The 57,671-nt window shown below is 69.0% G+C and carries 34 protein-coding genes (1 of these 34 running past the window's edge); 20 read left to right on the top strand and 14 right to left on the bottom strand.

What is annotated here, in order from left to right; translation table 11 throughout:
* The coding region (locus FJV41_RS12490) for a M3 family metallopeptidase (protein ID WP_141642682.1) at nucleotides 1-1,389 on the top strand (1,389 nt) is incomplete at its 5' end.
* Nucleotides 1,390-1,500: 111 nt separating this feature from the next.
* Here FJV41_RS12490 and FJV41_RS12495 read toward each other — a convergent pair.
* Complete coding sequence (locus FJV41_RS12495; protein ID WP_141642683.1) at nucleotides 1,501-1,779, bottom strand: hypothetical protein; 279 nt, start codon at nucleotides 1,777-1,779, stop codon at nucleotides 1,501-1,503.
* A gap of 296 nt (nucleotides 1,780-2,075) precedes the next feature.
* Here FJV41_RS12495 and FJV41_RS12500 point away from each other — a divergent pair, with 296 nt between their 5' ends.
* The 4 genes from FJV41_RS12500 to FJV41_RS12515 all read left to right on the top strand — a co-directional run bounded on the left by FJV41_RS12500 (nucleotide 2,076) and on the right by FJV41_RS12515 (nucleotide 5,379).
* The gene (locus FJV41_RS12500; protein WP_141642684.1) at nucleotides 2,076-2,318 is read left to right on the top strand and encodes a hypothetical protein; all 243 of its coding nucleotides are present in this window, start codon (nucleotides 2,076-2,078) and stop codon (nucleotides 2,316-2,318) included.
* Nucleotides 2,319-2,459: 141 nt separating this feature from the next.
* Entirely contained in the window at nucleotides 2,460-2,837 is a 378-nt protein-coding gene (locus FJV41_RS12505; protein WP_141642685.1) for a response regulator, read from the top strand.
* Between the two features lie 71 nt (nucleotides 2,838-2,908).
* On the top strand, nucleotides 2,909-3,727 hold the full coding sequence (locus tag FJV41_RS12510) for an ABC transporter ATP-binding protein (RefSeq protein ID WP_141642686.1): 819 nt from the start codon (nucleotides 2,909-2,911) through the stop codon (nucleotides 3,725-3,727).
* On the top strand, nucleotides 3,724-5,379 hold the full coding sequence (locus FJV41_RS12515; protein WP_141642687.1) for a hypothetical protein: 1,656 nt from the start codon (nucleotides 3,724-3,726) through the stop codon (nucleotides 5,377-5,379). The genes FJV41_RS12510 and FJV41_RS12515 overlap by 4 nt, the downstream gene beginning before the upstream one ends.
* Before the next feature lie 66 nt (nucleotides 5,380-5,445).
* On the opposite strand, the gene FJV41_RS12520 is transcribed toward FJV41_RS12515, so the two are convergent.
* Nucleotides 5,446-6,705 (bottom strand): vWA domain-containing protein, encoded by a 1,260-nt coding sequence (locus FJV41_RS12520; protein WP_141642688.1) that lies wholly within the window; start codon nucleotides 6,703-6,705, stop codon nucleotides 5,446-5,448.
* A 278-nt stretch (nucleotides 6,706-6,983) separates the two neighbouring features.
* Between FJV41_RS12520 and FJV41_RS12525 the strand changes: the two genes are divergently transcribed.
* Entirely contained in the window at nucleotides 6,984-7,688 is a 705-nt protein-coding gene (locus FJV41_RS12525; protein WP_174466611.1) for a hypothetical protein, read from the top strand.
* 87 nt (nucleotides 7,689-7,775) lie between these two features.
* Here FJV41_RS12525 and FJV41_RS12530 read toward each other — a convergent pair whose 3' ends face one another.
* Together FJV41_RS12530 and FJV41_RS12535 are read right to left on the bottom strand one after the other, a co-directional pair.
* The gene (locus FJV41_RS12530) at nucleotides 7,776-8,471 is read right to left on the bottom strand and encodes a pirin family protein (RefSeq protein ID WP_141642689.1); all 696 of its coding nucleotides are present in this window, start codon (nucleotides 8,469-8,471) and stop codon (nucleotides 7,776-7,778) included.
* Nucleotides 8,472-8,632: 161 nt separating this feature from the next.
* Nucleotides 8,633-9,181 (bottom strand): YceI family protein, encoded by a 549-nt coding sequence (locus tag FJV41_RS12535; protein WP_141642690.1) that lies wholly within the window; start codon nucleotides 9,179-9,181, stop codon nucleotides 8,633-8,635.
* Nucleotides 9,182-9,437: 256 nt separating this feature from the next.
* On the opposite strand from FJV41_RS12535, the gene FJV41_RS12540 reads away from it, so the two are divergent.
* The 6 genes from FJV41_RS12540 to FJV41_RS12565 all read left to right on the top strand — a co-directional run bounded on the left by FJV41_RS12540 (nucleotide 9,438) and on the right by FJV41_RS12565 (nucleotide 17,017).
* A complete protein-coding gene (locus tag FJV41_RS12540) occupies nucleotides 9,438-9,812 on the top strand; it encodes a peptide chain release factor family protein (RefSeq protein WP_141642691.1) in 375 nt (124 codons plus the stop codon).
* Between the two features lie 212 nt (nucleotides 9,813-10,024).
* On the top strand, nucleotides 10,025-14,266 hold the full coding sequence (locus FJV41_RS12545; protein WP_141642692.1) for a pilus assembly protein: 4,242 nt from the start codon (nucleotides 10,025-10,027) through the stop codon (nucleotides 14,264-14,266).
* On the top strand, nucleotides 14,263-14,844 hold the full coding sequence (locus FJV41_RS12550; RefSeq protein WP_141642693.1) for a PulJ/GspJ family protein: 582 nt from the start codon (nucleotides 14,263-14,265) through the stop codon (nucleotides 14,842-14,844). Before FJV41_RS12545 ends, FJV41_RS12550 begins: the two co-directional genes overlap by 4 nt.
* Nucleotides 14,841-15,917 (top strand): PilW family protein, encoded by a 1,077-nt coding sequence (locus FJV41_RS12555; RefSeq protein WP_141642694.1) that lies wholly within the window; start codon nucleotides 14,841-14,843, stop codon nucleotides 15,915-15,917. The genes FJV41_RS12550 and FJV41_RS12555 overlap by 4 nt, the downstream gene beginning before the upstream one ends.
* 5 nt (nucleotides 15,918-15,922) lie before the next feature.
* The gene (locus tag FJV41_RS12560; RefSeq protein WP_141642695.1) at nucleotides 15,923-16,540 is read left to right on the top strand and encodes a hypothetical protein; all 618 of its coding nucleotides are present in this window, start codon (nucleotides 15,923-15,925) and stop codon (nucleotides 16,538-16,540) included.
* Nucleotides 16,541-16,594: 54 nt separating this feature from the next.
* Nucleotides 16,595-17,017 (top strand): HD domain-containing protein, encoded by a 423-nt coding sequence (locus FJV41_RS12565; RefSeq protein WP_141642696.1) that lies wholly within the window; start codon nucleotides 16,595-16,597, stop codon nucleotides 17,015-17,017.
* Between the two features lie 96 nt (nucleotides 17,018-17,113).
* Here the strand turns inward: FJV41_RS12565 and acnA are convergent, their stop codons facing one another.
* The 5 genes from acnA to FJV41_RS12590 form a co-directional block, all read right to left on the bottom strand.
* Nucleotides 17,114-19,846, bottom strand: a complete 2,733-nt coding sequence (gene acnA / locus FJV41_RS12570; protein WP_141642697.1) for an aconitate hydratase AcnA — start codon at nucleotides 19,844-19,846, stop codon at nucleotides 17,114-17,116.
* Nucleotides 19,847-20,055: 209 nt separating this feature from the next.
* The gene (locus tag FJV41_RS12575) at nucleotides 20,056-21,306 is read right to left on the bottom strand and encodes a phospholipase D-like domain-containing protein (protein ID WP_246137169.1); all 1,251 of its coding nucleotides are present in this window, start codon (nucleotides 21,304-21,306) and stop codon (nucleotides 20,056-20,058) included.
* A gap of 136 nt (nucleotides 21,307-21,442) precedes the next feature.
* Complete coding sequence (locus tag FJV41_RS12580) at nucleotides 21,443-23,035, bottom strand: FHA domain-containing protein (protein WP_141642698.1); 1,593 nt, start codon at nucleotides 23,033-23,035, stop codon at nucleotides 21,443-21,445.
* 7 nt (nucleotides 23,036-23,042) lie between these two features.
* Nucleotides 23,043-23,972 (bottom strand): WYL domain-containing transcriptional regulator, encoded by a 930-nt coding sequence (locus FJV41_RS12585; protein ID WP_141642699.1) that lies wholly within the window; start codon nucleotides 23,970-23,972, stop codon nucleotides 23,043-23,045.
* Nucleotides 23,969-24,997, bottom strand: coding sequence for a helix-turn-helix transcriptional regulator (locus FJV41_RS12590; RefSeq protein ID WP_141642700.1), 1,029 nt, complete (start codon nucleotides 24,995-24,997; stop codon nucleotides 23,969-23,971). Before FJV41_RS12590 ends, FJV41_RS12585 begins: the two co-directional genes overlap by 4 nt.
* A 247-nt stretch (nucleotides 24,998-25,244) precedes the next feature.
* On the opposite strand from FJV41_RS12590, the gene FJV41_RS12595 reads away from it, so the two are divergent.
* On the top strand, nucleotides 25,245-25,709 hold the full coding sequence (locus tag FJV41_RS12595; RefSeq protein WP_141642701.1) for a hypothetical protein: 465 nt from the start codon (nucleotides 25,245-25,247) through the stop codon (nucleotides 25,707-25,709).
* Nucleotides 25,710-25,731: 22 nt separating this feature from the next.
* Here FJV41_RS12595 and proB read toward each other — a convergent pair whose 3' ends face one another.
* A complete protein-coding gene (gene proB, locus FJV41_RS12600; protein ID WP_371746183.1) occupies nucleotides 25,732-26,859 on the bottom strand; it encodes a glutamate 5-kinase in 1,128 nt (375 codons plus the stop codon).
* A 164-nt stretch (nucleotides 26,860-27,023) separates the two neighbouring features.
* Between proB and hflX the strand changes: the two genes are divergently transcribed.
* Together hflX and FJV41_RS12610 are read left to right on the top strand one after the other, a co-directional pair.
* A complete protein-coding gene (gene hflX / locus FJV41_RS12605) occupies nucleotides 27,024-28,676 on the top strand; it encodes a GTPase HflX (RefSeq protein WP_141642703.1) in 1,653 nt (550 codons plus the stop codon).
* 52 nt (nucleotides 28,677-28,728) lie between these two features.
* Nucleotides 28,729-29,172, top strand: a complete 444-nt coding sequence (locus tag FJV41_RS12610; protein WP_246137170.1) for a hypothetical protein — start codon at nucleotides 28,729-28,731, stop codon at nucleotides 29,170-29,172.
* A gap of 75 nt (nucleotides 29,173-29,247) precedes the next feature.
* Here FJV41_RS12610 and FJV41_RS12615 read toward each other — a convergent pair whose 3' ends face one another.
* Nucleotides 29,248-33,261 carry a non-ribosomal peptide synthetase gene (locus FJV41_RS12615; RefSeq protein WP_181790589.1) on the bottom strand — a complete coding sequence of 1,338 codons (4,014 nt, stop codon included), beginning with the start codon at nucleotides 33,259-33,261 and terminating at the stop codon, nucleotides 29,248-29,250.
* Between the two features lie 104 nt (nucleotides 33,262-33,365).
* Between FJV41_RS12615 and FJV41_RS12620 the strand changes: the two genes are divergently transcribed.
* Nucleotides 33,366-37,130 carry a type I polyketide synthase gene (locus FJV41_RS12620; RefSeq protein WP_141642705.1) on the top strand — a complete coding sequence of 1,255 codons (3,765 nt, stop codon included), beginning with the start codon at nucleotides 33,366-33,368 and terminating at the stop codon, nucleotides 37,128-37,130.
* Here the strand turns inward: FJV41_RS12620 and FJV41_RS12625 are convergent.
* The 3 genes from FJV41_RS12625 to FJV41_RS12635 all read right to left on the bottom strand — a co-directional run bounded on the left by FJV41_RS12625 (nucleotide 37,127) and on the right by FJV41_RS12635 (nucleotide 53,969).
* Complete coding sequence (locus FJV41_RS12625) at nucleotides 37,127-51,832, bottom strand: non-ribosomal peptide synthase/polyketide synthase (RefSeq protein ID WP_141642706.1); 14,706 nt, start codon at nucleotides 51,830-51,832, stop codon at nucleotides 37,127-37,129. The two genes, FJV41_RS12620 and FJV41_RS12625, sit on opposite strands and share 4 nt — an antisense overlap.
* A 154-nt stretch (nucleotides 51,833-51,986) precedes the next feature.
* Complete coding sequence (locus FJV41_RS12630) at nucleotides 51,987-52,253, bottom strand: phosphopantetheine-binding protein (RefSeq protein WP_141642707.1); 267 nt, start codon at nucleotides 52,251-52,253, stop codon at nucleotides 51,987-51,989.
* A 30-nt stretch (nucleotides 52,254-52,283) separates the two neighbouring features.
* Nucleotides 52,284-53,969, bottom strand: a complete 1,686-nt coding sequence (locus tag FJV41_RS12635) for an AMP-binding protein (RefSeq protein ID WP_141642708.1) — start codon at nucleotides 53,967-53,969, stop codon at nucleotides 52,284-52,286.
* A gap of 174 nt (nucleotides 53,970-54,143) precedes the next feature.
* Between FJV41_RS12635 and FJV41_RS12640 the strand changes: the two genes are divergently transcribed.
* The 4 genes in view from FJV41_RS12640 to argC are tightly spaced (each overlapping or abutting the next) and all read left to right on the top strand, a layout consistent with a single transcriptional unit that may run on beyond the window.
* The gene (locus tag FJV41_RS12640; RefSeq protein WP_141642709.1) at nucleotides 54,144-54,953 is read left to right on the top strand and encodes a thiamine pyrophosphate-binding protein; all 810 of its coding nucleotides are present in this window, start codon (nucleotides 54,144-54,146) and stop codon (nucleotides 54,951-54,953) included.
* A complete protein-coding gene (locus tag FJV41_RS12645; RefSeq protein ID WP_141642710.1) occupies nucleotides 54,950-55,990 on the top strand; it encodes a transketolase family protein in 1,041 nt (346 codons plus the stop codon). Before FJV41_RS12640 ends, FJV41_RS12645 begins: the two co-directional genes overlap by 4 nt.
* The gene (locus FJV41_RS12650; protein WP_246137171.1) at nucleotides 55,987-56,838 is read left to right on the top strand and encodes a RimK family alpha-L-glutamate ligase; all 852 of its coding nucleotides are present in this window, start codon (nucleotides 55,987-55,989) and stop codon (nucleotides 56,836-56,838) included. The genes FJV41_RS12645 and FJV41_RS12650 overlap by 4 nt, the downstream gene beginning before the upstream one ends.
* Nucleotides 56,835-57,671 carry the 5' portion of an N-acetyl-gamma-glutamyl-phosphate reductase gene (gene argC, locus FJV41_RS12655; RefSeq protein WP_141642711.1) on the top strand. The gene runs 204 nt beyond the window's last position, so only the first 837 of its 1,041 coding nucleotides appear in the window; the start codon lies at nucleotides 56,835-56,837; its stop codon lies beyond the right edge, outside the window. Before FJV41_RS12650 ends, argC begins: the two co-directional genes overlap by 4 nt.

Below are 57,671 nucleotides of genomic sequence, written 5' to 3' on the forward strand. Positions count from 1 at the left end.
CACCCGCCCGGCCCCGATGGCCGCGTGCGCCTGGCCACGGACTCCTCGGACCTGGGGCCCTTCATGACGTATGCGCGCGACACGGCCGCGCGCGAGGCGCTGTGGCGCCTGGGACGGCGCCGGGGACATCCGCGCAACCTGGACACGCTCGCGCGGATGCTCCAGGCGCGCCACGCGCTGGCCACGCTGCTGGGCTACCCGAGCTGGGCGGCCTACGCGGCCGAGGACAAGATGGTGCGCCGACAGCAGGTGGCGGCGGACTTCATCGAGGAGCTGGCCGCCGCCGTCGACGGCCGCATGCGCGGGGAGTACGCCACGCTGCTCGCGCGCAAGCGTGAGCAGGTGCCCGACGCCACCCGCGTGGAGCCCTGGGAGCAGGCGTGGCTCGAGGACCGCGTGCGCGCCGAGCAGTACCGCTTCGACTCGCGCGAGCTGCGGCCCTACTTCGAATACACGCGCGTGAAGCAGGGCGTGCTGGACCTCACCGCCAGCCTCTTCGGGCTCACCTACCGACGCGTGCCGGACGCCCCCGTCTGGCACCCGGACGTGGAGGTCTGGGACGTCTACGAGGGCACCGAGCGCCGGGGCCGCTTCTACCTGGACATGCACCCGCGCCCCGGCAAGTACACCCACGCCGCGCAGTGGGACCTGGCCATGGGCCGCGCGGGCAAGGCCCTGCCGGAGGGCGTGCTGACGTGCAACTTCCCCCGCCCCGGCACGCGGCCCGCGCTGCTCCAGCACTCCGAGGTGCGCACCTTCTTCCACGAGTTCGGCCACCTGCTGCACCACGTGCTGGGCGGCCGCGCCCGCTGGGCCGGGCTGTCCGGCACGCGCACCGAGGTCGACTTCGTGGAGGCCCCCGCGCAGGTGCTGGAGGAGTGGGCCTGGAGCGTGGAGTCACTCCAGCGCTTCGCCCGCCACATCGACACGGACGCGCCGCTGCCCGCCGACCTCATCTCCCGCATGCGCCGCGCGGACTCCTTCGGCAAGGGGCTCTGGGTGCGCCAGCAGCTCTTCTACGCCGCCGTCAGCCTCAACCTGCACGCCGGCAACCCCGAGGGCACCGACTCCACCGCGAGCGTCCTGGCGCTCCAGGAGCGCTACCTGCCCTTCCGCGCCGTCAACGGCACGTACGCCCACCTCGCCTTCACCCAGTTGGATGGCGACTACTCGGCGCTCTACTACGCGTACCTCTGGTCGCTCGTCATCGCGCGCGACCTGCTCACGCCCTTCGAGGAGCACGGGCTGATGGACGTGGAGACCGCCCACCGCTACCGCGACACCGTGCTGGCGCCGGGGGGCTCCAAGGACGCCGCGGACCTGGTCCGGGACTTCCTCGGCCGGGGCTACGACTTCGGGGCGTACTCGCGCTGGCTGGAGGGTCGCTGACGCAGCCCGCCGGGGGCTGTAAATTCAAAGGGCCCCGCGATGTGAATCGCGAGGCCCCTTGTGTTGTGAATCCGTCAAACCCGCACCGGCGCGCTCACGGGGAGCGCGGCATCAGTGCACGGCGGGTACGGATGCGGCCACTTCCGGCTGAAGGGTGATGGCCTGCGCGTCCGGATCCAACCGGACCTGCACGGGCACGCCCTGGTAGCGGTACTGGGCCAGGGAATCCGCCGCCCCGTCGAGGAGGAGCTGGTAGCGCTCCTCGAGCTCCACGGCGATCAGCAGCATCGTCTCGCCAGCGTCCGCCACACCCGGGCGGTACACCTGGCACCGCTGGAACCGCGCCCAGCGACCGTTCTCCATCTTCACCAGCTCGCCGTCGTAAGCCATGCGCGTTTCCTCCGCAGCAATGAGACGAGAAGCAATGTAAGGACGAATTAACTCGATGTCATCCCCCCACTTGAAAATTCGTTAAGCCCTTTGAATTCCCGTGGGTTACACGACAGTTCCGGGGCTGGCGAGGGTGTCGCCGGCGAGGTCTGCTCAAAAATGTAAATTTGCCAGCCGGTCAATCCTGTCAAGGGAGCGAGGTGGCGCCGAGTCCGAGGCCGGGACAGGTCCCTGGGGGGCGGAAGGGGCCCCAAGGGCGGTGGCGCCTGACGGCGGGGTCTCCTAGATTCGGAGGGATGAAGTTGCCAGGGCTGTTCCGCAAAGAGCGAACGACCATCGCCGCCGCCGACGCCCAGGACCACGCCGAGAAGCTGCTGGCGGAGTCCTTGCGCCTGCTGGGACAGGTGTGCACGAAGGTCGCGGACGCCATCGAGTCGCAGCGGTTGTCGCGCCAGGGCTATGCGCACAACACGTATCTGCGGCGGACGGACCACGGGGCAGACGGGTCCGGAGACCTGGAGAAGAAGCCCCAGGAGTAGCCGCGAAGCGGGTTGCATCGCGAGGGTGGTTGGCTGTTGAAAAGTGGGGCGCCCCCTTCCGGAATGAACTCCCCGTTCCCATCTTGCCGCCCATAGAATCCCGCGGTCCGAGACGCCGCAGCTCCCCTCTGAGGCCCTGCCATGTCCCACATCCTGGTCGTCGATGACGACGCGAGTCACCGCACGCTCATCTGCGATGCCCTCGAGGAGATGGGTTACCGAACCGTTCAGGCCGCCAACGGCCGCGAAGCGCTGGACCATCTGGAGGGCGACATGCCCGCCGCCGTGTTGCTCGACCTGCGCATGCCGGTGATGAGCGGATGGGGACTCCTGGACGCGCTGAAGAAGATGCCGCGTGCCCGGGGGCTGCCCATCATCATCATCTCCGGCTACGGCTTCGAGTGGGAGGCGGAGCTGGTGGGCGCGGCCGGCTACATCTCCAAGCCCGTGGACCTGGACAAGGTGCGGATGACGGTGCAGCAGATTGTCGGCCCGCCAGAGATGGCCTTCGTCCACTGAGGATTCCGTGCCCGGCGCGCCGGGTGGGGATTGTCGCCGGGGGCCGGGCTCGGGTGTGATGGCGTCACTTCATGACGCCCTCCCCTTCCGATGACCTCGCCGTCGACGCGCGCGGGCTGATCAAGCGCTTTGGTGGCTTCACCGCGCTCAACGGCCTGGACCTCCAGATACCCAAGGGGGCCTTCTATGCGTACCTGGGCCCCAACGGCGCCGGGAAGTCCACCAGCATCGCGCTCCTGACAGGTGTGTACGGCCCCGACGCGGGCTCCATCCGCATGCTCGGCGTGGACGCGGTGCAAAAGCCCATGGAGGTGAAGCGCCGCGTGGGCGTGGTGCCGGAGGAGCTGAGCCTCTTCGAGCGGCTCACCGGCCGGCAGTACCTCACCTTCTGCGCGCGCATGTACGGCCTGGACGGCGACGAGGCCGGGGCGCGGGCCACGGAGCTCCTGGAGCTGACGGAGCTGACGTACAAGGCGGGCTCGCTCGTCTCCGAGTACTCCAAGGGCATGCGGCGGCGGCTCGCCATCGCCGCGGCGTTGATCCACGCACCGGAGCTGGTGTTGCTGGACGAACCCTTCGAGGGCATCGACGTGCTGGCGGCGGGCGTCATCCGCGAGCTCTTGCGCGAGCTGAGCCGGCGCGGCGTCACGCTGCTGCTCACCACGCACGTGCTGGAGATCGCGGACCGGCTGGCCACCCACGCGGGCATCATCCAGGCCGGACGCATGCTGGACCAGGGACCGGTGTCCTCCCTGCTCCAGCGCTACGACTGTTCTTCGCTGGAGGCGGTGTTCGAGAAGCTCATCGCCGTGCCCTCGTCGCGCAACGCGCGGCTGTCGTTCTACGGCGAGGCCCCCGCTCCCGTCGTCCCGCTGCGGGAGCCGGCATGAGCCGCCCCGCCGTTCCCGGTTTCTTCCGGCACCTGTGGCTGTTGTGGGGGCTGCGCTTCAACATCGGGTTGAACCAGGGGCCGGGCAAGAGCCGCCTGCTCGCGGTGGGCTCGTTCGTCGCGTCGAGCGCGCCGGGCCTGTTCTTCGGCCTGTTCTTTTTCGCACTGATGCGGCTCAAGCCCGTCGTGGAGAGCGACGTCTGGCCCTACTTCATCCTCAACCTGCTGTGCTTCGTCACCTTCTCCGTGTGGGTGACCTGGCCGCTGTTGTCCGCTGGCGTGGATGACCACTCGGAGCTGAGCCGGTACGCGGCGTTTCCGATTTCGCCCTTCCGCCTGCTCATCGCCTCCACGGTGGCCAGCCTCTTCGAGCCGCGCGCGCTGGTGTTCTACGCGCCGCTCACAGGCGCCGCGCTGGGCTTTGCGTCCATCTATCCCTTGTGGGCACCGTGGCTGGCGGTGGTGCTCTACGTGCTGTTCGCGTTCCTCTGCGCCGCGTGGAGCCGCGTGGCGCTGTACGCCGTCATCAACGTGCTGCGAGAGAAGCGCAGCGCGGAAATCATGGGCGGCGGCCTGCTGGCGTTCCTCATCGCCGCGTCGTTCATTCCGCCCATCGACACCTCGTGGCTGACGGCGGTGGGCGAGGACGGCGTGGACGCGCTGGACATGTCGCTCATCATCAACGCGGCGGTGGCGCTGGGGCGCGTGCCTCCGGGCTTCTTCGGAGACGGCCTGGGACAGCTCGCCTGGTTCCGCCCGCGCGTGGCGATGGCGGAGGCGTTGGGCCTGCTGTTCTTCGCGGCCGTGGGCATGGCGGTGGCGTACGCGCTGCTGATGCGCTTCCACCGGCAGTCGGGACGCGCGGGGCCGCAGATGAAGGACGCGAAGGACAGCAACCCGTTCGAGCGCACGCGCACACGCTTCTCCACGCTGGTGACGCGCGAGGCGCTGGACTTGTGGCGCAACCCGCGCGCGCGCCTGCTCGCATCGGTGCCCTTCATCCTGGCCATCCTCCTGAAGCTCCTGTCCGGGCGGGACTTGTTCGTCTTCCTGCTGGGTCGCTCCGCGGACGCGTGGCTGATGGGCGGCCTGTGCATCTACGGCGCGGTGGTGATTGCGTCGACGTTCTCCCAGAACACCTTCGCCTATGACGGACAGGGCTTCGCGGCGTTCCTCGCGGCGCCGTTGGACCTGGCGGACGTGCTGCGCGCGAAGAACCAGGTGCAGGCGGCGGCGGCGCTCGGCATGGCGCTGATGGTGGCCGTCTTCTACCGGGTGTACTTCGGCTTCGGGACGGCGGTGGACATCGCGTGCGCCCTGGCCGCGGTGCTGGGCGTCGTGCCGGTGCTGATGGCCGCCGGCAACTTCCTCTCGCTCTACTTCCCGGTGAAGTTCCACGCGAGCCTCAAGCGGCGCGACAAGGTGCCGCTGACGGCGTCCATGCTGGGCATCGTCGCGGCGAGCGTCGGCTGCATGCCCTTTGGCTGGGCATTGAAGCTGGCGGGGAAGGACGGCCCTTCCTGGCAGTCCGCGGCGATGATTGCCCTGTGCGCGGGACTCAACCTGGTCATCTACCGGAGCTCGCTGCCCCTGGCGCTGCGCCTGCTGGACCGGCGCCGCGAAGTCATCCTCCAGGCGGTGACGCGCGAATAGCGAAAAGGGCCGTGGCCGCCTGGGAAGGCGAACCACGGCCCCTGGGTGTCTCGAGCGAAGCGCGGCTCAGTACGCCACGCCGTGCCTGGCGGCCTGGGCCTTGACGCCCTTCATCACGTTGGCGTCGAAGGCGTCCTCCTTCTCCGGACGGTTCTTCGCGAGCCACGCCTCGCGCTCGGCGGCGAGCTTGGACGCCTGCGTCTCCAGGTCCTTCTTCTCGTCGGCGAGCTGCTTCACCTTCTTCGCCCGCCCCTCGACGCTCAGGCCCTTCAGCTCCGAGGGCAGCTCGTCGTCACGCACGCTCGCCAACGCCGCGGGCGCGGAGACCAGGTCCACCGCTCCGCCCACGGCCTTGGGCGCGCTGCTCGGCGCGGGCGCACCGGGCGAGCCGCTGCCGCTCGTCTTGCGCATGTAGCTGATGCGCTCGGCCGCGGCCTCCGGAGCCAGCTCCGCCATGGCCTCGGCGCGGGCCTTGTTCGCCGTCTGCACCTCCGCCTTGCCGGTGTAGAGCGTCTTCGACGCCAGCGCCGAGTTCACCTTCGCCAGCTCCGCGTCATACGGCGTCGCCACCGCCACCATGCCGCCCGACTGGTCGATGGAGTCGAACGTGCCGTCCGTCAGCTTCGCCACGTACTTCCACGCCGTCTGCGTCTCCTCGTCCGAGCCGCAGCGCACGGTGTTCACCACGATGTGCTGCTCGCGGGCGCGCTTCGCCCAGTGCTTGAAGTCCCAGTCGTCGTTGTGCTTCGCCGGAGGCGCGTCGCCCACCAGGAAGATGGCCTTCATCACCGACCGGTCCTGGTTCCACGACAGCTTCGACACCGCCTCGCCCAGCCCCCGGCCCACGTGCTCGGGCGTGTCTCCTCCGCCGCCCGCCTCGAAGCGCCGCAGGTTCGCGAACACCGTGTCCAGGTCATCGCTCAGGTCGAACCGCTTCGTCACGTAGTCGTCCCCCACGTCCCGGTACGCCACCAGGCCGACCTTCAGGTGCGGCGTGGGCCGGCCCTGCGCGATGCGAGACGCGATGGAGTAGATTTTCGCCTTCGCGCCCTCCAGCAGGCCGCTCATCGAGCCCGTGGTGTCGAGCACGAAGACCACCTCGATTTCAGGGCGGGGCGCCTTCACCTTCGCGTCCTGGGCCGGAGCCTCCTGGGTGGGCTTCACCGCCGGGGGCTGCTCCTGGGAAGGCTTCACCGCTGGGGGCGCCTTGGGAGCCACGGCGCCAGGCCGCACGGGGATGGCGGACTCGGCCAGGGCGGGGGCAGCGGACAAGCTGGTGGCGAGCGCGGCCGACAGCACGGCCCGCGACAGGGACTTGAGGTCCATGAAGTACTCCGGGAATGGAAGGGGTCTGTTCGTCTCAGTGAACGAACCACCCCGCCCGAAGTTCTACGTCCCGGACATGAGGCCTCCGGTCCCCACCCCTCGCCCCAAGGAATGTCCGGCCCCAGCGAGGGTTGGACGTCGTCACTTTCCCCACGAAGCCCCTCACGTCTTTTCCAGAGCGCACGGCCGGTGTCGCTCCGCGCACGCTGGCCTTCCAGCCGGCTTGCCCGACGGAGACGGGGGTTTCATGCTGCGACGACCCCGGGAGACCCACGACCATGATGCCCGTCATCCGCCGAAGCCTCTTCATCCTCGGCTGCCTGTTCGCCGCCTCCTGCAACAGCAACTCGCCTTACTACCGGGTCCAAATCACCGCGCCTGAAGCGGTCAGCCTCATGCCGGGTGAGTCCGCGCAGTTCGACCTGACGCTGGACCGCGTGGGAGACCAGCCCGGAGAGCTCCGGGTGAATCTGGAGTCCCAACCCGACGGCATCACCCTCACGCCAGAGGTCGTGCTCCCCGAGGGAGAGACGACCATCACCACGCCCGTCACCGTCGCCGTCGCCCAGGACATCCAGGTCACCGGCACCCAGCGGATGCTGCTGCTGGCGACGGACAGCGTGAAGGACTTCGCGTCGGGCGCCACGTTCTACGTCGTCGTCCTTCCGCCGACCGTGGCGCAGCCAGACTTCTCCATCACCCTGGAGCCCCGGCAGATCACCGTGCTCGCGGGCGCGAACGAGTTCGTCGGAGTCACGGTGAACCGGATTGCCCCGTTCGCCGGTCCGGTGACGCTCACCGTCGAGTCGCCCACCCGGAGAATCTCCGCCCAGCCCGTGGTCGTCGCCGCGGACCAGACCACCGTCAACTTCCTCATCTACACGCAGAGCAGCCTCACGCGACTCCCCGTGCCCATCACCGTCATCGCCACCAGCGAGGACGGACGCCAGGCCAAGACGGGCCTCACGCTCAACATCCGCTAGTCGGAGGGCACGCGCGCCCCTCGAAACGCACGAGGGCCGGGGAGCAGGGGCTTCTCAGCCCTCGCCACCCGGCCCCGATTCGTACGCTCAGGCCATGTCGAACAGCAGGGCCTCCACCGGCGCCTCGGCGGTGAGCACCAGCGTGTCCTCGGCCGACACCGCCACCCCGTCGCCCGCCTTCACCTTCACCCCGTTGAGGGTGCCCGAGCCCCGCGCCACCTGCAGCCACGCGTGCCGTCCCGGAGCGAGCGCGTACTCCGCCTTCTCACCCGCGCCCAGCAGCGTGCCGTGCAGCACCAGGTCCTGGTGCACCGTCAGCGAGCCCTCCCGCCCATCCGGCGACGCCACCACCCGGAAGCGGCCCTGGCGCTCCTTCACGTCGAACGCCTTCTGCTCGTAACCCGGCTTCAGGCCCTTCTCGCTCGGGACGACCCAGATCTGCAGCATGTGCAGCGGCTCCGAGAAGTTGTTCATCTCGCTGTGCACCACGCCCGTCCCCGCGCTCATCCGCTGCACCTCGCCGGGCTTGATGACCGCCTCGGTCCCCATGCTGTCGCGGTGCTCCACCTGGCCGCCCAGCACGTAGGTGATGATCTCCATGTCCCGGTGCGGGTGCATCCCGAACCCGCGGTTGGGCGCCACCGTGTCCTCGTTGATGACCCTCAGCGTCCTGTACCCCATGAAGTCCGGGTCGTAGTAGTCCGCGAAGGAGAACGTGTGGTGCGTGTCCAACCAGCCGTGGTTGGCATGGCCTCTTTCCTCTGCATTTCGAACGAAGATCATCGCCTGCCTCCCTTTCCTTTCAAACTGCAACTCAGATGCATCAACCCCACCCCGCGTTGCGGGGCGCGACAGGAGCCCGCCACCCACGAGGCCCGAAGCACCGACCACCAACCCGCCCGCCACGGACCTTCGGGTGAGCGGGCGTCCCGCCGTCGGCTTCTTCACGCCGCCTTCTCCGCCGCCACCGCCACCGCCTGCACGTCCAGGGTGATATCCACACGCTCACCCACCAGCAGCCCGCCTGCCTCCAGCGCCTGGTTCCATGAGAGGCCGAAGTCCTTGCGGTCGATGCTGGTGCTCGCCTGGAAGGCCAGTCGCTCGTTGCCCCACGGGTCCTTCACCTTCCCGAGCAGCTCCGTCTCCAGCACCACTTCGCGTGTGACGTCGCGAATCGTCAGGTCACCCACCACGCGGTAGTGGCCCTTGCCCGCGTCCTGCACGCGCTTGCTGCGGAAGATGAGCTTGGGGAAGGCCGCCGCGTCGAAGAAGTCCGGCGAGCGCAGGTGGTTGTCACGCTGCTCCACGCCCGTGTCGATGCTCGACACGTCGATCTTCACCTCGGCCGAGCCCTGCGCCAGGTCATCCCCATTCACCTCCACCTTGCCCTCGAACCGCGTGAAGCGGCCGTGCACCTTCGCCACCACCATGTGGCGAACCATGAAACCCACCGTCGTGTGCGTCGTATCCAGCTGCCAGGTCTTGATGGCCATGTTCGTTTCTCCTGTGCTTACCGCGTCTGGCCACCCATAGAGCAACAGCCGGGCCACGCCTCAACCCACTGGAATTACTTGAGAACGCCTCGGAAACGTCCACCGTCCATATCAATTTGATGCAATCGCCCTCTCAAGAAGAGAGCACCCCCGGGAGGATGGAAACCAGGGGGCCTCCGAGGGCCCGCGTACGCGCCGGGCGGGAGCAGTCAGTCGGTGCACGGCACGGGCGTCGAGGGCTACTTTGAGAGACGCCATGACCACCTCACCGATACGCCGACAAGCCGCGCTGGACGCCCTGGCGCTCGATGACGAGGCCCTGCTGAAGGCGTGCGAGGTGGACTACTTCATCGCCTCCGGTCCGGGCGGCCAGCACCGCAACACCACCGCCAGCGGCGTGCGCCTCACCCACGGCGCCACGGAGCTCTCCGTCACCGCCACCGAGCGCCGCAGCCAGACCCAGAACAAGGGCGTCGCGTTGGACCGACTCCGAGAGGGCCTGCGCGCCCTCACCTTCGTGCCCAAGGTCCGCAGGGCCACGCGCCCCACCGCGGGCGCCAAGCGCCGACGCCTGGAAGGCAAGAAGCGCACGTCGGAGAAGAAGACGCTGCGGGGCAAGTCGGACTGGTGAAACCAACCCCGCACCCCTGAAGGCGCTGCTACGCAAACGATTGCGGACTCGCAAACTTTGCATAGCCGCACACCTCCCAGGCGTACAGGCGCACTGGCAATTTTTCGAGGCGGTCCTCGGGGCGAGCGCGCGGCGCACCCGGGCATATGGCGTGCAGAGAGGTGGCGAAGCTGACCCGGATTGGGTCGGTTCACCCCCGGTGGGAGCACCCCATGACTCCTCGGCCCCCCTCTTCCACGCTGTGGCGCGCGCTCGTCGCCATGTCCTTGCTGGTGGCACTGCCCGCCTCGGCGACGGACCTCGTCACCTTCAGTCGCGGCGCGCTCATCATTCCCGAGCAGGCCACCTTCCAGCGGGGCTGCGGCTCGCTGTCCGCGTACGGACTGGTGTGGCGCATCCTCCAGTCGAACCAGCCAGGAGGCGCCAACGCCAGCCACCCGGTGACGGTGTATCTGGCCATCAATGATTTGAAGGCGTCGCCCAACCGGTGCGTGCCCACCAACCGCCACACGCCGCCGGCGCCCGTCAACGACACGCGGTGGAACGACGGCTGCGACTTCACCATCACCAACACCGCGGAGCAGCCCGTGGTGCCGGTGAACTACGCCAGCACGTTCCCCACCACCGGCATCTATCCGTACGGCGCCATCGATAACTTCACCACCACGGCCGACACCGCGCGCCCGTTCTTCACCGCCGCGACGCTGAACAACACCGTCACCAGCCCGCGCTTCAGCACGGTGCGGTACATGGGCGGCGCCTTCATCATCGACGCGGCGGATGCCAAGTACGTCATCGACTTCATCCGCTCGGGCACCGGTGACCTGTCCCCGGAGAAGTTCCGCACCACGTGCGCGAACGACTGCTCCACCTTCAAGAACAACAGCGGCTGCCACCACGTGCGCATGCACCAGTCCACCATCGAGTTCACCGCGCCGGTGGCCCGCCGCATCAACCGCGTCCCGCCGAAAATCGCCCTGCTGGACTTGTCCGACGGCACGAACAGCGACGGTGACCCCCTGGTGAAGGGCGGAATGCTGGACGACTACCTGCGCAACGCGGGCCTGGACTTCCCGGGAGCCGGTGGCTGCCCCGAAGGGACGACGTCGGGCTGCACGCTCAACAGCAAGAAGCCCGGCCTCATCTACGACGCGCTCCACGCCAACGTGGACCTCATCTCCACGGCCAGCTTCACCAAGGGGTTGATCAACGCGGTGGACCCCGTCACCCAAAAGCCTCGCTACAAGGTGTTCTGGGCCCCCCACTGGGAAATCGGCAACATCCCCCGCACCGAGTACGTGGCCAACGGCGACGGCGCGACGACGCAGCGGGAGAACGCCCTCAACAACATCGCGCACTTCACCAACCAGCGCGGCAACGGCCTGTTCGCCGAGTGCGCGAGCATCTGGTCCTACGAGACGACGAAGCGCCCGGACAACACGCCGGTGCTCAGCTCCCGGTTCCAGGGGGCGAGCGGATTCCAGTACAACAAGCTCAGCGGAGGCAATGACTGGGACGGGCGCAACTGCACGGACCCGGACTACATGGCCCAGTCGCTGAGCAACCGGAAGGCCTGCATCCTCTACCCCAACGCCGGAGACCCGTTCTCCCAGATGGGGGACTTCCGCTTCAAGAGCGTGGTGGGCCACACGGAGAACTACCGTGTGACTTACAAGGACGGGGTGCGCCGGCTGGCGGTGAGCTGGTACGGCCACAAGGACGAGCACGTCTTCGACAACGCCGCCCAGGTCGCGGAGGACAACCGGCGCGGGCACGACTTCTTCAGCTTCAACCAGAAGGACAATGACCCGAAGAAGGCGACCATCGTCTATCTCGCGGGCCACGACTTCAAGTCGAGCGTCCCCGGCACGCGCATCGTGCTCAACACGCTGCTCAACCTGGGCTCCGAGCCCCTGAGCAGCGAGCGCGCCCTCTCCGCGCCCGTCGCCTTTGACGACACCAACGGCAGCGACTCCGACGGGTCTCGCGCCCTGGTGTTCGCGGCCACCTACGACGCGGTGTCGGGTTATCCGCCCGGCGTGGACACGTACGTGCACGCCCAGGGTTCGCAGTGGGTGTTCCCGTACTTCCCGGGCCACCTGCGCGCCCACTCGCTCATCGGCGGCGACGCGCTCGCCACGGGCGAGAGCAACCTGGACTCCTCCGCCCTGTGGGACGCGGACACCGCGCTGCCCCGCCCCGGCGAGCGCAACCTCTTCACCTACTTCGGTGGACAGGTGCGGACCAATCCCTCGCTGGGCGCCGGCCTGCGCGCTCCGCGCGGGGTGCTCCAGGTGGGCTGGAAGCCGCAGAACGTGGACGGCACCGACATCAACGCCAACTACGGCACCGCCCCCAACTCGGGCTGCGTGGACGTGCTGAAGCTGGGCGAGGCCCAGAACCCCGACGGCACGTCGCGCTTCGACTTCATCACCACCCCGACGGGCGATGGCGTGTGCGACTTGCAGCAGGCGGTGCAGTACTCCCCGCAACTGCCGGGCACCGACTTCGGGCAGAGCACGGAGGCCGTCAACAAGGCGAAGCACACCGCGGACTTCGACGCGGTGGCGCAGTTGCTCCAGCGCGTGCGCGGCTTCTGCATCGCCACCAGCTCCGGGCACGACGCGTCGGGCACGCCCATCCTCGAGCCCTCCGACAGCCAGTGCAACAACGACGAGGCGGACAACCGCGCGCACCTGGGCGGCTTCGTCCACTCCGCGCCCGCGGTGGTGAAGGCCAGCGCGAACATCCCGGACCAGGGCGCGCCCCGCCCCACCGTGGCGTACGCGGCGGGCCTGGACGGCCAGCTCCACGCCTTCTACGTATCGGGCGGCGCTGGCTACGACGGCCCGGCGGAGGCGCTGTCCTTCCCGAACGTCAGCCCCGCGGCCTCCGCCTTCCCGAAGAACTGGAGCCAGAGCTTCCTCGGCGGCGCGACGCCGGCTCGGGGCACGGAGCTGTGGAGCTTCCTGCCGGCCACGCAGATTCCGTGGCTGCGCAGCAACAACGCGCGCGTCAACAGCGCGCCGGTGGTGATGGACGTCTTCGCGGACTTCGTGGGCAGCGGCAAGCGCGAGTGGCACACGGTGCTGGTGGCCAACGTGGGCAACCCGGGCCGGGACTTGTTCGCCATGGACATCACCAACCCGCTGCGCCCGGTGCTGCTGTGGCACCTGGTGGGCAGCCACGCGCAGACGGGCGCCGTCCCGGCGTTCGCGCCGGTGGAGCTGGCGGACCGCGACACGGGCGGCACGCAGTGGGCGGTGAAGTGGAAGGAGAAGGACGCGCGCTTCCTCATGGCGCCCCAGGCGGACCCGGGCCGTGAGCCCTCCGGCCTCTACAACTACGGGGGCCTGGGCGGCACGCGCGGTCTGTCCGTGGGCGTGGTGCGCCAGGGCCTGGAGCCCGTCTATGCCGTCTTCGTCGCCTCCAGCAGCTCGGGCGCCTCCGGCGCGCCCGCGTTCGGCATGGAGGTCTTCGCCATCGACGCCGCCACCGGCCAGAAGCTGTGGCAGTGGGAGCAGGACTACACGCAGAGCTGGGTGGACAACACCTCTCCCACCGCGCCCACCGTGCTGACGGACACAGGCGGCGCCTCGCGCCTGTACGTGGGCGACATGGAGGGACGGCTGTGGGAGCTGGACGGCGCCACCGGGCAGAACTCCAACGTGCTGCGCCTGGGCCCCTCGTGCTCGGAGACGTCGCCGTGCAAGTACTCCGCGCTGGACACCGACTCCACCGACACCGAGCGCCGGCCCATCACCACCAACGTGGCGCTGGCGCGGCTGCCGCAGGACATCACCACCGGCACCGCCCTGAAGGGCTACGAGGGTGAGCTCATCGCCATGGTGGGCACGGGCGGCGTGGACTGGGTGCAGCCGGGTGCCGCGGGCCAGGTGCACCTGGCGATGCTGGACCGCAAGCGGCGGCTGCCCATGGGCGTGGACGGCTTCAAGCTGAACAACGCCCCGATTACGGCCTCGAGCGCGCACACCCTGGCCGAGAACCAGGGCGTGCTCCAGGAGCCCGCCCCCTTCCCCCTGTCCTTCGCGGGTCCCCGACACATCTACGGCAACATCACCGTGGCGGGACGCACCGCGTACTTCAGCACGGCCAACGGGAAGCTGGGCGACCTGATGGCGCTCGACGGGATGATGTCCGGCAACACCTGGAAGCTGGATTTGGGCAACACCGCCACCTCGGCCAGCGCCGCGGCCACGAACCTGTCCGGCCTGAACCTGGCCAACTTCGGAGGCGTGACGGTGTACCACCGCGAGAACGGCGCCTCGTCGCAGGACTACGTGGTGGGGCTGGAGGTCAGCCGCATCACCAACACGCGCATCGACAACTCCGGCGCCAAGGGCCCCTCCAGCCCGAACGAGGAGCTGCGCGTCAACGGCCAGGGTGGCTTCATCTTCCGGCTGCTCAACTGGAGCCAGAGGTTCTTCGAATGAGCTCGCATCCTCGCGCCCCTCGGGGCTCCAGTCTCATCGAGGTGCTCATCGCGATGATGGTGTTGGCGCTCGCCGCCACCGGCGCGGTGGGCGGAATGGTGTTCGCCTCGCGCGACGTGCACGACGGGCAGTTGCTCCAGGTGAAGCGACACCTGCTCGAGGCGAGCACGCAGCGGCTGTGGCTGGCCGCCAAGGGCCCGCTGCTCGCGCAGGCGGTGGCGCGTCCCACGCTGGCCCCCACCAAGATTGCTCCCGGCACCGCGCCGTGGCGGGCGGACCCGAGCGTGCCCGTGGCCGGTGACCCCAGCTCCGGGGCGTACTTCAAGCTGTCCGCCACCGGCCAGGTGGAGCCGCTTGCGGGCATCCCCGCCAACACGGCGTGCAACGACGCCTCGCTGCCGGACGGCACGTACTGCCGGGAGATTCTCGTGACGACCGGCCTGCCGCTCGACGTGCCCACCGCGGCCTCCGCGCTCCTTCCCGCGGGCTCGCGGCCCGTGACGGTCTGGACCCGCGTCGTGCGCAAGGGCGACACCGCGGAGCGCGCCCAGTTCCACAACGAGGTGTTCGTCCAATGAGAGCCCGGCGAGGAATGACCCTGCTGGAGACGATGGTCGCCCTGGCCCTCACGGCCATCATCATCGCGGCCGCGGCGGCGCTGATGATGGCGGGCAGCCGCATCGTCCACAACACGGAGCACACGGCCGACAGCCATGACGCCTCCCGGTTCGCGGGCGAGGCCATCATGAGCATGGTGCGCCAGGCCGGCGCGGGCGCGCCCGGCGGCATCTGGGTGCGCCAGGCCGGTGTGCCCGTGCGTGTCAGCGCCATCTTCGGCCGCGACGGCACCACCGGCCTGGGCACCACTCCCAACACGCCCACCGCCAACGGCAGCGACGACTTGTGGCTGGTGGTGCCGGACCGCGACTACCTGGGCGAGCCCTGCGTCACGCCCGGCGCCGCGGTCTCCGTGGTGCGCCCCGGCACGGGCGCGCTCCAGGTGACGTGCACGCAGAGCCTCAAGCCGACCTCGCTCCACCTGGTCAGCAACATGACGAGCGCCGCGCTCATCTCCAACATCGTCGTCACCCCGCCGTCTCCAGGCGTGCCGGGCCAGGTGAACTACGCCGAGGCGGGGACGGTGGGCTTCTCCAACGCGCCGGAGAAGGGCGGCTACCAGAGCGGGGACCTCGTCTATCCGGTGCGGCTGGTGCACTTCTTCATCGGCCCCCACCCCACGTCGGGACGGCCGTCGCTCTTGCGCACGGAAGGCAGGCTGGTGGCGGATGCGCTGGGCAGGCCCTTCTCGGAGCCGGCGGCGACTCCGCCCTTCGTCGTGCAGGAGAACGTGGAGGACCTGCAGGTGGCCTTCGGCTTCGACGCCTCGGGCCAGGAGGACCCGTCCCAGTACACGTGGCGGCACGGGCTGGGCTCCGGCTTCGAGCCGGGCCTGCGCACGGTGCGCGTCAGCGTGGTGGCCACCGGCCGCAACCCGCGCCGCAACACGCAGAGCACCGCGGTGCTGGCGGACGACAAGCCCATCACCACGGAGAACCACGTGCCGCCGGCCGCCGTCGCCGCGGATGGCTTCTACCGCAGCCTCTACACCCGCCGTCTGGAGCTGCCCAACCTGGCGGCCGCCAACCTGTGAGCGCCATGAGCCCCAAGTCGCGCAAGCCCTTCCACCGCGCCGCTCGCGGCGCCACGTTGATTGTCGTGGTCATGCTCGTCACCGTGCTGCTGGGCCTGGTCGCCAGCCTCATGGTGTACGCGGGCGGTGAGCGCGTGCGCGCCGTCGCCAGCAGTCGCACCGGGCAGCGGCAGAGCTGCGCGGAGAGCGGGCTCCAGCTCGCGCGCAGCTACTACGGGCGCAACTACTCGAGCTGGAACACCTATCTCGCCGCGCCGACCATCCACGACCCGGTGCGCTCCACGTTCAACCCGACGCCCGCGGACCCGTTCTCCACCGCGCTGCGCACCGCGAACCGCGCCCTCTTCGCCGACGTGGACGGTGACGGCGAGGACGACGTGTACCTCTACATCCGCGACAACGAGGACGAGTTCGACCCCGTCGCCCCCAACTGGCGGCGCGACAATGACCAGGTGGTCGTCGTTGGCGCGGTGTGCATCTCCAAGACGCTGCGCCCCCGCCGCAGCGACGGGACGCAGAGCCCCACCACCCTCGCGCTCGAGGGACTGCTCAGCTACAACGGCGGAGGCGGCGCCAACACGTCCCAGGGCACCACGGGAACGGGCTCCGGCAACCACAACTGACGCGGCCCTGACTTCCGCCGACCTCGACGCCGCGCCTCACGAAGGACACCTGGAATGCCCACCCTCGAAGACGCGATTGCCCTCGCCGTGGAGGCGCACCGCGGCCAGCGGGACAAGGCGGGCCAGCCCTACATCCTGCACCCGCTGCGGCTGATGATGCGGCTGGAGACGGAGGAGGAGCGCACCGTCGCCATCCTTCACGATGTGGTGGAGGACACGCCCTGGACGCTGGAGCGGCTGCGGGAGCAGGGCTATCCGGAGCAAGTGCTGCGCGCGCTGGAGGGACTCACGCGGCGGGAGCACGAGACGTACGAGGCCTTCATCGAGCGCCTGCGTCCGGACGCGCTGGCGCGGCGGGTGAAGCTCGCGGACCTGGAAGACAACATGGACGTGCGCCGGCTCACCGCGGTGACGGCCAGGGACACGGAGCGGCTGGCCCGCTACCGCGCCGCCTGGGCCCGGCTCAAGGAGCTCTGAGACACGACGGCCCGGAGCGCCACATGGGCACTCCGGGCCGCTGTGCGAGCCCCGCACCCGCCGAGGAAAGCGGGTGCCGGTCTCTGTCTTCCGGGACTACGCCTTCGCCAGCTGGCGAAGCACGTACTGGAGGATGCCGCCGTGCCGGTAGTAGTCGAGCTCGTTCGGCGTGTCGATGCGGCACACCGCGGTGAACTCCTTGGTGCCGCCCTCACCCGTGGCCTTCACGGTGAGCTTCTTCTGCGGCGCCAAATCCTGCGCGATGCCCGTGATTTCGAACGTCTCGTGGCCGGTGAGGCCGAGCGACTGCGCGTCCTGGCCCGCCTCGAACTGCAGGGGCAGCACGCCCATGCCCACGAGGTTGGAGCGGTGGATGCGCTCGAAGCTCTTGGCGATGACGGCCTTCACGCCCAGAAGCTGCGTGCCCTTGGCCGCCCAGTCACGGCTGGAGCCCGTGCCGTACTCGGCGCCGGCCAGCACCACCAGCGCGGTGTTGTCCGCCTGGTACTTCATGGAGGCGTCGTAGATGCTCATCCGCTCACGGGTGGGGATGTGCACGGTGACGCCACCCTCCACGCCGGGCACGAGCAGGTTCTTCAGGCGGATGTTGGCGAAGGTGCCGCGCACCATCACCTCGTGGTTGCCGCGACGCGCGCCGTAGGAGTTGAAGTCCTTGGGCTCCACGCCCTCCGCCATCAGGTACTTGGCGGCCGGGCTCGTCTTGGCGATGTTGCCGGCGGGCGAGATGTGGTCCGTCGTGACGGAGTCACCCAGGAGCGCCAGCACGCGCGCGCCCTTGATGTCCTGCGTGGCCTTGGGCTCCTTCGGGAGGTTCTCGAAGAAGGGCGGCTTGCGCACGTAGGTGGACTTGATGTCCCACTGGAACGTGGAGCCCTTGCCCACGGGCAGCTGCTGCCAGAGCGCGTCGCCGTCCATGGCGTTGGCGTACTGGCTGCGGAACTGCTCGGGCTTCACCGACGCGCGGATGACCGTCTTGATTTCCTCGTTGGTGGGCCAGATGTCCTTGAGGAACACGGGGCGGCCATTGGGGTCCAGGCCCAGCGGCTCCTTGTCCATGTCCAGCCCCACCTCGCCGGCGAGCGCGTAGGCCACCACCAGCGGAGGGCTGGCCAGGTAGTTCATGCGCACGTGCGGGTTGATGCGGCCCTCGAAGTTGCGGTTGCCGGAGAGCACCGCGGCGACGACGAGGTCTCCCTCGACGACGGCGTTGGCGACGGGCTCCGTCAGCGGACCGGAGTTGCCGATGCACGTGGTGCAGCCGTAGCCCACCACGTGGAAGCCGACGGCCTCCAGGTAGGGCAACAGGCCCGAGTCACGCAGGTACTCGGTGACGACGCGGCTGCCAGGCGCCAGGCTCGTCTTCACCCAGGGCTTGGGGTTGAGGCCCTTCTCCACGGCCTTCTTCGCGAGGAGGCCCGCGCCCACCAGCACCGCCGGGTTGGACGTGTTGGTGCAGGACGTAATCGACGCAATCACCACCGCGCCGTGGCCCAGCTGGTAGCTCTCCCGACCCTGCTTCACGGTGACGGTCTGCGCCAGCCGCTCCGGAGGGACCTGGGCCGCGGGGGCCTTGGCCTTGCCGCCACCCTCGTCGTCCTCGCCCTTGCTCTTGCCGGCCGCGAGCATCTCCACGAGCGACTTCTCGTAGCCGGACTTCATGTCCGTCAGCGGGACGCGGTCCTGCGGACGCTTGGGGCCCGCGAGGCTGGGCACCACCGTGGCCAGGTCCAGCTCCAGCGTGTCGGTGAAGAGCGGCTCCGGCGCGTCATCCTTGCGCCACAGGCCCTGCTCCTTGGCGTAGGACTCCGTGAGGGCGACGACGGCGTCGGGACGGCCGGTGAAGCGCAGGTAGTTGAGGCTCTCCTCGTCCACGGGGAAGAAGCCGATGGTCGCCCCGTACTCGGGCGCCATGTTCGCGATGGTGGCGCGGTCCGGGAGGGACAGGCCCTTGAGGCCGGTGCCGAAGAACTCCACGAACTTGCCGACCACGCCCTTCTTGCGAAGCATCTGCGTGACGGTGAGCACCAGGTCCGTCGCGGTGGCGCCCGCGGGCAGCGCGCCGGTGAGCTTGAAGCCCACCACCTGGGGGATGAGCATCGTAATCGGCTGGCCGAGCAGCGCGGCCTCCGCCTCGATGCCGCCCACGCCCCAGCCCACCACGCCCAGGCCGTTGATCATCGTCGTGTGGCTGTCGGTGCCCACCAACGTGTCCGGGTACACCGTGGTGCCCTGACGGAACGTCACCTGCGCCAGGAACTCCAGATTGACCTGATGGCAGATGCCGATGTCCGGCGGGACGACGCCAAAGCCCTTGAACGCGCTCTGTCCCCAGCGCAGGAAGGCGTAGCGCTCGCGGTTGCGCTCGAACTCCAGCTCCGCGTTCTCCTTGAAGGCCGCCGTCGTGGCGAAGGAGTCGATCTGCACCGAGTGGTCGATGACCAGGTCGGCGGGGTTGCGCGGATTGATTTTGGCGGGGTCGCCACCCATGGTGGCCAGGGCCTCGCGCATCGCCGCCATGTCCACCACGGCGGGCACGCCGGTGAAGTCCTGGAGGAGCACGCGCGCGGGGTGGAAGGAAATCTCCACGTCCGGGGTGGCCTTGGGGTCCCACGCCAGCATCTTCTCGACGTGCTCACGCTTGACGACGCGGCCATCCTCGTTGCGCAGCAGGTTCTCCAGCAGCACCTTCAACGAGAAGGGAAGGCGATCCACCGAGGGATGTGCCTTGGCCAGCTTGCTCAGGCTGAAGTAGTCATAGGTGGCCGAGCCCACCTGGAGCTTGGACTTCGTGCCGAAACTGTCGGTCATGTGCGGTGCCCTTCCGTGCGCAGGATGTGGGGACTTCTAGGATCGCCTTTGACGCGTTGCAAAGGGTTCCTGCACGCGCATCCGGCGATGGACTGTTGACCCAGCAAGAGTCCAGCCCCGCTCATCGGAACCATGCGTCCCCCTGGGGAATGTCGTCTGAGACACCCTGTCCGTAACGGCGCGGCGGGCCGGGGACAAGACCGCGTCCCTCAGAACACCTTGCGCAGGCTGTACAGGGCGCGCTCCAGCAGCTTGCGCCAGAGGGGCCGGCGGCGGAATTCCGCCAGCGTCACCTCGCGGCAATCACCGCAGTCCGCTCGGAAGGAGTCCTCCAGTTCCTGGCCCAGCTTGGGGTCGGCGAACACGGCGTTCACCTCGTGGTTGAAGGCCAGGCTCAGCCGCTCCAGGTTGAAGGAGCCGATGGTGCCCCAGGCCCCGTCCACCACGGCCGTCTTCGCGTGGAGCACGCCGCGCTGCCACTCGAAGATGCGCACCCCCGCCCCCAGGAGCTTCTCGTAGAAGGCCCGGGTGACGAACTCCAGCAGGGGGTGGTCGCTGCGGGCGTTGAGGAGCAGGCTCACCTCCACGCCCCGCCGGGCCGCGTCGCGCAGGGCGGCGACGAGCTTGCGGTCCGGCACGAAGTACGCCGCGGCGATGAGCACGCTGCGCCGGGAGCGCTGGATGGCGTGCAGATAGGCGCGGTGGATGCTCCGCCGGCTGGACAGCACCGCCAGTCCCGTGGCGCCTCGCGGGGACGCGGCCCGGCGTCGGCGCAGGCGGTGCTGCAGCCCGGACGCCCAGCGGTGGATGCGGTTCTGGAACATCATCCGCCAGGTGGCCAGGAAGCGCCGCTCCAGGGCGTGCACGGCGGGGCCTTCGATTCGCAGCACGTCGTCACGCCACCCGGCGCCCTCCCCTTCCGGGGCCCAGTGCGCGGAGATGTTCACCCCACCGGTGAAGGCAACCTCGCCGTCCACGACGAGGATTTTGCGGTGGTCCCGGCGCAGCAGGTGTCGCCAGCCGTGCGACAGGTTGAAGGGCTTGAAGGGGCGGATGTCCACGCCGCGCTGGCGCAACTCCTCGAAGTAGCCCTTCCGGCTCGTCCAGGAGCCCACCGCGTCGTAGAGCACCTTCACGTGCACGCCGCGCTCGGCGGCCTCCGCGAGCGCCGTGCCGAACAGCTCACCGACGGCATCGGTGATGAACATGTACGTCTCCAGGCGGATGTAGCGCCGGGCCCGCCGGATGGCCTCCAGCATCGCCGGATACGCCTCCACGCCGTCGCGCAGGAGCACGCACGCGTTGCCCCGAGTCACCGCGTGGCCGCGCGGCAGGTAGTAGCGCGCCAGGAGCAGGCCGGAGACACCGGGGCTCCAGACGGGCGCTCGCTCCGGCAGGGGGCTCTGGGCACAGCCGGGCTCGGGAAGCGCCTCTCCCGACACTCCCGTCCTCTCGCTCATCACCTCCAGGTCGCGCATGGTCCTCACGGTGAGGACGGCGCCACGGAGCGGCAACCCGAAGGGCCGCCTGAACGGCCCTCCAGGGTGATGCACCGTCCGGTGCGGGACGGTGCAAGCTCGCGAAAGCTGGGGGCGGCTACAGCCCGTACTCTCCGCGCTTGTTCTCGGCGCGGGTGGCACACGGCTGGTCAAACTCCGGGAAGTACTGCTTCACGTGGTCCAGGGTGGCGGAAGCGGCCTTGTAGTTGCCCTGGTTGTAGTAGCCCTCCACCTCCAGCAGCAGCTTGGCGCACGTCCTGTCCAGCTCCTGCTGCGCCACCTTCATGCGCTCCTGGGCCTCGTAGTAGAGGTCCGGCTTGGGCTCCGGGTGGGCCTCCAGCATCAGCCACGCCTCGCGGAAGGACTTCCACGCCTCGTAGCGGTTGCGGGCGCCAATGTCCGGCGTGTCGTTGTTCTTCCGGCCGCGCTTGTAGGACTCGGTGGCCTGACGCAGCAGCTCCTCGGGCAGCAGGTCCGGCAACAGCGCGCGCTCGACCCACACGTTCCAGATGCGCCAGGGGTCCTCGCCCGGCGGATTCTTGGTGTTGTCGAAGACGATGCGGTTGGGCTCGCCCTTCTTCAGGTGCTGGGACGGAATCATCAGCTCCAGCGAGCGGTCCTGGCTGGCCAGCGTGTCCGGGGGCACCTTGCCCACGTCCACGCCGTTGACGCTGACCATCACCTCGTCCTTGGAGATGCCCTGCGACTGGTAGTGGAGGATGACCACGGCCTTGGTGGCGGCGGTGTACTCCCACTCGAAAATCTTCATGTCCGCCCGGGCCCACGTCACGTCGGGCCCCAGGCCGAACGAGTCGCGGATGGGCTGCTGGGTGAGCACCGAGGGCTCTTCGCCCACCGGTCCCGTGTCCGCGCCGCTGAGCACCAGCCAGTACAACAGGCCGAAGAGTCCCAGCACCACGGTGACAGCGCCGCCCACCAGGCCGCCGCGCACCATGTTGCTCGCGTCCGCCCAGAACAGCTTCGCGCTCGCCACCAGGCCCGGAGACTCGCGGCGGATGCGGGCGCGCTCGGCGGCGGACAGGCCGCTGCCCGCACCGGCATTGGAGGACGGCCGCGCGCGCACCGGCGCGGAGGAAGTCGCCGGCGGACGGCGAGGCACGGGGGCCGACGAGGGTGCCTTCTCGATGGCCGCGGGCTCCGACGACGCGGCCAGCGCCGCGCGTGCGCCACTCTGCCCCGCGGGCCGCAGCGCTCTCAGGTTGTTGCGCGTGGCGCCCTGGCGCATCTCCTCCAGGGCCTCCTCGTCAGCGCCCTCGGGAGCCAGGGCCACGCCCTTGTTGCGCTGACGCTTCAGCGCGTCCACGGAGACGATGCGGGTGCTGTTCGCGCCGTCCTCCGCCCCCGCGGGCACTTCCTCCTCGCCGGTGGAGGGCTCATCCGTCATCAGGGCGAAGACGAACGTCACCGGCCCCAGGGTCAGCTTGTCGCCGTCCTCCAGGGCCTGCGTCTGCACCGCGGTGCCGTTGAGCAAGGTGCCGTTGGCGCTGCCCTGGTCCTCGACGCTGTAGGCGTCGCCATCGAGGAACAGGCGGCAATGTTTGCGGGACACGCCCGGGTCGTACAGCACGACGTCACATTCGGACGTACGACCGATGAGCACGGAGTCCTGGTCGAAGACGAACTCCTTGCCGGCGTCTTTTCCCTCGGAGATCGTCAGCTGGAAAGGCATGGGGGCCCTACAATCCTATCGAGGCACGCGCCGCTCGGGCAACGGCCGCTCGCGCGGAGACCGGTTCCATCACCTCCGCCTCGCCGCCAAACGACAGCACCCACTGCGTGAGCCAGCGCTCGCTATCACCGGCCACGAGGACTTCCACGCCCCCATCGGCCAGCGGGCGAGCGTCCTGGCCGAAGCGCTCCTTCACATAGGGCGCCGCCACGGGCGAGAACCGCACGCGCACGGACGCCTCGGAGCTGCTCCGGGCCGGGTTGGGAACGTCCGCCCGGGCGTCGGGCGGGGGGAGAAATGGCGTTTCAGTAACGGTGAGGTCTTCCATCCGGTCCAGCCGGAACAGGCGAGCGTCCTGCCGGGTGTGGCAGAAGCCCTGGAGATACCACTGTCCCCGGTGGCTGAGCAGCTCATACGGACGCACCCGGCGCGGCTCGGCGGCCCGGCCCGGGCTGGCATAGCCGAACGTGACTTCTCGTCTTTCGAGAATGGCGCGGGTGAGCGGCCCCAGCGCTTCGGGCGCCTCCGTGGAGGCGTCAATCTTCCGGTACATCTCCCGGTAGCGCTCACGCACCTGGGGTGGGAGCACATGCTCCAGCTTCTGGAGGGCGCTCTGGAGCGCGTCTCCGGAGGCCGGGCGCAACAGCTCCGCCGAGGCGGCCAGCGCGGCGGCCTCTCCCGCGGTCAGCCGGGGCGGCGCGAACAGGCGCTGGTCCAGGTCCACGTAGACGCGGTCATTGTCCACGTAGATGTCGATGTAGTCGTCCGGGTTGAAGGGAGGCCGGCCCACGCACGTGAGCAGGTCCAGCTCCTCCAGCAGGTCCTCGCGGCTGATGTTGAGGGCTCGCGCGAGCGCCTCCACCGTGACGCCGGGGTGCTTGGACACATACGGGACGAGGAACAGCAGGCGGCGGAGCCGCTCGTGGACGTTGCTCATGCGCTCACCTTGTCTTCCAGCGCGTCCGCGTGACGGTTGGCGACGCGCGCGGCCATCTCCCGCAGCCGCGACCGGGCACTCTCCGGCCCCTCCACGACACAGTCCGCCCCCAGCGAGAGGCAGAAGCGCGTGAGCCCATCCAGGAAGCTCACCTTCAGCCGCGCGAGCGTGACACCGCCCTCCGCCACCGGCTCCAGCACCGCGCCCGGGAACAGGCCCGAGGCGCGCGACGCCAGCGCACCCGACAGCCGCAGCACGACCTCCAGCGGCTCGTGGAAGCGGTGCTGCCACGGGAAGTACGCCACGTGGTTGTCGAGCGAGAAGTCCTCCGGCACCTGAAAGTCCGGCGTGCGAGGACGCGCGGTGTTCGCCTTCAGCTCGCGCACGCGGTGGACATGGAACGTGCGCAGGCCGCCGCGCAGGTGGCAGTAGCCCACGAGCGTCCAGACGCCCCGCCGCAACGCGAGCCCGTAGGGGTCCACCTTGCGCTGCGTGGTGCCCGGGTGCTTGGGGCTGGCGTAGGACATCTCCACCCACTTGCGCGAGGCGCAGGCGTCCCAGAGCTGCTCGAGGCGGGCGGAGACCTCCTTCTCCTGTCCCGCCTGGGTGGCGCCCAGCTCCATGCGGACCCTGGGCGTGGGCAGCGACTCGCCCGCGAAGAAGCCAATCTTGCGCAGCGCGTGCGCCAGGTCATCCCTGCCGGGGAAGACGCCGGACGCGAGCGCCGCGGAGCCGGCGGCGTAGAGCACGGCCAGCTCCTCCTTCGACAGGTCCGCCTCCGGCAGGTAGTAGGCGTCACGGTCCACGATGTAGCCATCGCGGCGCTCGTCATCGCCCTGGACGTAGGTGAGCGGAAAGCCCAGTTCCACCAGCTCCGCTTTGTCGCGCTCGAACTTGCGCTCGGCGGCGTCGTCCGAACCTCCGTAGTCTGCGGGGAAGTGCTCGCGCAGCTCCGCCCATGAGATGGGCTCGCGGGCGTCGAGCAAGAGGGCTACGAGGTCGAGGATGCGTTCGGTGCGGTCCATTCGGGAAGATCGGCGACGATGCCGGGCGGACCCCGGGGGGTCAAGGAAGGGGTACGTGACAGTGGGAAACAGCGGCCCGGTCGGCGAGGGGGGCAGGCAGTTAGCTGGCCTTGACTGAACAGGCAAGCAGGTATTCATCTGTGTGGTATTTGTCATTCGGGTAGGAACCCGAAGACCTCCCAAGGAGGGCTCGCACTACGGGCGCGACTTGGGATATTCCTGCGCCAGCTTCAGAAGGGACCTCACCATGTACCGCACCTTCCGTAACGTGGTTGCCGGGCTGGCACTGCTGTTGGGGCTGGCCTGTGGGGTGATGCCTTCGTCCGCTGGAGCCGAGCCTCTCTACTTCGCCGTGGAAGTCTGGCGCGAAGGCCGACTGGTGGCCCAGCCCAAGCTCCTGGGAGAGACGGGTCGCACGCTGCGCGCCGAGCGCCGCCGTCCCGGAGCCCCGCTCGCCGACTACCGGCTGGTGCTGATGCCCCGCGCGGACGGCGAATCGTTCCTCCTCCAGTTGGACCTGCTCCTGCCGGAAGCCAAGGGCCACTCCGAGCTCGCGCTCCTCCACGGGCAGCAGCGCAAGCTGCAGCTCGGCCGCGTGCCCGGGGAGCTGGAAGTGTCCCTGCTCCTGATGAAGGTGGACTCTCCGGAGTTCCGCGCGCTGATGCAGCTGGGCACGGATGGCGGCAACGGCTCCTCCGCCTGCTCCATCTGACCCGCGTCCCTCCCGTCCAGCGCTAGAGCACCGCGAGGTCGTCGCGGTGCACGGCTTCGTCCAGGTAGCGGTAGCCCAGCACCGACTCGATGTCGGACGTCCGCCGTCCGGCGATGCGCCTCAGCTCCTGGGCGTCGTACGAGGCGAGGCCCCGCGCGAACACCGCTCCCGACTCGTCCGCCAGATCCACCGGGTCGCCCCGGTCGAAGTCCCCCTCCACGCCGCGCACCCCGCTGGGCAGCAGGCTGCGCTTGCCCTGGACGATGGCCTCGCGTGCCCCTGCATCCACGGTGAGTGTGCCCAGCGGGCGCAGCGCATGGGCAATCCACGCGGCACGCGAACCCCGGCGCGCTCCCGTGGGTTCGAAGAGGGTGCCCACGGGCTCGCCCTCCAGCACGGCGCGCAGGCGGCCGGGCACGGAGCCGGAGGTGATGACGCCCCGGATGCCCTGCTCCGCGGCGCTCGCGACGGCGCGGACCTTGGTCGCCATGCCGCCCGTGCCCACGCCGCTGGAGGTGCCTCCGGCGAGTGCCAGGACCTCGGGAGTCACCGCCTCCACCGTCTCCAGCAGGCGGGCCCCCGCGTCCCGTCGCGGGTCGGCGGTGTGCAGGCCATCCACGTCGGAGAGGAGGACGAGGGCATCTGCCTCCACCACGCCCGCGACCAACCCCGCGAGCGTGTCGTTGTCGCCGAACTTCAGCTCATCCACGGAGACGGTGTCGTTCTCGTTGATGACGGGCACCACACTGGCGGACAGCAGGCGCTCCAGCGTGTGCTTCACGTTGAGGTAGCGCCGCCTGTCGCGCATGTCCTCGTGGGTGAGGAGCACCTGCGCCACCACCTGCCCCTGCCCCCCGAAGACGTCCTCGTAGGCCTGCATGAGCCGGCTCTGTCCCACCGCGGCGCACGCCTGCTTGCCTGGGATGTCCCTTGGCCGAGCGGACAGGCCCAGTCGCTCCACGCCCAGGGCGATGGCGCCGCTGGACACCACCACCAGCTCGCGGCCCTGGGCCGCCCACAGCAAGTCCCTGCCCAGCGCCACGAAGTGCTCGCGGTTGAAGCGGCCGGTGGCATGGGTGAGGGCGTTGGTGCCGATCTTCACGACCACGCGCTTCGCGGCGCGCAGGGCGTTACGTCCCGAGTGACTCACGCGCGGCAGCCTAGGACGGAAATGGAAACAGCGCGCAAGCGCCGTGTGTTCACTACGGTTCCGGCAATCCGGCCGGCAACGGCGGTGTCAGCCACCCGGACGCGGCGCCGTATACAGTGCCGGGAAGGACGAGGACGGCCGGTCCTCGTCAGAGGAGCAAGCGTTTGAAGGAAATCTTCGGCAACACCCTGGGCCTCAAGGCGAACGAGCAACACCGGCTGCGCAACACCTTCCGCCGGCGCGTGTCTCCACACGAAATCGTGTCGCCCGAGCTCGCCCGCCACCTCACCGAGCTGTCCCACGAGACGAACCGCCAGGTGGGCGTGCTCATCAACCGCAAGGGTGAAATCGAGCACGTGGTGGTGGGCAACGCCCACAAGCTCGAGTTGCCCGACATTGGCCGTGCCCGCGCGGGCCAGGTGCGTCTGCGTGGCCTGCGGCTGGTGCACACGCACCTCAAGAGCGAGCCGCTCACCAAGGACGACCTGACGGACCTCGCGCTCCTGCGCCTGGACTGCGTGGCCGCCGTGGGCGTGGGCCAGGAGGGCCTGCCGGGCGTGCTGCACTACGCCTATCTGGTGCCGGAGAACGGCACCGGCGAGTTCTGGCACGTCTCCACCCTGCCCTCCGTACACGGCGAGCAGCCGGACCTGACGGACACGCTGGGCGCGCTGGAGGAGGAGTTCAGCCGCAAGGCGGCGGCGCGCGCGGTGGGAGGTCGGGAGAAGGCCATCCTCGTCGCGGTGTGCCTGGACGGGAACCGGGTGCGGGCGGAAGCGAGCCTCGCGGAGCTGCGGGAGTTGGCCCGCACCGCGGGGGTGGAGGTCGTCGACAGCGTGCTCCAGGTGAAGCGCGAGGCGGACCCTCGCTACCTCATCGGCCGGGGCAAGTTGGAGGACCTGAACCTGCGCTCCATGCAGTCCATGGTGGACCTGCTCATCTTCGACAAGGACCTCACCCCCTCGCAGGGGCGCCACATCGGCGAGGCCACCAGCCTCAAGATTCTGGACCGCACGCAGCTCATCCTCGACATCTTCGCGCAGCGGGCACAGAGCGCGGAGGGCAAGCTCCAGGTGGAGCTGGCGCAGCTGAAGTACCGGCTGCCCCGGCTGGTGCAGAGCGACGATTCGCTCAGCCGGCTCGCGGGTGGAATCGGCGGACGAGGCCCTGGCGAGACGAAGCTCGAAATCGACCGACGCCGGGTGCGCGAGCGCATCACCCATCTGGAGAAGCGCATCGACGCGATTGGCAAGGAGCGCAGCGTGCGGCGTGCACAGCGCAACCGGCGCGAGCTGCCCGTCATCTCCATCGTCGGCTACACCAACGCGGGCAAGTCCACGCTGCTCAACGCGATTACCAACGCGCAGGTGCTGGCGGAGAACAAGCTGTTCGCCACGTTGGACCCGACGAGCCGCCGGCTGCGCTTCCCTCAGGAGCGCGAGGTCATCATCACCGACACGGTGGGCTTCATCAGGGACCTGCCCAAGGACCTGGTGGCGGCCTTCCGCGCCACGCTGGAAGAGCTGTACGACGCGACGCTGCTGCTGCACGTGGTGGACGCGGCGGACCCGGCGCGGGACGAACAGGTGGAGGCGGTGGAGAAGATCCTCTCGTCGCTGGATTTGATGGAGAAGCCCCGGTTGATGGTCTGGAACAAGGCGGACCTGATGCCGGCGGAGGAAGTGGAGGCGCTGCTGCGCTCGCGGGGCGGGGTGGCCATCAGCGCCCAGTCGCGAGAGGGGCTCGCCACGTTGTTGGCCAAGGCGGACACGACGCTGTTCGCCGAGGGCGCCTCCGAGGCCATGGGAGTCATCTGACGCGGCGTGCGAGTTGCGGGGCAGGCGCGGCTCCCCCTAGAGTTGGGGAGCCGTGGCGACCTTTCCCGCATTGTCCTTGCAGCACTCCGGCCTGCTCGCGCAGATAGTTCCGGACTACACCCGTCCTGTCTCCTCCATGTCTCCGAAGTACTTCGAGATTCTGGAGCAGAACAGTCACATCATCTACCCGCTGGTGGCGGTGCTGACGCTGGTGCTCATCACCGCGGGCGTCCTCCAGGCGTGGAAGACGCAGGACCTGGACGGCCTGCAGAAGAACGAGTTCAAGAAGGCCATCGTCAACGAGCTGCGCCGCAACATCACCGGCCTGCCCGGTGACGTGCTGGCGAAGGCCGTGGGCCTGGACCGACTGAAGACGAACCGTCTGCTGGAGCAGATGCAGCAGGACGGCATGGTGGTGAGCCACACCAACTCGCAGCGCCTCACCGTCTGGCGCATCCGAGGCTCCGGCCCGGAGCCGAGCGTCCGTCGGTACTGAGCAGTCCGGAGTTGCTTCGAGCATCCGGCGGCGTGCCATTCGAGCCTGGGATGCGATTCCGGGATGCCGCCATCCTCACCGCGTCGTGAGGTCCCGAGCCCGCCCGAGGTGCTCACGCAGCAGTGACGCCAGCCGTGTCACGTCGGGGCCACGCAAGATGGAGTAGTGGTCACCCGGAATCGCGTGGACGGTGAGTTCGCCCGTCGCCACCTGCTCCCAGCCGTGCACACGTGTGGTGCCCGTGGCCTCGATGGAGAGGACAGGCCCCGAGTAGGGAGCCGGCACGTAGCTCCACGCCGCCAGGAGGTTCACCTCGAAGACCCGGCGCAGGGCTTCGAGTGACTGGACTCCGCTCGGGTTCGCCGCCGCCAGGGTGCGCATCAGCGTCTCGGGGTCCTCTCGGACGAGTTCCTCGTCGGTCATCGCGACAGCGTTCCCCGCCGCGCGCATCAGGTCCGTGTAGAACATCGCGCCGAAACGCCGGGCCTCATCGCGCCCAGGCGCCGCGCCCTCTCCATCGAACGGACGCACGAAGCCGTCGATGAGCGCGAGCACCTCTATCCGCTCGCCTTGCTGTTGGAGCTGGTGCGCCATCTCCCACGCGATGCTGGCCCCCATCGACCAACCTCCGAGCCGATACGGCCCGCGTGGCTGCACCGTCCTCATCGCTGAGAGATAGAGGCTCGCCATCTCCGGGATGAGCTCGCACGGAGGCACATCTCCCTCCAGCCCCCGCGACTGGAGCCCGAAGAACGGCTGCTCGGGCCCCAACGACTTCGCCAGCTCCGCGTAACTCAGGACCGTTCCGCCCACCGCGTGCACACAGAAGAAGGGGCGCTGTCCCTGCCCTTCCTGGAGTCGCACCAGCGGACTCCAAGCGGACATCGCGGACTCCCGACGCAACACGGACGCGACATGTTCCACGGTCGCGCGATGGAAGAGCGTTGCCACCGGCAGAATCCTGCCCACCGCGCCCCGGATGCGTGCGAGCAATCGAATGGCCATCAGCGAGTGGCCGCCCAGCGCGAAGAAGTCCTCTGTCACCCCCACGGGGCTCACGCCCAGCACCTCTTCCCACACGCGCACCAGCATCCGCTCCAGCTCGTCGCGCGGACCTTCGTGCGCCCTGCGTGACGCGAGCTGATGGCGTCCCGGCGCGGGCAGCGCCTTGCGGTCCACCTTGCCCGTGGGAGCCAGCGGCAGGGCCTCCAGGCGCACCAGGACACTCGGCACCAGGTACTCCGGCAGCCGTTGCTCCAGTCGCGACCTCAACGCCTCCGCGTCCCACGGCTCCGCGTGCACCACGTAGCCCACCAGTCGCTTCTCCCCACCCTCCTCCTGCCGCACCACCACCACCGCGTCCTTCACACCCGGCAGCGCCTTCAGCGCCACCTCCACCTCGCCCAGCTCCACCCGGAAGCCGCGCACCTTCACCTGCCCGTCCACCCGCCCCAGGAACTCCAGATTCCCGTCCCCCAACCAGCGCGCCTTGTCCCCCGTGCGGTACAGCCTCGCGCCCGGCTCGTCACTCACCGCATCCGGAATGAACCGGTCCGCCGTCAGCTCCGCCCGCTCCCAGTACCCGTGCGCGAGACTCGCGCCCCCGACGTACACCTCTCCCACCACACCCACGGGACTCGGAGCCCCCCGCTCGTCGAGCACGTACACCTTCACGTTCGAGATGGGCACGCCTACCGGAGGCAGCGCGGGCCACGTCGCGGGCGGTCCATGAGCCCTCCAGGCCGTGACGACGTGGGCCTCCGAAGGGCCGTACTGATTCTCCAGCACGCACCCCGGCAGCCGCTCGAAGAAGGACACCAGCGCGGGAGTCACCTGCAGTTGCTCACCCGCCGTCACCACTTCGCGCAGCGGCGGCAGCACGGCTTCGTGTTGCGCCACCTCGCACAACGCCTGGAGCGCCACGAAGGGCAGGTACAACCGCCCCACTCCGTGAGTCACCATGCGTCGCAGCAAGGCCACCGGGTCCCTTCGCTCCTCCTCCCCCACGAGCAGCACGGTGCCTCCCAGGCACCACGTCCCGAACAACTCCTGGAACGACACATCGAAGTTCAGCGAGGCGAACTGGAGCGTCGTCGCGCCCGCGTCCACGGTGCGCGCGAGCAACCAGCGCAGCATGTTCCCCACCGCGCGATGGGACATGAGGATGCCCTTGGGCCGCCCCGTGCTCCCCGACGTGTAGACGAAGTAACAGGGAGTCTCCGGTGAGAGCGGAACGGCCGGAGCGTGCACAGGCCTCGCCTCGATCCGTCCCGCCTCCTCTTCCAACCGGACGCGCCGTGTCCCCGTGCGCTCGGGCAACGCGCGCTCCAGCGCACGGTGCACCAGCACCACGGGCGCACCCGTGTCCTCCAACATCTGCTCCAGGCGCTGTGACGGATAGCTCGGGTCCAACGGGAGGAAGGCCGCGCCGGCCTTCAGCGTCGCCAGCACCGCCACCGGCATCTCCAGGGAGGCCCGCTCCAGGCACAGGCCCACCGTGCCTCCGGGCCGTACGCCCAACGCCAGCAGGTGATGCGCGAGCTGATTCGCACGCCGCTCCAGGCTCGCGTACGTCAGCGACGACTGTCCGTCCGTCACGGCCACCGCGTCGGGCGAGCGCATCATCTGCGCCTCGACCCACGCGTGCATCAAGCCGGGCACGGCGCTCGAATCCGCGCGTCCACTCCACTCACGCAGCAACGCGCGCCGCTCCGCATCGTCCAGCAACGACACATCGCCGACGCGTCGCCCCGGGTCCGCGAGGAGTCCCTCCATCAACGTGACGTAGTGACCCGCCATCCGCCGCAGGGTCGCCTCGTCGAACAGCGCCTTGTTGTACTCCCAGATGCCGACCCAGCCCTCGGCCGACTCTCGCAGGAAGAACGTGAGGTCGAACTTCGCCATGCCGGAGTCGAAGACCACCTGGCTCGCCGTGAGCCCGGGCAGGGACGGCAGGGCGCGCGGTCCCTCGATGACGAACATCACCTGGAACAACGGTGAGCGACTCAAGTCCCGAACCGGCCGCATCGCCTCGACCACCGTCTCGAACGGGACGTCCTGATTCGCGTAGGCCCCCAGACACATCCGACGCACCCGTCCGAGCATCGCCCGGAAGGACTCCTCCCCATCCACGTCCAGCCTCGGCGCGAGCGTGTTGACGAAGAAGCCGATGAGGCTCTCCAGCTCGCGTCGGTTCCGCCCGGAGATGGGCATCCCCACCACCACGTCCCGTTGGCCGCTGTACCGGGACAACAACACCTGGAAGCCCGCCAGCAACAGCATGAACGGCGTCACACCCTCGGCGCGGCCTCGCGTCTTCACCGCTTGCGAGAGCGACGGCGAGAGGGGCATCACCACAGTGGCCCCCTGAAACGTCTGCACCGGCGGCCTCGGCCGGTCCACGGGCAGCTCCAGCGCGGGCGAGGCTCCTGACAGCAACGCCTTCCACCACGCGAGCTGCGACTCCAGTACTTCCCCCTTTAGCCACTCGCGCTGCCACAGCGCATAGTCCGCGTACTGCACCGCCAACACGGGCAACGTCGGCGCTCGGCCCTCGGTGAAGGCGCCATACAACTCTCGCAGCTCGCGCTCCATCACCCCCATGGACCAGCCGTCACACGAGACGTGATGGAGCATCAACATCAGCACGTGCTCGTCTTCGCTCACCCTCAACAACCGCGCGCGCAGCATCGGCCCGGCGCTCAGGTCGAACGGGCGACGCGCCTCTGCCTCGGCGTGGCGCAGGACCTCGTCCTCTCCTGCCACGGGCTCCACGAGCACCGTCACCGCGACCTCGGGCGCGATGCGCTGCACCGGCCGCCCCGCCTCTTCACCAAACGTGGTGCGCAGGACTTCATGCCGCATCACCAGCGCCGTCAGGGCGCGCTCGAGCGCCACCACATCGAGCCGTCCCTTCAGGCGCGCGAAGAAGGGCACGTTGTAGGAGTAGCCACCCGCGTCCACCTGCGCGAGGAACCACAGGCGCTGCTGGGCGAAGGACAACGGCGGAGGCGAGTCCCTCGGCACGGGCACCAACGGGGGCAGGCCACGCACCTTCGTTACCTCTCGCTTCACCTCGGGCGCACTCATGGCGGACCCTCCGCAGCGACTGTTATTCCAGCTTAAATCAGTTTTATCAGCGTACGAGGCCATCCACGTTCAACTCGCGCATCCAGCCATGCTCTAGTCCGGGGATGGGTGAGAACGTGTCTCATGAGCCGCCCGGCCCGACGGCCATCGCCATCGTCGGGCTGTCGCTGCGCTTTCCGGGCGCTTCGGACGCACGGCGATTCTGGTCCAACCTCATCTCGGGCGTTGAATCCGTCACGGTGCTGGATGCCGAGCAGCGCGCGAAGGCCGGCCTGCCCTCGGACGAAGGCTGGGTCGCGGCGGCGGGTGTCATCGCGGATGCCGACCTCTTCGACGCGCGCTTCTTCGGCTACTCCCCTCGCGAGGCCGAGCAACTCGACCCCCAGCAACGCCTCTTCATGGAGTGCTGTTGGGGGGCGCTCGAGTCCGCGGGATATGCCGCGCGGGCCCGGCCGCTGCACGTTGGCATCTATGGCGGCGCTTCGCTCAGCACCTATCTCCTGACGAACGTCTTGCCGAGCATGGAGCGGCGCTCCAGCGACTGGACGGAGAGCATCCTCGGGACGCACAGCGACTTCCTGGCGACGCGCGTGGCCTACAAGCTGAACCTCACCGGGCCCGCGATGACGGTGCAGACGGCGTGCTCCACATCGCTGACCGCGGTGCACCTCGCCTGTCAGGCGCTGCTCGCGGGGGAGTGCAACCTCGCGCTCGCGGGAGGCGCGGCCGTGCGCTCCCCGCAGCTCGTTGCGTACCCCACGCAGGAGGGGGGCATCTCCTCACCTGATGGACACTGCCGCGCCTTCGACTCCCAGGCGGCGGGCACCGTGCCGGGCAACGGTGTCGGCGTGGTGCTCCTCAAGCGACTGGAGGACGCGCTCGCGGATGGAGACCCGATTCGCGCGGTCATCCTCGGCTCCGCCGCCAACAACGATGGCAGCAGCAAGGCGGGCTTCACCGCGCCGTCCGTCTCCGGGCAGGTCGCCGCCATCAGCGATGCGCTGGCCCTGGCCGGAGTCGAACCCCGCTCCATCTCCTTCATCGAAGCCCACGGCACGGGCACGCCGCTGGGAGACCCTGTCGAGGTCACCGCGCTCAAGCAGGTCTTCCAAGGCGTGGCCCCCGGCACCATCGGCCTGGGCTCGGTGAAGAGCAACCTGGGCCATCTCGACGCGGCGGCCGGAGTGTCCGGACTCATCAAGGCGGTGCTGGCGCTGGAGCACCGACAGCTTCCGCCCACCGTCCACTTCCGTCAGCCCAATCCCCTGTTGGAGCTCGCGGGCAGTCCCTTCTACGTCGTGGCCGAGCCACGTCCCTGGAACAGCCCGGGCCCTCGACGCGCGGGGGTGAGTTCGTTCGGCATGGGCGGCACCAACGTACACGTCGTGCTCGAAGAGGCCCCCACTCCGGCGAGCGACCCGCCTCGTGCGGAAGAACAACTGGTGTTGCTGTCCGCCAGGTCCGAGGCCGCGCTGGAGCGGATGACCACGGAGCTGTCCGAGCACCTGGGCCACACCCAGGCCGCGCTCGCGGACGTGGCCCACACCCTTCAAGTCGGACGCAATCGCTTCGGCTGGCGACGCTTCGTCACCGCGAGCACGCTCTCGGAGACCTCCGCGCGCTTGAGTCACCGGGACGACCCACTTCGACCTCGCACCGCCTTCGATGAAGCAGAGCGAAGAAGCGCCGTCTTCCTGTTCCCGGGCGGAGGCACGCAGCGGGTGAACATGGGCGCGGAGCTGCTCGGTGAGCCCGCGTTTCGCGAAGCCGTGGACCGATGTGCCGCGTTGCTGCGTGCCCCGCTCGGTGGTGACCTGCGCGAGGTGATGTTCGCGCCCCCGGAGCGCTACGACACGGCGGCTCGTGAGCTGGCGCGTCCGGTGTGGACCCAGGCGGCGCTGTTCACCTGTGACTGGGCGCTGGCGCAGCTCTGGATGTCCCGGGGTGTCCAGCCCGAGGCGCTGTTCGGCCATTCCCTGGGCGAGTATGTCGCGGCCTGTCTGGCCGGAGTCTTCACGCTCGAAGAGGCGCTGGAGTTGGTCACCGCGCGCGGCAGAATCATGGAGCGGCTCCCTCCTGGCGGGATGACGGCGGTCCTCGCGCCGCTGGCCCAGGTGGAGCCCCTGCTGAATCCCCTGCTGTCCGTGGCGGCCATCAACACACCCTCCGACTGCGTCCTCTCGGGCCCGCTGGAGGCGCTCGATGCCCTGGAGACCGCGCTCGCCACGCGAGGCGTCGAGACGCGGAGACTGCATATGAGTCGCGCGGCGCATTCGGTGATGCTCGAACCACATCTGGCGGACTTCGCGCGCGTGGTCTCCCGCTTCTCCCCCCGTGCCCCGAAGTTGCCCGTGGTGTCGAGTCTCACCGGGCGGTGGCTTGGCGAGCGCGAAGCAGCGGATCCCCTGTATTGGTGTCGCCATCTGCGCGAGACCGTCCGCTTCTCCGACGGACTTCACCTGCTGCTCTCCGCGGGAGACCGCGCCTTCATCGAAGTCGGCCCGGGCACGGCGCTGTCTTCGCTCGCGCGACGACATCCGACCCGCACCTCGCAGCCCATCCTCTCCACGTTGGCGTCCGCCTCCACCAAGCAGCCCTCGCATCCACTCGCGTCACTCGGAGAGGCCTGGCTCGCGGGCATCACCATCGACTGGGAGCGCTTTCGCGCCGGAGAGCGGCGCCGACGCGTCCCACTTCCGGGCTACAGCTTCGACCGGGAGCGGCACTGGATTGAGCCCGCCACGGCTCCCTCGGCGCCCTCGACCACTCGTGCCGTGGAAGCACGCGAAGAAGTGCGGCCCGCCATGGGTCGCGACGAGGGCCCGCGCGCCTCGGCTCCTCGCGATGCCACGGAGCAGGTGTTGCTCGAGTGCTTCCGGCTCACGTTCCACCTGGAGAACATCGGCATCCATGACGACTTCTTCGCGCTGGGTGGCGACTCCCTCCTCGCCTTGAGATTGAGTGCCCGCATCGAGGACCGTCTTGGAGCACGGCTCCCCCTGAAGGCCGTGCTGGAGTCCCCCACCATCGCGCGACTCGCCGCGCGCATTGGAGAAGGTGCTCGCGACGCCGCGCCCACGGCCCCCAGTTGCCTCGTGCGACTCCAGGAGGGAACTCACGGGGTGCCCGTCTTCTTCGTGCATGCAGCCGGTGGACAGGTGCTCTTCTACCGTGAGCTGGCGAGACACCTCGCTCCCGAGCGGCCCATGTACGGCTTCGAGTCGGTGGGACTCAACTCGGGCACCTCGTGCCACACCACCGTGGAGCAGATGGCGGAGCACTACCTCACTGCGCTTCGCACCGTACGGCCCCGAGGTCCCTATCTGCTCGTGGGTGCATCCCTGGGTGGCACCATCGCCTACGAGATGGCGCGCCGACTGTCGGCTGAAGGCGACAGCGTGCCCCTGTGCGCGCTCCTGGACACACCGCCACCTGGGCACGTCTCCGCGGAGCTCGCGGACCAGGTCTCGCTGCTGACCTTCCGCGCGGGGAAGACGTTCACACCTTCCGCCGAGTGGCCGAAGGACTTGCCCGTCGAAGAGCAGTTCCGCCTGCTCCAGGAGGAAGCGGCGCGGGACGGTATCGAGCCCCCCTTCTCGGAGTTCGAAGCGGCCCGCAGACAACTGGACGTGCTGCGCGCGAACACGCGGGCATTGAGTCTCTACGTGCCGCCGCGATGGAGCGAGGGCGAGTTCCAATACTTCCGCGCCCAACAGCCACCTCCCGGCTTCCCACCTCACCCGGAGCTCGGCTGGTTGGACCTGGGCGCGGCGGCGCGCGTGGAGGTCGTCCCTGGCGACCACCACACGATGCTGCAAGCACCCCATGTCGAGGTGCTCGGAGCGAAGTTGGCGCGCTTGCTGCGTTAATCCGAGCCCGGCCGGCGCCGCCGCTGCTGTGCCAATCGATGGAGTCCCTCACGCCTGTCTCCGGAAGTCGCGGGCTGGCGAGGCGCCTCCGGCTCCGGGGCGGGCCCCAACTGAGCGGCGAGCGTGCGCACGGTGGGGAACTGGAGCAGCGACACCAACGGCACCTTGCGCCCCAGTCGCTCCTCCAGCTTCATCTGCAACATCTGGAGCAGGAGCGAGTTGCCACCCAGGTCGAAGAAGTTGTCGTCCGCGCCCACGCGGTCCAGCTTCAGCACCTCCGCCACCAGTTGGGCGATCACCTGCTCCAGGCCTTCTTGAGGCTCGACGTAGCCACCGCTCAGCTCTGGCCGGTGCGCCTCGAGTGAGGGCAGCGCCTTCCAGTCCACCTTCCCATTCGGCGTGAGCGGCAACTCGCGCAGCACCACGAACACCGACGGAATCCACGGCTCCGGCAACGAGCGCTTCAACCACGCGCGCAGCACATCGGCCGTCAACGTGGCCTCCTCCGTCGGCACCACATACGCCACCAACCGCATGTCTCCCGGCGTGTCTTCCCGGCCCATGACCACGGCGGACCGGACCTCCGGATGCGCCGCGAGCGCGGCACTCGCCTCCGCGGGCTCGACGCGCACACCGCGCACCTTCACCTGGGCATCGGCGCGGCGCAGGTACTCGAACCTTCCATCTTCGAGCAGCCGCACCACGTCACCCGTTCGATACAGCCGTCCCCCTTCACCATACGGGTCCGGGACGAAGCGCTCGGCCGTCAGGTCCGGACGCCCCAGGTACCCTCGCGCCAGTCCCACGCCACCAAGGTACAGCTCGCCCCAGACTCCCGTGGGAGCCAGATTGCCCGCGTCATCCATCACCCGCACCACCACGTTGCGCAACGGCCTGCCAATCGTGGGACGTGTTCCCGGGAAGCACTCGCCCCAGGTCGCGGCCACCGTTCCTTCCGTCGGGCCATAGCCATTGATGAAACGTCGCCCCGGGCTCCACCGCGCCACCAACTCCTCGGTGCAGGACTCGCCGGCGGAGAGCAGGACTCGAAGCCTGGGAAGCTCGACCACCGGCATCATCGCCAGGACCGACGGCGGGAGGGTCGCCACGGAGATTCGCTCGCGCGCGAGCAACTCCGTCAATGGCCTTCCAGGCGCCATCTGCGCGCGCCGAGCCAGGACCAGCGTCGCCCCGTTCAGCAGTGCGGGGAAGACCTCCGCCACGGAGGCATCGAAGCTCACCGTCGCGAACATCAACGTCCTGTCGCCCGGGCCAAGACCGCCGAGCACCGAGGGGAAGGACTCAGCCAGGTTCGCCGCGCCCCGGTGCGCAAGCAGCGTCCCCTTGGGGCGCCCCGTGCTCCCCGACGTGTAGATGACATACGCGAGGTTTCGCGCCGTGACTTCGGGCGCCAGCGACTCCGCGCCCACCAGGTCATCGAGCTCACCGATTTCATCCAGCAACACGGTGGCCCCTGAGTAGGCGAGTTGCGACGCCTCTTCCGAGCGCGACACCAGCAGCGCGACCTTCGCGTCATCCAGCATGTACGCGAGGCGCTCCGGTGGATGCTCCGGGTCCATCGGCAGGTAGGCGCCTCCTGCCTTGAGGATGGCGAGCATCGCCACGACCCAGTCGAGGCTCGGCCCCAGGCACAGGCCCACCACCACGTCGGGCCTCACGCCCCACTTGCGCAACACCGTGGCCAACTTGTGGGCTCTCCGGTCGAGCTGGGCGTAGGTCAGCGTCTGCCCCTCCATCTCGACCGCCACGGCCTCGGGCGTTCGTGCGACCTGGGCCTCGAACAACCGGTGCAGGCACTCACCCTCGAAGGGCGCTTCGCTGCCGCCCCGTGCCAGCAGCGACTGCCGTGAGGACACACTCAGAAGCGGAAGGTCTCGCAGTCGCCGGCCCGGCTCGGTCACCGCGCCTTCCAGCAGGCGCTCCAGGTGCTCTCCGAAGCGCTCCATGGTCGCGACGTCGTACAGGTCGCTGCTGAACTCGAGTCCTCCCTCGATACCGTTGGCGGTCTCTCTCAATCCCAGCGCGAGGTCGACCTTGGCGGCGCGAAGACCCAGGTCCAACGGGCGTTGCGTGAGACCGGACAACGACAGGTCTCCCGACGGCGTGTTCAAGAGCTGGAACACCACCTGGACCAACGGCGCGCGACTCATGTCGCGCTTCAGGCTCAGGGCCTCCACCAGCTTCTCGAACGGCACTTCCTGGTGCCCGAAGGCCCCCAGCACTGACTCCTTCACACGCCCCAACATCTCCCGGAACGTCAGCTCACCCGACGATTCCGTCCTCACCACCAGCGTGTTCACGAAGAAGCCAATCAGCCCCTCCACCGCCTTCGTCGTCCGCCCAGACACCGGTGAGCCCACCACCACGTCCCACTGTCCGCTGTAGCGCGCCAGCAGCACCTGGAAGCCCGCCAGCAGCGTCATGTACAGCGTCACGCCCTCCCGCAGGCTCAGTTGCTTCAACTTCTCGCTCAGCTCCGAGGACAGCTTCACCGCCACGCTCGCGCCCTGGTACCCCTGCACCGCCGGCCTCGGCCGGTCCGTGGGCACCTCCAGCGCTTCGGGGACTCCCGCCAGCTTCGTCCTCCACCACGACAACTGCTCCTCCAGCACCTCCCCCGTCAGCCACTCCCGCTGCCACACCGCGTAGTCCACGTACTGCACGGGCAACTCCGGCAGCGTCGCGGCCTCGCCCTTCACGTAGGCGCCGTAGAGTGTCTCCAGCTCCTTCGTGAGCACCCACGTCGACCAGCCATCGGACACGATGTGGTGCAGCACCAGCACCAGGACGTGCTCCTGCTCGCTCAGCTTCAGCAGCGTCACTCGCAGCAGAGGGCCCGCGCTCAAGTCGAACGGACGCCGTCCTTCTTCGGCACCCAGTCGGAGGGCCTCTTGCTCTCGGGTTTCGACGGGGAGGCCACTCAGGTCCACCACGGACAACGGCAGGGATGCGGCGGCGTGGATGCGCTGCACGGCCCCCTGCGCATGCTGATGGAAGGTCGTCCTCAGGGTCTCGTGACGACGGACCAGCTCATTGAAGGCACGCTCCAGAGCCTTCACGTCGAGCACGCCCTCCAGCTTCATCGCGAGCGCGATGTTGTAGAGCGAGCCACCCGGCTCCAGCCGGTCGAGGAACCACAAGCGCTGCTGCGCGAAGGACTGAGGCAGTGCCTCCGTCCGTTCCGCGCGGACCAACTCTGGACGACCTGTCCTGAGCCCGTCCTTCAAGAGTTCATCCAATCGAGAAGCCAGCGCGGACACCGTGGGTGCCTCGAAGAGCACCCGCACTGGCACGTCGCGGCCCAGCAGCTCGCGCAACCGCGAGGCCACCTGCATCACCAGCAGCGAGTGCCCTCCTCGCTCGAAGAAGTTGTCCTCCGCGCCAACGCGCTTCACGCCGAGCAACGGAGCCCAGATCTCCGCCACCCGCTCCTCCATCGCCGTCCTGGGCGCGATGAAGGACTCCGACATCTGCTCGGAATCCTGCCGCTCCGTGCGATGGGCGTGGATGCGAGCGGACGGAGTCCTCTCCGGCACTTCAATGTGCCCAGGCATCCCGAGCGCATCCAGCCGCGCTTCGGGCATCGCCACGGCGGACTCCAGCAACCGCTCGTAGTGGATGGCCAGGCGCTCCACGGTCTCCGTGTCGAACAGGTCCGTGTTGAACACCCAGTACCCCGCCATTCCCTCCGCGTCCTCTCGCACGGACAACGCGAGGTCGAACTTCGCCACCTGCGTCCCCAGGTCCAGCGGACGCAGCACAAGCCCTGGCAACGACAGGTCCCCCGACGGCGCACTCTGGAGCGCGAAGGACACCTGCACCAACGGCGAGCGGCTCAAGTCGCGAGACAACTGCAACGCGTCCACCAGCTTCTCGAACGGCACCTCCTGATGCGCAAAGGCGCCCAGCACCGACTCCCGGACCTGGGCCAGCAGCTCCCGGAACGTCAGCGCACGTGACGCCTCCGTCCTCACCACCAGCGTGTTCACGAAGAAGCCAATCAGGCCCTCCACTTCCTTCGTCGTCCGCCCAGACACCGGCGAACCCACCACCACGTCCCACTGTCCGCTGTAGCGCGCCAGCAGCACCTGGAACACCGCCAGCAGTGACATGTACAGCGTCACACCTTCCCGCCGGCTCAACTGCTTCAGCTTCTCGCTCAGCTCGAAGGACAGCCTCACCGCCACGCTCGCGCCACGGTGCCCCTGCACCGCGGGCCTCGGTCGGTCGGTCGGCAGCTCCAGCGCTTCGGGGGCACCCTCCAACCTCGCCCTCCACCACGACAACTGCTCCTCCAGCACGTCCCCCTTCAGCCACTCTCGCTGCCACACCGCGTAGTCCGCGTACTGCACGGGCAACTCCGGCAACACCGCGTCCCCGCCCTTCACATGGGCGGTGTAGAGCGCCTCCAACTCCTTCGTGAGCACGCCCATCGACCAACCGTCGGACACGATGTGGTGCAGCACCAGTACCAGCACATGCTCCTGCTCGCTCAGCTTCAGCAGCGTCACTCGCAGCAAGGGGCCCGTGCCCAGGTCAAACGGACGCCGTTCCTCCTGCATCCCGAGCCTCAAGGCTTCATGCGCCCGGGCCTCCACGGGCAGCCCGCACAGGTCCACCACGGGCAGCGGTACCGCCATGGAAGGACTGATGTGCTGGACCGCACCGAGCGCAACCTGTCGGACCGTCGTCCTCAGGGACTCGTGGCGGTGAACCAGCGCATGGAACGCCTTCTCCAGCGCGCCAATGTCGAGCACGCCCTCCATCGTCACGGCCAGGGCGATGTTGTAGAGCGGGCTGTTCGGCTCCAGCCGGTCGAGGAACCACAAGCGCTGCTGCGCGAAGGACAGGGGCGGTGCATCCACCCGCGATGCGGGGCGCAGCGGCGGACTCCGAACCCCGAGCCCACCCCGCGCCAACACGGACAGACTCGCGGCCAACGAGGACACCGTGGGTGCCTCGAAGAGCATGCGCACCGGAACCTCGTGCCCCAGCGCCGCTCGCAGCCGAGACGCGGCTTGCATCACCAGCAGCGAGTGCCCTCCCCGTTCGAAGAAGTTGTCCTCCGCGCCCAACCGCTTCACGCCCAGCAGCGGGGCCCAGGTCTCCGCCACCAACTCCTCCATCGCGGTCCTGGGCGCGATGAAGTCCTCCAACCCCTGCTCCGGAATCACGCGCTCGCCTTGGCGTGACTGGATGCGGGAACCGACAGCCTTCTCCTGCACCTCGCGATGCCCAGGCATCGGCAGCGCACGCAGGGTCGCCTCCGGCACCTCGACGACCGCCTCCAGCAACCGCTGGTAGTGCGTCGCCATGCGCTCCACGGTCGCCGTGTCGTACAGGTCCGTGTTCAGCTCCCAGGTGCCTGACAGTCCCTCCGCGTCCTCTCCCATGGACAACGCGAGGTCGAACTTGGCGGTCCTCGTTCCCAGGTCCATCAACTGCTGCGTGAGCCCCGGCAACGACAGGTCTCCGGACGGCGCACTCTGGAGCGCGAAGGACACCTGCACCAACGGCGAGCGGCTCAAGTCGCGAGACAACTGCAACGCGTCCACCAGCTTCTCGAACGGCACCTCCTGGTGCGTGAGCGCTCCCAGGACCGCGTCCCGGACACGCCTCAACATCTCGCGGAATGTCAGCTCGCTCGACGCCTCCGTCCTCACCACCAGCGTGTTCACGAAGAAGCCAATCAGCCCCTCCACCTCCTTCGTCGTCCGCCCAGACACCGGCGAACCCACCACCACGTCCCACTGTCCGCTGTAGCGCGCCAGCAGCACCTGAAAGCCCGCCAGCAGCGTCATGTACAGCGTCACGCCCTCCTGCCGACTCAAGCGCTTCAGATTCTCGCTCAGCTCCGAGGACAGCTTCACCGCCACGCTCGCGCCCCGATAACCCTGCACCGCGGGCCTCGGCCGGTCCGTCGGCACCTCCAGCACCTCAGGGGCTCCCGCAAGCCTCGCCCTCCACCACGACAACTGCTCCTCCAGCACCTCCCCCTTCAGCCACTCTCGCTGCCACACCGCGTAGTCCGCGTACTGCACCGGTAGCTCCGGCAACGTTGCTTCGCGGCCCTTCACCTGCGCGCTGTAGAGCGTCTCCAGCTCCTTCGTGAGCACGCCCATCGACCAGCCGTCCGCGACGATGTGGTGCAGCACCAGCACCAGCACGTGCTCCTGCTCGCTCAGCTTCAACAGCGTCACTCGCAGCAGCGGGCCCGTGCCCAGGTCGAACGGGCGCCGTCCTTCCTCGCCCCCCAGTCGGAGCGCCTGTTGCTCTCGGGTCTCGCTAGGGAGGCCACTCAGGTCCACCACTCGCAGCGGTACTGGCGCGAAGGGATGGATGTGCTGCACCGCCCCTTGGTCGCCTTGCTCGAAGGTCGTCCGCAGGGACTCGTGGCGACGGACCAACGTGTGGAAGGAGCGCTCCAGGGCCGCGACGTCCAGCGCCCCCGTCAGTCGTATCGCGAGGGGAATGTTGTAGAGCGGGCTGTTCGGCTCAAGCCGGTCCAGGAACCACAGGCGCTGCTGTGCGAACGACTGGGGCGGAGCCTCCTTGCGAGTCGTGGGCACCAGCGCTGGCCGTCCTTGCCCGGTACCACCGCTCTCCAGGCTCCTGGCCAGCGTGGCGACAGTGGGCGCCTCGAAGAGCGTCCGCACCGACACCTCTCGGCCCAACACCTCGCGCAGCCGCGAGGCCACCTGCATCACCAGCAGCGAGTGCCCTCCCCGCTCGAAGAAGTTGTCTTCGGCCCCCACGTGCCTCACTCCCAGCAGTGGAGCCCAGACTCCCGCCACCAGCTCCTCGATGGCCGTCCGCGGAGCGATGAATCCCTCCGGCACGACCTCCGGAGCCAGCCGGTCCAACCGCCGAGCCTGGAGACGAACAACCGGCACCTTCACCGGCACTTCTTGATGCCCCGACATCGGAAGCGCGATCAGCCTCGCCTCCCGGTTCTCCACCGCCGCCTCCAACACCTGCTGGAAGTGCGCTGCCATGCGCTCCACGGTCGCCGCGTCGAACAGGTCCGTGTTGAGTTCCCAGAAGCCCGTCAGGTCCTCCGCGTCCTCACGCACCGACAGCGCGAGGTCGAACTTCGCCATGCCCGGCTCGTACGTCACCTCAGACGAGGACAGCTCCGGCAGCGCCGGCAACTCAGCGGGCCCGTTCAAGCCGAAGGCAATCTGGACCAGGGGCGCGCGACTCAAGTCACGGCTCGACTGCAGCGCCTCCACCAGCTTCTCGAACGGCACCTCCTGGTGCCCGAAGGCTCCCAGCACCGACTCCTTCACACGCCCCAACATCTCCCGGAACGTCAGCTCACCCGACGCCTCCGTCCTCACCACCAGCGTGTTCACGAAGAAGCCAATCAGCCCCTCCACCTCCTTCGTCGTCCGCCCAGACACCGGCGAACCCACCACCACGTCCCACTGTCCGCTGTAGCGCGCCAGCAACACCTGGAAGCCCGCCAGCAACATCATGTACAGCGTCACGCCCTCCTGCCGACTCAAGCGCTTCAGCTTCTCGCTCAGCTCCGAGGACAGCTTCACCGCCACGCTCGCACCCCGATACCCCTGCACCGCGGGCCTCGGTCGGTCCGTCGGTACCTCCAGCACCTCAGGGGCTCCCGCCAGCCTCGCCCTCCACCACGACAACTGCTCCTCCAGCACGTCCCCCTTCAGCCACTCCCGCTGCCACACCGCGTAGTCCGCGTACTGCACCGGTAGCTCCGGCAACGTTGCTTCGCGGCCCTTCACCTGCGCGCTGTAGAGCGCCTCCAGCTCCTTCGCGAGCACGCCCATCGACCAGCCGTCCGCGACAATGTGGTGCAGCACCAGCACCAACACATGCTCCTGCTCGCTCAGCTTCAGCAGCGTCACTCGCAGCAGCGGGCCCATGCCCAGGTCGAACGACTGCCTCGATAGCGTCTCCACCTGGCCGCGCGTGGCGTCCTCTGTCACCTCCACCACGGACAGCGGCACCGCCACATCCGAAGCGATGCGCTGCACCGGCTCGCCTTCCACTTCCTCGAACGTCGTGCGCAGCGCCTCGTGTCTCCGCACCAACACCGCGAGCGCCTGCTCCAGCGCCTTGAGGTTCAGGGCGCCTCGCAGTCGGACGACGAACGGCAGGTTGTACGAATACCCTCCGGCGTCGAGCTTCCCGAGGAACCACAGACGCTGCTGTGCGAACGACAGCGGCATCGCGGAGTGTCTCGACACTCGCACCGGCACAGGGGTGCTCACGCGCTGCGCACTTGCCTTCACGACTTCGAGTCGCTCGGCCAGGGCCTCCACGGTGGGCGCCTCGAACACCAGTCGCACCGGCACATCACGACCGAGCGCCGCCCGGAGCCGCGACACCACTCGCGTCGCCAGCAACGAATGACCACCGAGCGCGAAGAAGTCGTCCTTCACGCCCACCCTCGCCACTCCGAGCAGCGGCATCCAGATGCGCGCCACCAGCGACTCCATCACCGTCCGAGGCCCCTGCATCGCCTCCACGCCCGACCCCTCCTGCTCCGGTGACGGCAGGGCCTTTCGGTCCACCTTCCCGTTCGCCGTCAGCGGGAGCGCCGCCAGCTTCACGAAGGCCGAGGGCACCATGAACTCGGGGAGCTTCTGCTTCAACCAGTCGCGCACCCGAGGTGCCTCGGGCGCCTGCGCGTGCTCGACGTAGTACGCGACCAGTCGCTTGCCTCCCGCGCCGTCCCGCACCACCACCAACCCGTCCTTCACCGCTGGATGCGCGAGGAGCGACGCCTCCACCTCCGCCAGCTCGATGCGGTAGCCCCGCACCTTCACCTGGCTGTCACGCCGCCCCAGGAACTCCAGCACCCCGTCCGGGCGAAAGCGCGCCAGGTCTCCGGTGCGATAGAGCCGCTCTCCCGGCACCGCACTGAAGGGATTCGGAATGAAGCGGTCCGCCGTCACATCGGGCTGGCGCAGATACCCTCGCGCGAGGCCATCACCCCCGATGAACAGCTCGCCCGCCACGCCCACCGGAACGGGCTCCATCCCCGCATCCAGCACGTAGACCTGCGTGTTGCCGATGGGCCGACCAATGGGCACCGACGCGCCCACGTCCTCCACTCGCGTCATCCGATGGACCGAAGTGAAGAGCGTGCTCTCCGTCGGCCCGTAGCAGGCCGTCACCGGAATCTTCAACTCCTCCAGCACGCGCTTCACGTGCGGCGCGGACACCACGTCTCCACCCGTCAGGAGCTGGCGCACGCCCTTCAACCCGTCCATCCCCAGCTCCACCATCTGGCTGAACAGTCCCGCCGTCAGGTGCAACAACGTGACGGAGTGCCGATGGAGCACGTCCGTCAGCAGGTCCAGCTCGCTGGGCGAGCGCGGTGGGAAGACCACCAGCCTTCCACCCAGGCACAGCGGTCCCCACACCTCCAACGTCGACGCATCGAAGGAGATGGGCGCGATGAGCAGGAACGTCTCCTCCGGCCCCAGTCGCGCGTACGGCGCTCCGTACAACAACCGCAGCACGCCCCGGTGCTCGACGGCCACGCCCTTGGGGCGCCCCGTGCTCCCCGACGTGAAGTCCACGTACGCCAGGTTCCGCCCTGAGACGGGCATGCGTGGCGCCGCCGTCGGCAGGTCCGCCAGCCGCTCTTCCTCCAACAACATCAACTCCGGGCGTCCCTCCTGGGGCAGTTGCTCCAGCAAGGCGCGCGTGGTGATGAGCAGCCGAGGCGTCGTGTCCTCCAACATCTGCTCCAGCCGCCGCGCCGGATAGCTGGAGTCCAGGGGCACGTACGCACCACCGGCCTTCAGGATGGCCAGCAGCGACACGATGAGCTCCACCGAGCGCTCCAGGCACACCGCCACCAGCACATCCACGCCGACGCCACGCGCCTTCAGCGCCCACGCCAGTTGATTGGCCCGCGCCTCCAGCTCCCGGTAGCTCAGCCGCTGCGCACCGAACTCCAGCGCCACCGCGTCCGGACGCAGCAACACCTGCTCCTCGAAGAGGTGCTGGACGCACCCTTCTCGCGGGAACTCCACCGCCGTCTGGTTCCACGCCTCCAGCACGCGCTGGCGCTCGGCCGCGGGCAGGAGCGGAAGCGCCGACAGTCGCGCCTCGGGTCGGCCGGAGAGGTTGCGCAACAGCTCCAGGAAACACTCCGCGATGCGCTGGACGGTGGGCGGCTCGAAGAGGTCCGCGTTGTAGATGAGCTGGCCTTCGACAGCCGCTCCCGGTGCATCGACGAGCAACAGCTCCAGGTCGAACTTGGCGATGGTGCTCGCGAAGTCCCAGGGGCTCGCGGTGACACCCGACAGGGTGAGCAGCGGCGCGGCCTCCTGCAACGTGAAGAGCACCTGGAACAACGGCGAGCGGCTCAAGTCGCGCTCCGGGCGGAGGTGCTCCACCAGCCTCTCGAAGGGCACGTCCTGGTGCGCGAGTGCCCCGAGCACCGTCTCCTTCGTCTGACGCAGGAACGCCTGGAAGGAGGACGCCGCATCCGGCTGTGCGCGCAGGGCCAGCGTGTTGACGAAGAAGCCCATCAGCCCCTCCGTCTCCCTCGCCGTCCGCCCCGACACCGGTGAGCCCACCACCACGTCCCACTGTCCGCTGTAGCGCGCCAGCAACACCTGGAAGCCCGCCAGCAGCGTCATGTACAGCGTGGCGCCCTCTCTTCGGCTCAACTGTCGCAGCGCCTCGCTCAGCTCCGAGGACAACCGCACCGGCACGCTCGCGCCTCGGTACCCCTGCACCGCGGGCCTCGGCCGGTCCGTGGGCAGCTCCAACACCGGAGGTGCTCCTGTCAGCGCCTCGCGCCACCAGGAGAGCTGCGCTGCCTCCACGTCTCCCTTCAACCATTCGTGCTGCCACACCGTGTAGTCCGCGTACTGCATGGGCAGCTCGGGCAACTTCGCCGCCTCGCCTTTCACGGCCGCGCCATACAGCGCATCCAGTTCGCGGGTGAGCACGTCCAGCGACCATCCATCCGCCACCAGGTGGTGCAGCACCACCACAAGCACCTGCTCCTCGCCGCCCGTTCGCAGCAACGTCGCGCGGAGCAAGGGAGCCCGCGCCACATCGAACGGCGCCTGGACCTCCCTCACCACGCGACGCCGCACGGCCTCTTCCACGTCGTCGGCGCCCTCCACCGACTCCACCAACAGGGGCACGCCGACATCCACGGCGACGCGCTGGACGGGCTCACCTCCCACTTCCACGAAACTCGTGCGCAGCGCTTCGTGTCGGCGGACCACCTCCGCGAGTGCCCGCTCCAGGGCCTCCACCTTCAACGCACCGTGGAGTCGGACGACGAAGGGCAGGTTGTACGAATGCCCTCCCGCGTCGAGCTGCGCGAGGAACCACAGGCGTCGCTGCGCGAATGACAGGGGCGGTTCCACGAGTCGCTCGGCTCGCGTCAGCACCGGCAACCGCGCGTGTCCTCCCTGCGCCCCCAGTCGCTCGGCAAGGGCCTCCACCGTGGGCGCCTCGAACAGCAGTCGCACGGGCACGTCGTGGCCCAGGGCATCCCGGAGTCGCGACACCACACGCGTCGCCAGCAGCGAGTGCCCACCGAGCGCGAAGAAGTCATCCCTCACGCCCACGAGCGGGACACCCAGTACCTCTTGCCAGACTTCCGCCAGCCTCCGCTCCAGCGCATCACGCGGCGCCTCGTAGCGGGCTCCCCCCTCCGCTCGTCGCGAGTCCACCTCCGGCAGGGCGCGGCGATTCACCTTTCCGCTGGGAGTCAACGGCAGCGCGTCCAGCCGCACCAGCACGACCGGCACCATGTACTCGGGCAACCGCTTCGCCAGTCGACGCTTCAAGTCCTCCCCGTCCCAGGACTCGGGCAACTGATTCGCCAGCCGGCGCGTCAGTGCCTCCGCGTCCGAGGACTCGGGCCGCACGACGTAGCCCACCAGTTGCTTCTCTCCCCCGCCCGTTCGCCGCACCACCACCGCCGCGTCCGTCACGCCGGGAAGTTCCTTCAGCGCCACCTCCACCTCGCCCAACTCCACGCGGAAGCCGCGCACCTTCACCTGCTCATCCGCGCGACCCTGAAGCTCCAGGTTCCCATCCGCCAGCCACCGCCCCCGGTCTCCCGTGCGGTAGATGCGGTGTCCGTCCCGGCCCTTATCCAGGATGTTCGGAACGAAGCGCTCCGCCGTCAGCTCCGGCCGTCCCCAATAGCCGTGCGCGAGGCTGCGCTCTCCCACGCACACCTCTCCCGTCACGCCGATGGGGCATGGGGCGCCCCACGCATCCAGCACCAACACCGTCGCGGGGACGATGGGCATGCCCACCGGAGGCAACACCGGCCACGTCGAGGGCGGACCCTTCGCTCTCCACGCCGTCACCACATGCGTCTCCGTGGGGCCGTACTGGTTCTCCAGCACGCACCCCGGCAGGCGCTCGAAGAACGACACCACCGCGGGCGTCACCTGCAACGGCTCGCCCGCCGTCACCACTTCGCGCAGCGGCGGCAACTCCGTCTCATGTCGGGCCCGCTCACTGAGCGCCTGGAGCGCCACGAAGGGCACAAAGAGCCGCTCCACGCGGTGCTCCCGCAGGTACGCCATCAACGTCGCGGGGTCCTGACGCGTCGCCGCCGAGACAAGGACGAGCGTGCCGCCCTCGCCCAGCGTGCAGAACAGCTCCTGGAAGGACACGTCGAAGCTCAGCGAGGCGAACTGGAGCGTCCTCGCCCCAGGCGCCGACGAGCTCGCCAACTGCCAGTTCACCAGCGTGCCGAACGCACGATGGGACATCGTCACGCCCTTGGGCCTTCCCGTGCTCCCCGATGTGAAGAGGACGTAGCAGGGAAGCTCGGGCGACAACACCCGCCCGGGTGCCACGGTGGATTGCTCCGCGATGCGCGCTGCCTCCTCCTCCAGTCGCACCCTCCGCGCCGTGCCCTCCTCGGGCAACGCATGCTCCAGCGAGGCATGCACCAGCACCACCGGCGCGGCCACGTCATCGAGCATCCGCGCCAGTCGCGACGGCGGATAGCCCGGGTCCAACGGAAGGCACGCCGCTCCTGTCTTCAGCGTCGCCAGCACCGCCACCGGCAGGTCGAGGCTGCTTCGCTCCAGGCACAGCCCCACCACGCTTCCAGGGCGAACCCCCAACGCCATCAAGTGGTGCGCGAGCTGATTGGCCCGCTGCTCCAGTTGCACGTACGTCAGGGAGCCGCCGCCATTCGTCACCGCCACTGCCGAGGGCGTGCGCGCCGCCTGCGCCTCTACCCGCCGATGCATCAACCACGATGGGTGCTGGTGCTCCTCCTGCCACGACCACTTCTCCAACACCTTCCGCCGCTCCTCCTCATCCAGGAGGTCCACCTGCCCGACCTTGCGCTCCGGGTCCTCCAGCACGCCCTTCAACAGGGCCACGTGGTGGCCGGCGAGCCTGCGCACCGTCGCCTCATCGAACAGCGCCGTGCTGTACTCCCACAGCGCGACCCAACCCTCCGGCGTCTCGCGCACGAAGAGCGTAAGGTCGAACTTCGCCACGCCCGGCTCGAAGTCCACGTCGCGCGACTCCAGCCCCGCCAGTCGCACCAACGGCGGCGCGCTCTGGAGCACGAGCAGCACCTGGAACAACGGCGAGCGGCTCAAGTCCCGCACCGGCCGCAGCGCATCCACCAGTCGCTCGAAGGGCACGTCCTGGTGCTGGTACGCCCCCAGGCACGCCTGACGCACCCGTCCCAAGAGCGACTTGAAGGACTCGTTTCCATCCACGTCCACGCGCAGCGCCAGCGTGTTGGCGAAGAAACCGATGAGCCCCTCCACCTCGCGCCGGTTGCGCCCCGCGATGGGCGTGCCCACCACCACGTCCGGCTGTCCGCTGTGCCGCGACAGCAACGCCTGGAGGCTCGCCAGCCACAACATGAACGGCGTCACCGCCTCCTGCTTGCACCGCTCGTGCAGCGCCTTCATCAGCTCGGCGGGCAACGGCATCCCCAGCACCGCGCCCCTTGCCGACTGTACCGGCGGCCTCGGTCGATCCGTCGGCAGTTCCAGCGCGGGCGAGGCTCCGTCGAGGTGCTTCTTCCACCACGTGAGCTGCTCCTCCAGCACCTCCCCCTTCAGCCACTCGCGCTGCCACACCGCATGGTCCGCGTACTGCACCGTCAGCGCGGGCAGTGTCGCCACGCGGCCATCTAGGAAGGCGCCGTACAGCTCGCGCAAATCCCGCTCCAGCAACGACAGCGACCAGCCGTCACACGAGATGTGGTGCAGCGTCAGGAGCAACACGTGCTCCTCTTCCTCCAGGCGCAACAGCCGCGCGCGCAGCATCGGCCCCGCGCCCAAATCGAACGGACGCCGTGCCTCCTCCTCCGCGAGTCGCCGGGCCTCGTGCTCCCGCTCCGGCCCCTCCAGTCGCTCCACGGTCAGCGACACCGGCGCGTCGGGCGCGATGCACTGCACCGGCTCGCCTTCGACTTCCGTGAAGGTCGTCCGCAGCGCTTCGTGCCGGCGCACCACCTCCGTCAGCGCGCGCTCCAGCGTTGATACATCGAGACATCCCTTGAGCCGCGCGAAGAAGGGCGCGTTGTAGGCGAAGCCCGACGGGTCCAACCGCGAGAGGAACCACATGCGACGCTGCGCGAAGGAGAGCGGCGGAGGCCCCTCCCGATGAACGGGCACCACGGGGGGCGGCCTGCGAACACGAGGGCTCGCGGGCTTCGGCTCATTCGCGGACATGTCGACACCTCAAACTCAAGAAGACGAATCTCGGAAGACACGAAGGCCCGCGTCGGTGAGACCGACACCTGGTGCTTCGTGAAGGCGTGAAGCTTGAGTCCCCGAACAGTCACTCGGAGACGATGGCGGGAGAAGGCCCGCCTCCTGGACGACTTCAGGCCGCGGGGAAGGTGCGGCCCTGCTCGCGCAGCTGCTCCTCGCAGACGGCGGCCACGTGCTCCAGCGTGTTGAACAGGTCCACCATGGAGAGCTGGATGCCCAGCTCCTCTTCGATCCGGTTGGCCAGCATCGTCGCCATCAGCGAGTTGCCGCCAATCTCCAGGAAGTGGTCCTCCGGCTTCACGACTTCCGCCCCCAGCAGCTCACGCCAATACCCGGCGAGCTGTCGCACCAACGGCGTGGTGCTCGACTCAGTGCTCACGTGTGCTCCTCATCATGGTCGGGGACATGCTCAGCCCACCTTCGCGGTGGGCCCCTTCAAACGCTCGCGCAGCAGGTACTTGCGAATCTTCCCCGACGGCGTCTTGGGCATCTCCTCGACGACCTCCAGCCTGTCGGGCCAGTACTGATTCGACATGCCCAGGCCCTTCAGGTGGGCTCGCAGCTCATCCAACGTCGGCGTCTCGTCGCGAGGCACCACCACGGCGCAGACGCGCTCACCGCCGATGCGGTCGTCCGAGTGACCGATGACGGCCACCTCCCGCACCTTCGGATGCGAGTACAGCGCGGACTCCACCTCCACCACGGGCACCTTCTGGCCATAGCGGAAGATGACGTCCTTGAGCCGTCCGACGATGCGGATGCCCCCACGCCCGTCGTCCCGCGCCAGGTCTCCCGTGTCGAACCAACCCTCTTCGTCGACACACGCGCGGTAGATGTCCTCGCGCTTGAAGTAGCCCAGGCACTGGCTGGCCCCCCGGACGAGCAGCCGGCCGGTGCCCTCTGGATAGGGCGAGCCGTCTTCCGCCAGCGCGGGAACAATCTTCACCTCCATCCAGTCCACGGGCCTCCCGTCGCTGTTGGAAGGCCAGTCCGGCGGATCCTCCCGTCGCGTAATCGTCACCGCGCCGTTCTCCGTCATCCCCCACAGCGTGTGCAGCGGCACGCCGAAGCTCTCGCGCACCGCGGCGATGAGGTGCGGAGGCACGGGGATGGAGCCGGTGGACAGCCGCCGCAACGACGAGGTGTCACCTCCCCGCTTCTTCTTCGCGGCGATGACATTCATCACGTACGTGGGAATCCCATACATGAACGTGACGCCGTGCTCCTCGATGCAGCGCAGCGTCAGCTCCGGGTCCCCCACGTCCATGTAGACAGCCGTCGCGCCCAGCAACACCGGCATCAAGTACAGGTAGGTAAATCCGCTGGAGGCGGTGAGCAACGAGGGCAGACACACCACGTCGTCAGCGCCCAGCGCCATGGTTTCGACCAGCGCGCGGGTGATACCGAAGTTGGTGTTGTGCGAGTGGATGACGCCCTTGGGCTCGCCCGTCGTCCCCGACGTATAGAGGACGTTGCACACGTCGTCCGGGCGCGCCGAGCGCGCGTCCAACTCCGCCTTCGACGTCGAGTCCTCCCAGTGCCTGGCGACGAAGTACGCGTCGAAGTCCAGCTCGCCCGCCTCCGACGCCTGCTCGCCCGCCCCGATGAAGACGCGGTGCTTGAGCGACGTCAGCGCGCGCGCCGCCTCGCGCAACATGTCCCGGTGCGAGTGCCCGCTCCAACTCAGGGGTCCTACGTAGACGGATGACTCCGTCCTGCCGAGGATGAACTCCACCTCGCGACGCCGGTAGTCCGGGGGAATGGGCGCGACGACGGCGCCGATGCGCGCGCACGCCAGCGCCAACGCGGTGAACTGCCACCAGTTGGGCAACTGCACCGCCACCAGCTCGCCCCGACCCACGCCCAGCGACACGAGCGCGCCCGCGAAGCGCTCCACGTAGCGCCCCAGCTCCGCGTAGCTCAGCCGCGTGACGTCCTTGGCGAAGTAGCGGGCCGCGACGATGGCCGTCTTGTCCGGGTGCGTCCGCACAGCTCGACGCAAGTCGTCGAGCACCGTCTCGTCCCGCCACCACCCCTTGCTCCGGTACAGCGCCGCCTGCTCAAACGAGGGGCCGCTTCCGAACCGTGCGTCCATATCCGCACCCTCCGTGCACCGTGAGACCGTCCTCGACCGCGTGGGACCATAGCGATTCGCGTGTAAAACCAGCAAGACAGCGAAAGCTCACATGTCTACACCCCAAGGTCGCATCACTCACATTGACGGGCGCGCTCCTGGTTTCCTACTTTGGAATGAAAGGCGCAGAAATCCATGGTCCAGGTACCTCTCGAGGAGCGCGCCAGACGCATTCGCCGGACCATCCTCCGGCTCGCCGCCACGTCCGTCGGCTGCCACCTCGGTGGCTCGCTGTCGATGGTGGAGCTGTTGGTGGTGTTGCTGGGACGGGTGATGAAGTTCCGTCCGCGAGAGCCCCGCTGGGAGGAGCGCGATTCGCTCATCCTGTCGAAGGGCCACGCAGCCGCGGGCCTTTACGCCGCGCTCGCCGAGTTCGGCTTCGTCGACACTGAAGACCTGGTGCAACGATACAACGCTGACGGAAGCCCCTTCACCGGACACGTGAATGCGGCGGTGCCGGGCGTTGAGTTTCCCACGGGAAGCCTGGGGCATGGCGTGGGGCTGGGCGTGGGGCTGGCCCTGGGATACCGGCTGCGGCAGCGTTCCAACCGAGTGTTCGTCGTGTGTGGAGACGGGGAGATGGGCGAGGGCTCCAACTGGGAGGCGATGCAAGTCGCCGCGCAGCACCGCTTGTCGCAACTCACGGTGCTGGTCGACCGCAACGGCGGACAGAACGACGGCCCCACGGAGGCCATCCTGTCCCAGGCCTCCCTGGTGGAGCGGCTGCGCGCCTTCGGAATGAGCACCGTCGAGGTGGACGGGCATGACCTGGAAGCGCTGGGGGCCGCGCTGGAGGAGCCTTGTGACGGGCCTCGCGCGATTGTCGCCAACACGCAGAAGGGCGCGGGTGTGCCCATGCTGCGCGGCAAGGGACCGCACTACGCGACGTTCAACGCCGAGCAGCTTCGCCGCGCGCTCGCCTCGCTGGGAGAGGTGACGCCATGACGAGCTCCACGACGTCCAGCGGCGCCGACCTCTTGACGTCGCCCGAGGACTGGCTGCGCGAGCAACCGTCCCTGGCCAACCGACAGGTGTTCCGACACACCCTGGCGCGACTGGCGGACGTGGAGCCGCGCGTCGTGTTGCTGGAGGCGGACCTCGCGGGTGGAGGAGACCCGTTCGCCGCGCGGCACCCGGGACGTTTCATCAACCTGGGCATCTGCGAGGCGGCGATGCTCGATATCGCGTGCGGCATGGCCGCCACCGGGCACGTCGTCTTCGCCCACACCTTCGCGCCCTTCGGGGCGATGCGTGCGTGCGAGCAGGTGCGGCTGGGGCTCGCCTATGGGCGGGCGAACGTGAAGCTCGTCTGCGACTACGGCGGTCTGTCCGGCGCGTTCTTCGGGCCCACGCACCACGCCATCGAGGACCTGGCGATTCTTCGCGCCATGCCGGGCATGACGGTGGTGTCTCCGGCGGACGGGCTGGAGACGATTCAGGCGACGCGCGCCCTCTTGGAGATGGAGGGGCCGGTGTACCTGCGGCTCGGCCGCAACCGCGTCTCCCGGCTGGACGTGGCGCGGCCCGCGTTCGCGCTCGGGCGCGCCATGTGCCTGCGTGAAGGCAGCGACGTCGGCATCATCGCCCATGGCGAGGTCGGCGTGAGCGTGGCGCTGGACGTGGCGACGCGGCTGGAGGCGCAGGGCGTGTCCGCGCGCGTGGTGAACCTCCACACGCTCAAGCCCTTCGACGAAGAGGCGATTCTGGAGACGGCCGAGCGCACGCGGCTGCTCGTCACGGTGGAGGAGCACTCCATCCTCGGAGGACTGGGCGGCGCGGTGTGCGAGAGCGTGGCCACCCACGGTCTGGGCCGCCGCGTGGTCCGCGCCGGCATCCAGGACCGCTACGACTCCACGGCGGGCACGCACGAGGCCTTGCTGCAACGACATGGGCTGGAGAGCGCCGCCCTGGTCGACTCGATTCTCACCGCCCTGCCCCGCCCCCGGCTCACGGCGCTGGCACCCGCGGCCAGGAGGGGATGATGCGTCGCCACGAGGTCCACCTCGTCTACACACGGATGCGCACCGAGGAGCGGATGCTCGTCGACGCGCTTCGCGGACGCGGCTGCTCCGTGGAGACCCACGCGGACACGGACCTGGTGCTCCCGCTGAACCGCGAGCCGTGGAAGGACGGCGGCCCGGTGCTGATGCGCAGCATGTCCTTCACCCGCGCGCGATACCTGTCCTCCATCCTGGAGGTGAAGGGGGCCCGCGTGTTCAACACCGCGCGCTCCATCGCCACCTGCGGCGACAAGGCGCTCACCACGCTCGCGCTGGCGGAGCACGACGTCCCCATGCCCTGGTCCTTCCTGGGCTTCGAGCAGGACGCCTGCGTCGCGGAGATGGAGCAGCGCGGCTATCCCTGCGTGACGAAGCCCGTGCAGGGCTCCTGGGGCCGCATGGTGGCGCGCGTGGACAACAAGCACGCGGCCGAGGGGATGATGTCCATGCGCTTCGAGATGGGCAGCGCCCAGGACCACGTCGCGCTCGTCCAGCAGTACATCGACAAGCCCGGCTACGACTTGCGCGTGTACGTCATCGGAGGCGCCGTCGGTGGCATGCGCCGCCGCTCCGAGCACTGGGTGACGAACACGGCCCGGGGCGCGGTGCCGGAGCGCTACGACGTCCCCGAGTCCCACGCGAAGCTCGCCGAGCGCGCGGCCAAGGCGGTGGGTGGGGAGATGGTCGCGGTGGACCTGCTGGAGACGCGAGATGGCGCGATTCTCGTGAATGAAATCAACCACTGCGTGGAGTTCGCCCGGAGCATCGAGTTCACCGGCATCCCCCTGCCGGAGCTGATGGCCGGCTACCTGGTGGAGGCCATGCGATGACGCGCGTCGCGGTGCTCGGAGCGGGAGGTTATGCCGGCGGCGAGGTGCTGCGACTGCTGCTCGCCCACCCGGCGGTGGAGGTGGTCCAGGCCACGTCCGAACAGCACGCGGGCAAGCGGCTCGACTTCCCACACCCTCACCTGAGAGGACTGGCCACTCCGCGCTTCTCACCGCATGACGCGCTGGAGCCGTGCGACGTGCTCTTGTCCTGCATGCCCTCCGGCGAGCTGATTCGCCGCTGGCCGCAAGTGAGCGCGCGGGCCGGTCGCATCATCGACCTGAGCGCGGACTTCCGCCTGGAGTCCACCGAGCACGCGCGCTGGTATCCCCGCGCGCCCCGCCCCCTGGACATGCCCGAGTTCGTCTACGGCCTGCCGGAGTGGACGGGCGCTCGACTCAAGGACGCCCGCTTCGTCGCGGTGCCCGGCTGCATGGCCCACGCGGCCCTGCTGGCCCTGCTGCCGCTGGTGCGCGCGGGGCTGGTGCGGCCCGAAGTCGTGGTCGACGCGAAGACGGGCTCCTCCGGCGGCGGCGCGACACCGGACCGCTCCTCGCATCATCCCGAGCGAGCCTCCGCCCTGCGCTGCTACCGCGCGGTGGGGCATCGACACACGGGCGAAATCGAGGGCGCCACCGAGCGCCTCGCCGGCGTGAGGCCCGTCGTCCACTTCAGCGCGACGGCCGTGCCCAGCGTGCGCGGCGTGCTCGCCACGGTGCATGCCTTCGCGGCGCGCAAGCTGGAGGACGCGTCCGAGCCGCTGCGAGCCCTGGCCTCCACCTACCGCGAGCACCCCTTCGTCCACGTGCTGCGCGCCAACGCGAGCGCGTCTCCC

It is taken from the genome of Myxococcus llanfairpwllgwyngyllgogerychwyrndrobwllllantysiliogogogochensis (genome assembly GCF_006636215.1).
Classification (GTDB): domain Bacteria; phylum Myxococcota; class Myxococcia; order Myxococcales; family Myxococcaceae; genus Myxococcus; species Myxococcus llanfairpwllgwyngyllgogerychwyrndrobwllllantysiliogogogochensis.

Bases quoted from the DNA above. Each gene is read 5' to 3' on its own strand.
- FJV41_RS12495 (WP_141642683.1), bottom strand. From the start codon at position 1,779: ATGGCTTACGACGGCGAGCTGGTGAAGATGGAGAACGGTCGCTGGGCG.
- FJV41_RS12635 (WP_141642708.1), bottom strand. From the start codon at position 53,969: ATGGACGCACGGTTCGGAAGCGGCCCCTCGTTTGAGCAGGCGGCGCTG.
- FJV41_RS12650 (WP_246137171.1), top strand. From the start codon at position 55,987: ATGATGCGTCGCCACGAGGTCCACCTCGTCTACACACGGATGCGCACC.
- FJV41_RS12520 (WP_141642688.1), bottom strand. From the start codon at position 6,705: ATGGACCTCAAGTCCCTGTCGCGGGCCGTGCTGTCGGCCGCGCTCGCC.
- FJV41_RS12645 (WP_141642710.1), top strand. From the start codon at position 54,950: ATGACGAGCTCCACGACGTCCAGCGGCGCCGACCTCTTGACGTCGCCC.
- FJV41_RS12540 (WP_141642691.1), top strand. From the start codon at position 9,438: ATGACCACCTCACCGATACGCCGACAAGCCGCGCTGGACGCCCTGGCG.
- FJV41_RS12640 (WP_141642709.1), top strand. From the start codon at position 54,144: ATGGTCCAGGTACCTCTCGAGGAGCGCGCCAGACGCATTCGCCGGACC.
- FJV41_RS12560 (WP_141642695.1), top strand. From the start codon at position 15,923: ATGAGCCCCAAGTCGCGCAAGCCCTTCCACCGCGCCGCTCGCGGCGCC.
- FJV41_RS12615 (WP_181790589.1), bottom strand. From the start codon at position 33,261: ATGAGTGCGCCCGAGGTGAAGCGAGAGGTAACGAAGGTGCGTGGCCTG.
- FJV41_RS12505 (WP_141642685.1), top strand. From the start codon at position 2,460: ATGTCCCACATCCTGGTCGTCGATGACGACGCGAGTCACCGCACGCTC.
- FJV41_RS12565 (WP_141642696.1), top strand. From the start codon at position 16,595: ATGCCCACCCTCGAAGACGCGATTGCCCTCGCCGTGGAGGCGCACCGC.
- FJV41_RS12555 (WP_141642694.1), top strand. From the start codon at position 14,841: ATGAGAGCCCGGCGAGGAATGACCCTGCTGGAGACGATGGTCGCCCTG.
- FJV41_RS12535 (WP_141642690.1), bottom strand. From the start codon at position 9,181: ATGGCCATCAAGACCTGGCAGCTGGATACGACGCACACGACGGTGGGT.
- FJV41_RS12575 (WP_246137169.1), bottom strand. From the start codon at position 21,306: ATGAGCGAGAGGACGGGAGTGTCGGGAGAGGCGCTTCCCGAGCCCGGC.
- FJV41_RS12550 (WP_141642693.1), top strand. From the start codon at position 14,263: ATGAGCTCGCATCCTCGCGCCCCTCGGGGCTCCAGTCTCATCGAGGTG.
- FJV41_RS12595 (WP_141642701.1), top strand. From the start codon at position 25,245: ATGTACCGCACCTTCCGTAACGTGGTTGCCGGGCTGGCACTGCTGTTG.
- FJV41_RS12510 (WP_141642686.1), top strand. From the start codon at position 2,909: ATGACGCCCTCCCCTTCCGATGACCTCGCCGTCGACGCGCGCGGGCTG.
- FJV41_RS12525 (WP_174466611.1), top strand. From the start codon at position 6,984: ATGATGCCCGTCATCCGCCGAAGCCTCTTCATCCTCGGCTGCCTGTTC.
- FJV41_RS12500 (WP_141642684.1), top strand. From the start codon at position 2,076: ATGAAGTTGCCAGGGCTGTTCCGCAAAGAGCGAACGACCATCGCCGCC.
- FJV41_RS12620 (WP_141642705.1), top strand. From the start codon at position 33,366: ATGGGTGAGAACGTGTCTCATGAGCCGCCCGGCCCGACGGCCATCGCC.
- FJV41_RS12585 (WP_141642699.1), bottom strand. From the start codon at position 23,972: ATGAGCAACGTCCACGAGCGGCTCCGCCGCCTGCTGTTCCTCGTCCCG.
- FJV41_RS12545 (WP_141642692.1), top strand. From the start codon at position 10,025: ATGACTCCTCGGCCCCCCTCTTCCACGCTGTGGCGCGCGCTCGTCGCC.
- FJV41_RS12590 (WP_141642700.1), bottom strand. From the start codon at position 24,997: ATGGACCGCACCGAACGCATCCTCGACCTCGTAGCCCTCTTGCTCGAC.
- FJV41_RS12530 (WP_141642689.1), bottom strand. From the start codon at position 8,471: ATGATCTTCGTTCGAAATGCAGAGGAAAGAGGCCATGCCAACCACGGC.
- acnA (WP_141642697.1), bottom strand. From the start codon at position 19,846: ATGACCGACAGTTTCGGCACGAAGTCCAAGCTCCAGGTGGGCTCGGCC.
- FJV41_RS12580 (WP_141642698.1), bottom strand. From the start codon at position 23,035: ATGCCTTTCCAGCTGACGATCTCCGAGGGAAAAGACGCCGGCAAGGAG.
- FJV41_RS12625 (WP_141642706.1), bottom strand. From the start codon at position 51,832: ATGTCCGCGAATGAGCCGAAGCCCGCGAGCCCTCGTGTTCGCAGGCCG.
- FJV41_RS12515 (WP_141642687.1), top strand. From the start codon at position 3,724: ATGAGCCGCCCCGCCGTTCCCGGTTTCTTCCGGCACCTGTGGCTGTTG.